50 protein-coding genes and 2 pseudogenes are annotated in these 53,643 nt (G+C 42.4%); 6 read left to right on the plus strand and 46 right to left on the minus strand.

Features of this window, described 5'->3' with window-relative positions; genetic code table 11:
- Window positions 1–305 precede the first annotated feature (305 nt).
- Both ACYVLS_RS03990 and ACYVLS_RS03995 read right to left on the minus strand, forming a co-directional pair.
- The gene (locus ACYVLS_RS03990; RefSeq protein WP_460321477.1) at window positions 306–1,253 is read right to left on the minus strand and encodes an RluA family pseudouridine synthase; all 948 of its coding nucleotides are present in this window, start codon (window positions 1,251–1,253) and stop codon (window positions 306–308) included.
- Between the two features lie 99 nt (window positions 1,254–1,352).
- Window positions 1,353–1,661 carry a hypothetical protein gene (locus ACYVLS_RS03995; RefSeq protein ID WP_460321479.1) on the minus strand — a complete coding sequence of 103 codons (309 nt, stop codon included), beginning with the start codon at window positions 1,659–1,661 and terminating at the stop codon, window positions 1,353–1,355.
- Between the two features lie 148 nt (window positions 1,662–1,809).
- Between ACYVLS_RS03995 and ACYVLS_RS04000 the strand changes: the two genes are divergently transcribed.
- Complete coding sequence (locus ACYVLS_RS04000) at window positions 1,810–2,343, plus strand: YehS family protein (RefSeq protein WP_460321481.1); 534 nt, start codon at window positions 1,810–1,812, stop codon at window positions 2,341–2,343.
- Window positions 2,344–2,398: 55 nt separating this feature from the next.
- Here the strand turns inward: ACYVLS_RS04000 and ACYVLS_RS04005 are convergent, their stop codons facing one another.
- From ACYVLS_RS04005 to ACYVLS_RS04025, 5 genes are all read right to left on the minus strand, one after another.
- Window positions 2,399–3,676 (minus strand): YcjF family protein, encoded by a 1,278-nt coding sequence (locus ACYVLS_RS04005; RefSeq protein ID WP_460321483.1) that lies wholly within the window; start codon window positions 3,674–3,676, stop codon window positions 2,399–2,401.
- A 69-nt stretch (window positions 3,677–3,745) separates the two neighbouring features.
- Window positions 3,746–4,291 carry a hypothetical protein gene (locus ACYVLS_RS04010; protein ID WP_460321486.1) on the minus strand — a complete coding sequence of 182 codons (546 nt, stop codon included), beginning with the start codon at window positions 4,289–4,291 and terminating at the stop codon, window positions 3,746–3,748.
- A gap of 157 nt (window positions 4,292–4,448) precedes the next feature.
- Window positions 4,449–5,138, minus strand: coding sequence for a DUF1510 family protein (locus ACYVLS_RS04015; protein WP_460321488.1), 690 nt, complete (start codon window positions 5,136–5,138; stop codon window positions 4,449–4,451).
- Between the two features lie 719 nt (window positions 5,139–5,857).
- The gene (locus ACYVLS_RS04020; RefSeq protein WP_460321490.1) at window positions 5,858–6,460 is read right to left on the minus strand and encodes an ECF transporter S component; all 603 of its coding nucleotides are present in this window, start codon (window positions 6,458–6,460) and stop codon (window positions 5,858–5,860) included.
- Window positions 6,461–6,491: 31 nt separating this feature from the next.
- On the minus strand, window positions 6,492–6,923 hold the full coding sequence (locus tag ACYVLS_RS04025; RefSeq protein ID WP_460321493.1) for a MarR family winged helix-turn-helix transcriptional regulator: 432 nt from the start codon (window positions 6,921–6,923) through the stop codon (window positions 6,492–6,494).
- Between the two features lie 159 nt (window positions 6,924–7,082).
- On the opposite strand from ACYVLS_RS04025, the gene ACYVLS_RS04030 reads away from it, so the two are divergent.
- Window positions 7,083–8,780: an NFACT RNA binding domain-containing protein gene (locus ACYVLS_RS04030; protein ID WP_460321495.1), complete on the plus strand. Its 1,698-nt coding sequence runs from the start codon at window positions 7,083–7,085 to the stop codon at window positions 8,778–8,780.
- Window positions 8,781–8,917: 137 nt separating this feature from the next.
- On the opposite strand, the pseudogene tnpA reads toward ACYVLS_RS04030, so the two are convergent.
- The 5 genes and pseudogenes from tnpA to lspA form a co-directional block, all read right to left on the minus strand.
- Window positions 8,918–9,346: pseudogene (gene tnpA, locus ACYVLS_RS04035) on the minus strand (IS200/IS605 family transposase); the annotation flags it as partial.
- A 190-nt stretch (window positions 9,347–9,536) separates the two neighbouring features.
- Window positions 9,537–10,190, minus strand: coding sequence for a fasciclin domain-containing protein (locus ACYVLS_RS04040; RefSeq protein ID WP_460321497.1), 654 nt, complete (start codon window positions 10,188–10,190; stop codon window positions 9,537–9,539).
- Window positions 10,191–10,371: 181 nt separating this feature from the next.
- Window positions 10,372–10,917: a bifunctional pyr operon transcriptional regulator/uracil phosphoribosyltransferase PyrR gene (pyrR, locus tag ACYVLS_RS04045; protein WP_460321499.1), complete on the minus strand. Its 546-nt coding sequence runs from the start codon at window positions 10,915–10,917 to the stop codon at window positions 10,372–10,374.
- A 16-nt stretch (window positions 10,918–10,933) separates the two neighbouring features.
- A complete protein-coding gene (locus tag ACYVLS_RS04050; protein ID WP_460321501.1) occupies window positions 10,934–11,839 on the minus strand; it encodes an RluA family pseudouridine synthase in 906 nt (301 codons plus the stop codon).
- A gap of 4 nt (window positions 11,840–11,843) precedes the next feature.
- Window positions 11,844–12,314: a signal peptidase II gene (lspA, locus tag ACYVLS_RS04055; RefSeq protein WP_460321503.1), complete on the minus strand. Its 471-nt coding sequence runs from the start codon at window positions 12,312–12,314 to the stop codon at window positions 11,844–11,846.
- 220 nt (window positions 12,315–12,534) lie between these two features.
- Between lspA and ACYVLS_RS04060 the strand changes: the two genes are divergently transcribed.
- From ACYVLS_RS04060 to ACYVLS_RS04070, 3 genes are read left to right on the plus strand one after another with little or no spacing between them, the layout of a single operon-like run.
- A complete protein-coding gene (locus ACYVLS_RS04060; protein ID WP_460321506.1) occupies window positions 12,535–13,182 on the plus strand; it encodes a YkyA family protein in 648 nt (215 codons plus the stop codon).
- A gap of 12 nt (window positions 13,183–13,194) precedes the next feature.
- On the plus strand, window positions 13,195–14,076 hold the full coding sequence (locus tag ACYVLS_RS04065) for a polysaccharide deacetylase family protein (protein WP_460321508.1): 882 nt from the start codon (window positions 13,195–13,197) through the stop codon (window positions 14,074–14,076).
- Window positions 14,076–15,323: a putative glycoside hydrolase gene (locus ACYVLS_RS04070; RefSeq protein ID WP_460321510.1), complete on the plus strand. Its 1,248-nt coding sequence runs from the start codon at window positions 14,076–14,078 to the stop codon at window positions 15,321–15,323. The genes ACYVLS_RS04065 and ACYVLS_RS04070 overlap by 1 nt, the downstream gene beginning before the upstream one ends.
- Window positions 15,324–15,758: 435 nt before the next feature.
- Here the strand turns inward: ACYVLS_RS04070 and addA are convergent, their stop codons facing one another.
- From addA to ACYVLS_RS04195, 25 genes are all read right to left on the minus strand, one after another.
- A complete protein-coding gene (addA, locus tag ACYVLS_RS04075; RefSeq protein ID WP_460321513.1) occupies window positions 15,759–19,541 on the minus strand; it encodes a helicase-exonuclease AddAB subunit AddA in 3,783 nt (1,260 codons plus the stop codon).
- A gap of 1 nt (window position 19,542) precedes the next feature.
- Window positions 19,543–23,169 (minus strand): PD-(D/E)XK nuclease family protein, encoded by a 3,627-nt coding sequence (locus ACYVLS_RS04080; RefSeq protein ID WP_460321515.1) that lies wholly within the window; start codon window positions 23,167–23,169, stop codon window positions 19,543–19,545.
- An 81-nt stretch (window positions 23,170–23,250) separates the two neighbouring features.
- The gene (gene pepT, locus ACYVLS_RS04085) at window positions 23,251–24,477 is read right to left on the minus strand and encodes a peptidase T (RefSeq protein WP_460321517.1); all 1,227 of its coding nucleotides are present in this window, start codon (window positions 24,475–24,477) and stop codon (window positions 23,251–23,253) included.
- Between the two features lie 14 nt (window positions 24,478–24,491).
- A complete protein-coding gene (locus ACYVLS_RS04090) occupies window positions 24,492–25,622 on the minus strand; it encodes a Nif3-like dinuclear metal center hexameric protein (protein WP_460321520.1) in 1,131 nt (376 codons plus the stop codon).
- Complete coding sequence (locus ACYVLS_RS04095) at window positions 25,619–26,320, minus strand: tRNA (adenine(22)-N(1))-methyltransferase (RefSeq protein WP_460321522.1); 702 nt, start codon at window positions 26,318–26,320, stop codon at window positions 25,619–25,621. The genes ACYVLS_RS04090 and ACYVLS_RS04095 overlap by 4 nt, the downstream gene beginning before the upstream one ends.
- Window positions 26,321–26,673: 353 nt before the next feature.
- The gene (locus ACYVLS_RS04100; protein ID WP_460321525.1) at window positions 26,674–27,195 is read right to left on the minus strand and encodes a hypothetical protein; all 522 of its coding nucleotides are present in this window, start codon (window positions 27,193–27,195) and stop codon (window positions 26,674–26,676) included.
- Between the two features lie 249 nt (window positions 27,196–27,444).
- Window positions 27,445–28,062, minus strand: coding sequence for a 50S ribosomal protein L25 (locus ACYVLS_RS04105; protein WP_460321527.1), 618 nt, complete (start codon window positions 28,060–28,062; stop codon window positions 27,445–27,447).
- Between the two features lie 190 nt (window positions 28,063–28,252).
- Complete coding sequence (gene rpoD, locus ACYVLS_RS04110; RefSeq protein WP_460321529.1) at window positions 28,253–29,386, minus strand: RNA polymerase sigma factor RpoD; 1,134 nt, start codon at window positions 29,384–29,386, stop codon at window positions 28,253–28,255.
- A gap of 26 nt (window positions 29,387–29,412) precedes the next feature.
- Window positions 29,413–31,281, minus strand: a complete 1,869-nt coding sequence (gene dnaG, locus ACYVLS_RS04115) for a DNA primase (protein ID WP_460321532.1) — start codon at window positions 31,279–31,281, stop codon at window positions 29,413–29,415.
- 595 nt (window positions 31,282–31,876) lie between these two features.
- Window positions 31,877–32,449 carry a hypothetical protein gene (locus tag ACYVLS_RS04120; RefSeq protein ID WP_460321534.1) on the minus strand — a complete coding sequence of 191 codons (573 nt, stop codon included), beginning with the start codon at window positions 32,447–32,449 and terminating at the stop codon, window positions 31,877–31,879.
- A 70-nt stretch (window positions 32,450–32,519) separates the two neighbouring features.
- Window positions 32,520–33,032, minus strand: coding sequence for a 3H domain-containing protein (locus ACYVLS_RS04125; protein ID WP_460321536.1), 513 nt, complete (start codon window positions 33,030–33,032; stop codon window positions 32,520–32,522).
- Window positions 33,033–33,060: 28 nt separating this feature from the next.
- The gene (locus tag ACYVLS_RS04130) at window positions 33,061–34,773 is read right to left on the minus strand and encodes an ABC transporter ATP-binding protein (protein ID WP_460321538.1); all 1,713 of its coding nucleotides are present in this window, start codon (window positions 34,771–34,773) and stop codon (window positions 33,061–33,063) included.
- 83 nt (window positions 34,774–34,856) lie between these two features.
- A complete protein-coding gene (glyS, locus tag ACYVLS_RS04135) occupies window positions 34,857–36,941 on the minus strand; it encodes a glycine--tRNA ligase subunit beta (protein ID WP_460321541.1) in 2,085 nt (694 codons plus the stop codon).
- Window positions 36,942–37,871 (minus strand): glycine--tRNA ligase subunit alpha, encoded by a 930-nt coding sequence (glyQ, locus tag ACYVLS_RS04140; RefSeq protein WP_460321544.1) that lies wholly within the window; start codon window positions 37,869–37,871, stop codon window positions 36,942–36,944.
- Between the two features lie 48 nt (window positions 37,872–37,919).
- Window positions 37,920–38,105 (minus strand): hypothetical protein, encoded by a 186-nt coding sequence (locus ACYVLS_RS04145; RefSeq protein ID WP_460321546.1) that lies wholly within the window; start codon window positions 38,103–38,105, stop codon window positions 37,920–37,922.
- A 56-nt stretch (window positions 38,106–38,161) separates the two neighbouring features.
- The gene (locus ACYVLS_RS04150; RefSeq protein ID WP_460321549.1) at window positions 38,162–38,674 is read right to left on the minus strand and encodes a hypothetical protein; all 513 of its coding nucleotides are present in this window, start codon (window positions 38,672–38,674) and stop codon (window positions 38,162–38,164) included.
- Window positions 38,675–39,451, minus strand: coding sequence for a DNA repair protein RecO (recO, locus tag ACYVLS_RS04155; RefSeq protein WP_460321552.1), 777 nt, complete (start codon window positions 39,449–39,451; stop codon window positions 38,675–38,677). It lies immediately after the preceding gene.
- 21 nt (window positions 39,452–39,472) lie between these two features.
- Window positions 39,473–40,387: a GTPase Era gene (era, locus tag ACYVLS_RS04160; protein ID WP_460321554.1), complete on the minus strand. Its 915-nt coding sequence runs from the start codon at window positions 40,385–40,387 to the stop codon at window positions 39,473–39,475.
- Window positions 40,384–40,788, minus strand: coding sequence for a cytidine deaminase (locus ACYVLS_RS04165; RefSeq protein WP_460321556.1), 405 nt, complete (start codon window positions 40,786–40,788; stop codon window positions 40,384–40,386). The genes era and ACYVLS_RS04165 overlap by 4 nt, the downstream gene beginning before the upstream one ends.
- A 15-nt stretch (window positions 40,789–40,803) precedes the next feature.
- On the minus strand, window positions 40,804–41,199 hold the full coding sequence (locus ACYVLS_RS04170) for a diacylglycerol kinase family protein (RefSeq protein ID WP_460321559.1): 396 nt from the start codon (window positions 41,197–41,199) through the stop codon (window positions 40,804–40,806).
- Complete coding sequence (ybeY, locus tag ACYVLS_RS04175) at window positions 41,183–41,656, minus strand: rRNA maturation RNase YbeY (RefSeq protein WP_460321562.1); 474 nt, start codon at window positions 41,654–41,656, stop codon at window positions 41,183–41,185. The genes ACYVLS_RS04170 and ybeY overlap by 17 nt, the downstream gene beginning before the upstream one ends.
- Complete coding sequence (locus ACYVLS_RS04180; RefSeq protein WP_460321565.1) at window positions 41,637–42,626, minus strand: PhoH family protein; 990 nt, start codon at window positions 42,624–42,626, stop codon at window positions 41,637–41,639. The genes ybeY and ACYVLS_RS04180 overlap by 20 nt, the downstream gene beginning before the upstream one ends.
- 407 nt (window positions 42,627–43,033) lie before the next feature.
- Window positions 43,034–43,480, minus strand: coding sequence for a GatB/YqeY domain-containing protein (locus ACYVLS_RS04185; RefSeq protein WP_460321567.1), 447 nt, complete (start codon window positions 43,478–43,480; stop codon window positions 43,034–43,036).
- Window positions 43,481–43,513: 33 nt separating this feature from the next.
- Window positions 43,514–43,687, minus strand: coding sequence for a 30S ribosomal protein S21 (gene rpsU, locus ACYVLS_RS04190; RefSeq protein WP_228586798.1), 174 nt, complete (start codon window positions 43,685–43,687; stop codon window positions 43,514–43,516).
- A gap of 233 nt (window positions 43,688–43,920) precedes the next feature.
- Window positions 43,921–44,337, minus strand: a complete 417-nt coding sequence (locus tag ACYVLS_RS04195; RefSeq protein ID WP_460321570.1) for a Fur family transcriptional regulator — start codon at window positions 44,335–44,337, stop codon at window positions 43,921–43,923.
- Window positions 44,338–44,476: 139 nt separating this feature from the next.
- Between ACYVLS_RS04195 and ACYVLS_RS04200 the strand changes: the two genes are divergently transcribed.
- Entirely contained in the window at window positions 44,477–45,286 is an 810-nt protein-coding gene (locus tag ACYVLS_RS04200) for a pyruvate, water dikinase regulatory protein (protein ID WP_460321573.1), read from the plus strand.
- 374 nt (window positions 45,287–45,660) lie between these two features.
- Here ACYVLS_RS04200 and ACYVLS_RS04205 read toward each other — a convergent pair whose 3' ends face one another.
- From ACYVLS_RS04205 to ACYVLS_RS04245, 9 genes and pseudogenes are all read right to left on the minus strand, one after another.
- Complete coding sequence (locus tag ACYVLS_RS04205) at window positions 45,661–47,142, minus strand: MDR family MFS transporter (RefSeq protein WP_460321576.1); 1,482 nt, start codon at window positions 47,140–47,142, stop codon at window positions 45,661–45,663.
- Between the two features lie 123 nt (window positions 47,143–47,265).
- Window positions 47,266–47,670 carry a rhodanese-like domain-containing protein gene (locus tag ACYVLS_RS04210; RefSeq protein ID WP_460321578.1) on the minus strand — a complete coding sequence of 135 codons (405 nt, stop codon included), beginning with the start codon at window positions 47,668–47,670 and terminating at the stop codon, window positions 47,266–47,268.
- A 133-nt stretch (window positions 47,671–47,803) separates the two neighbouring features.
- A complete protein-coding gene (locus tag ACYVLS_RS04215) occupies window positions 47,804–48,907 on the minus strand; it encodes a YqgU-like beta propeller domain-containing protein (protein WP_460321580.1) in 1,104 nt (367 codons plus the stop codon).
- Between the two features lie 73 nt (window positions 48,908–48,980).
- Complete coding sequence (locus tag ACYVLS_RS04220; RefSeq protein WP_460321582.1) at window positions 48,981–49,952, minus strand: ROK family glucokinase; 972 nt, start codon at window positions 49,950–49,952, stop codon at window positions 48,981–48,983.
- Between the two features lie 18 nt (window positions 49,953–49,970).
- Window positions 49,971–50,681, minus strand: coding sequence for a rhomboid family intramembrane serine protease (locus ACYVLS_RS04225; RefSeq protein ID WP_460321584.1), 711 nt, complete (start codon window positions 50,679–50,681; stop codon window positions 49,971–49,973).
- 159 nt (window positions 50,682–50,840) lie between these two features.
- Window positions 50,841–51,155: a hypothetical protein gene (locus ACYVLS_RS04230; protein ID WP_460321587.1), complete on the minus strand. Its 315-nt coding sequence runs from the start codon at window positions 51,153–51,155 to the stop codon at window positions 50,841–50,843.
- Between the two features lie 61 nt (window positions 51,156–51,216).
- Window positions 51,217–51,750: a hypothetical protein gene (locus tag ACYVLS_RS04235; RefSeq protein WP_460321589.1), complete on the minus strand. Its 534-nt coding sequence runs from the start codon at window positions 51,748–51,750 to the stop codon at window positions 51,217–51,219.
- 40 nt (window positions 51,751–51,790) lie between these two features.
- Window positions 51,791–52,153, minus strand: a complete 363-nt coding sequence (locus tag ACYVLS_RS04240; protein ID WP_460321592.1) for a hypothetical protein — start codon at window positions 52,151–52,153, stop codon at window positions 51,791–51,793.
- Window positions 52,154–52,368: 215 nt separating this feature from the next.
- Window positions 52,369–53,535, minus strand: a pseudogene (locus tag ACYVLS_RS04245) (BCCT family transporter).
- Window positions 53,536–53,643: the final 108 nt, after the last annotated feature.

The following is a 53,643-nucleotide window of genomic DNA, read 5'->3' on the forward strand; positions in this document are numbered from 1 at the left end:
CGGCATTCAAAGAAATTTTGATTGGAAATCAGTCAAACCAAGAACAAATTGCTGCGTAATTTCTTTGGTGAGGGTTAATCCGATAGGATTGTGAAGCATTTATTAGGGTGCGAAACTTGAGTATTAAAGTAAACAGCTTTACGTTCACATTCAATACAATTACTGATTTGGGTATGAAAGAGAAATGTCTTACCTACAAACTCAGTCTACATTTTACTCTCAGTTAGATCGTAACTATTGATAATTAAAGAGACAGCTAAAAAGCTCCCCATTACTGGAGAGCTTCAATCACTAATATACTGTCTTTACTTAACGCGTTTCAAAAAGGACGGGGGCACTTCAGCTGTATAGCGAACGAGTTTGTTCGTGCCGGGATGCACGAGAACCAGTGTCGTCGCATGCAGACCCAGTCGTTTAATCGGGTTAGTTTCAGCGTCATACAGTTTGTCGCCGGCAATCGGATGACCCAGTTCTTTTAAATGAACGCGGATCTGGTGCTTACGACCCGTTTCCAGCTCGACTTCCAGCAGCGAGTAGTTTTCATTTCCGAGAACCTTTCTGAAATGCGTCACCGCATGTTTTCCGCCATTGTTTTCTAAATTGGAATACATTTTAATGCCTTTGCTTTCCTTCAGCCAAGAAGCATACTCGAATTGATCTTCTTCTACTGCACCTTCAGCCAGGGCTGTATAAATCCGTTCTTTGACGGTATTTTTCCAGTCTTTCTGAAGGATTTCTTTGATTTCTTCAGTTTTTGCATACAACATCACACCCGATGTGTCGCGGTCCAGTCGGTGAACGACAAAGATTTTGTTTTCAGGATTTTCCTTTTTGACGTAGTCACTCAGTTGCGAATAAGCCGTTATATCGGTCGGGTCGTCTGCCGCAATTGATAAAAGGCCGGCATCTTTATTGATGACAATGATGTCCTGATCTTCATGCAAAATGGTCATACCTACTAATGCTGACTGTTTTTTCGACTCTTTGTTGCTCAATATGCTGACTTTCGTACCTGGTTTCAGTGGATAGTTGTGTTTGGTCGTTTCTTCCCCTTCAACCGATACCTGACCGCGTGTCAAAATAGATTTGACGGCGTTACGGCTTTTATTAGTGATAACACTCAGTAAAAAAGGGAGTAATGTGGTCTCTTCTTCTACAGTGTAGTGACTCATGCCTCTTTTATCTGTCTGTTTTGTTTCACTGCGCAATGATTTAGCTTTCTTTCCTGGATTGCGTTTCTTCTTTTTACTCATGGGTATTCACTCCTATTATTCTTAACTCTTAAGTAGTATAACAGAAAATGACCATGAATTGACTATAGATTAAGGATTCGTAAACAGCCACAGTGGAGATTAATCCTGCGATGTTCTTCTTCGCGTATCTAAAAGAAAGATTTCTTCAGAATCTGTTCTATAGGTGTAAAAGTAATAACTGTCCGGCTCATCGGCGAATGTTACAATCATGGCATTCTGTGGCGAATCTTCTCCAATATTAATGCGGGTCATTTCTATAATATCCGTTTCGATATCGTAACCCACATTTTCAAGGTAGTCTTCTGTGTCGTTTACAAATGCCCTATTCTCAGCCAGTCGCATAAACACATGGGCGCCATAGCCTAATACTAACAAAGCAATTAAACTGTAAAGTAGTTTGTTTTTCACTTCATTCAACTCCTAGACTTTAGCCTACCAAACCTATTAATAACTGTCTAATGGAATCAAAATTGAAAAGTCTGGTGAAACTGGGCTGCTTATTTTGGTATACTGTCAGTATTGAAGAATGAATGTGCTAGATGAAAGGATTTTAGTGATGAATAATAACGATAGATTAGTGCGTCTGAGGTATGCACTCGATTTAAAAGACAGAGAAACTGTTGAAGTCTTCTCTTTAGGTGAACAGGAGTTATCAAAAGAAGCTGTCCAGCAGATGCTGACGAAAGTAACTAACACTGACTCTATAAAGGATGACGAAGATGAATTTACTGAAAAGATCTATGAAAAAGCCTGTGACAACCGTACATTTGAGTCTTTCTTGAATGGCTTGATTATTTATAAGCGCGGCCAGCAGGTTACAGCTAAAGGTGAACCGGTCAAGCAGACGCGACTGATTAAGCATGACAAAGATATTAACAACGTGCTTTTGAAAAAAGTGAAAATTGCCCTGACTCTTACAAGTGATGACATTCTCGATATCCTTGATGAGACAGGCGTGCACATCTCGAACAGCGAACTCAGTGCCGTATTGAGAAAAGAAGGTCACCGAAACTACAAAGAATGCGGCGACCGTTATGCCAGAAACTTCCTTAAAGGTCTGGCTTTAAGATACCGTGACGATGTAAATTAAACAAACTCCCTATATAGCTGCAGAAAAGTCTCTGTAGTTATATAGGGAGTATTTTTTATTTGAATGGCAGATGGGCTTTGATGAAATGACCAAAAGACCGGGATACTTTTTTGACGAAAGGCACTTTTTTATGGTTCTCCTCTTCGAGCGACTCATAAGTCTGATAGGCATCATTCAGAGCTTTGTCAGAATCAAACTCGAGATCTTTCGTCCGAAGTTCTTTTCTGTTCAGCTTGATGTTTTTCTTGAACTGGCGTCTCATCAAAGTCTCGATGCGGCTCAAGTCGAGGCTCTCGCCCTCTTTTTCTTTTGTGGCAATGATACTGAGGACTTCAATGTAACTGAGTCCTAGCGCGCTCGTCACGATTGAAGCCGTGGTTCCACTGATGATACCGCCGATGACTGTACCGGCTCCTGGAATAAACTTGAACGCGTTCGCCACTATCGTTTTACCAATCATTGTGGCTGTTCCAGTCCCTCCCACTGCGGCAATCAGGCTGACAATGGTTGATTTATCCATTGATATACCGAATATGGCAGTAATGTGGGCCAGCAAAGTGACCTGCATGGGCACTAATATCGACGCATCCGAAAAAGGAATAGGCGCAAAGCCTACACCGAAAGTTGTGGCAACGTAGCGACTAGCCCAGCGTCTGGCTGCTTTTGCTTTGCGTTCAATGTCTGCCTGCTGGGCGTTCATAAAAGCATCATGTGCATCCTTTGGGATCAGCTGCAGCGTTTTATCAATTAAATCTTTCAGACCAAAAGCCGGAATCACATAGTCATCAGTAATTTCATAGGGTTCAGCCATAATATTCTGAACGGCAGCAACAGGTAGATTCTGATTTTCAAGGTACCGGTTAAATTCTTCTGCCGGCTTGCCAATCGACTGGGTCAAAACAAGAATGACCGGCAGAACTTTTGAGATTTCTTTAATCAGTTCAATTTCCGACTCTTCTATTCGGGAAGAGTTTGCCTGGATACAGTAGTAGACAGCGTGGAGTTCTTCTCTTGTCTGTTTCTTTTCTTTTACCAGATCGAAAATTTCCTGCCTGACCTTTTTCTGAACATTCGGATCCAGCTCCAAGCCTCTCGTGTCGTAAAGCACGATGGGAATCCCTTCTTTGGAAATCCGTCTCAAATGTTTCGTGACTGGTTTCCCGATACCTGTATCCGCCAGCTTTTCACGGAACACATTGTTGATTAACGTGCTTTTTCCTACACCAGTTTTACCGGCAATTAAAATGTTTACGGGCTGCATTTTTTTAATTTCTGCTTCTGTTTTTTCCAGTATTTCCTGGATCATGTTGTATTTATTATCAGATAATTTCATGAAGGGCCTCCTGTTCTTTTTTTATAGTTTACCATGTTAGGAAATTTTTAACGAAAAAATGTGCCTTTATTATTTAACCTGACTGTATAAATTTCGTGCGTATCTCATTCCCATCGTCCAGTAAAGCAGCTTTTCCAGCTGGTGATGGGTTTCCGTTTCAATTGCCTCAAACTTGTCGAAGGCACTGGCTCGCATGTGTTCCAAATATGGAAGATTAACCGTGTCATATAAGAGAGCCATGTGCTGTGAACGTATCAGCTCCACAGCATCCAGATTATCACCAAATTTGTTTTCAATTCCATAATAAACCAGCAGCGCCGTTTTATTTTCGAGCTGAGAAGATACTCGTTCTAAAGCTTCTATAATATCGTTCTTAATTGTTTCAGTATCTTTGGGTATCAAAAATACATAGCCATCTTGTTCCGCTATTTTTTCAGACCATTTCAGCCGGTCACTGGTATCTTTCAGCTGATAGTTGGAGGCTTCTATACGCGTAAACTTTACAGGATGTGTGGAAGACTGAAAACGGCGTGTGACTGTCTGAATACGCTGAGCGATTCGTTTACATTCTTTTTTATCGTGATAACCAAATGAAACTAGACCGATATTAATCAATCGACACACCCCTCACTTGTTATTATCTTAACCATACTCATTAGCAGCTATTAAAGTCAAATTTTATGAAGGGAAAAAGGTTTTTTGTGTCTTCGTTATCAAGGGCGACAAAAAACTGTGCCCAGTTAAATGAGCACAGTAATCAAAGTAGATTAAATTATCTAAATTCAGCAGGCACTTCAGGCAGTTGTTCATAAGCGGTTACGTGCCATTCCCCATCTCCATATTGCAGGAATGTTCTGTAAACGTCATTCTGACTGCTGTCTGACATCACGGCAAAGACTCTACCGGGACCGTTGTTTCCGACACGCCAGGTAATCATGCTGGACTGGTCCAGGCCAGTTACTGAGGAGACTAAACCGGCAATGGCATTTCTGTCAGCTGACCCGTTATTATAGTTCGGGACATAGCTTTCATCCAGAGGAGCATCATCGTTAACAGATACTTCTGACTCATCATTTTCATCCGAATCCGCATCGGTTTCTTCAGTCTCATCAGTTGCGGCTTCGTCTTCTGAATCGTCTTCATCTAAAGTTTCTGAATCAGTTTCTTCAGCTTCGTCTTCTTCCGCTTCATCAGTCTCATCGGTTTCGTCTTCATCGTCACTTTCTTCAATTATCATGCCATCCTCTTCATTCTCAGAGTCGGTCATCTCTTCAGAATCGAATGCGCCGTTGTCGTCCGTTGCAGTGTCTCTATTTGAAAAAATAAAGACGGCAATACCAATTAATATAATCAGCAGTAAAGCAATTATAGCATAATAAATATACTCGGGATTTTTATTTTTCGGATCCTTTGGTGGTTCAGTTGTTCCATTGTTTTTTCTGTTCGTGCGTGTCTGTCTCATAAGTACTCTTCCTCCAATGTCTTTCTTTAAAAAATGCAATGCACTAGTATGATATTATCATATTCTTGCATGAATAATAGTATCAAACATACTACAAAGCTGTTTCAATTCGCATAAGGTGTTAAATAATAGTCATAAATACAGCTGATAATTAATAATTATACTGAAAATGAAGATTATCTCTATTCTTTCGATTGCGTGCTGGCATCCTCTATCCGGTAGCCTTTCATTATTGGTGCTGTTTGGTAAACTGGTTAATAAAATCGACTCAGTGTGCCAAAAAGGCCGCCCTTTTGGTCAAGTCGGGGGTTTAAGTCAGTTGAGTATGCCAAAGCAGTGACCTGTTCGGCATACTTAGAAGTGCTTACTTGGTAAATTGGTCAAAGTAGAATCTTCCTAGGTAAAGTCAAGGTGGAATGCATTTCGACTTTGCCGAAATGCACTTGAATTGGGCAGACCCAAAGATTTCCTTCCACCGAGTCTACTGAAGTGTTGACGACTTTGGTCGTTTCACACCAATACGGCAGGCGAGTTCACTTAATTAGCCCCAATTAGGTAAACTTAGTGATTTAAGTCGTATGAGCCTGCCAAATAAGTAATCACAAGCACTCATCCCCCTATTAATGTGAACTGGGAATCCCAGTTCTTCCGCATTGCTCTCAATCACTTTTAATAAAATAAAGAACGTATTCTCACAAGAGAATACGCTCGACTAACCATTACTTTTTATGTGTAATTTTACGCAATGGGATGATAATCAGTGGAGCGATAATACCTGCGGCGATTGCTTCTCCTACCCCATTGGTTCCGACAATTGCAGCTAATGCAGCGGCCAGGTTGCTGATGTCAACGTCAATGGCCTGAGCGTACGGCTCACCATAAAATAAGTAGATAAAAAGTAAAACAAAGATTGTATTGGTAAATGAACCCACCACTGAGGCGCTCGCCAGTGCGACCTTGTCTTTATTAGGAAGCAGTTTATGCGACAGTTTGTAAGACCAGCCAGTAAACAAGCCGATGAGCATTCTAGGGACCAGTGCAATCATGGGATTTGTCCAAAGCATCAGATCTAAAGGACTAGCCGGCATAGTATAGGCACGGAACATACGCGTCAGACCCCAGATGGTCCCGATAATAATCCCATCAGTGGTGCTCATTGTTAAAGTAGCCACAATAACCGTGATATGAATGATTGTCGGGTTAAGCGGTGGAATGGGAATATTCCCCAAAAATGGAACAAAGTTTTGAATCAGTATAATTGCAGTTAAAATCCCCAGTAGAGCTATGCGATGGGGATTGCCATTTTTTCTCTTGCTTTTCATTAGTGTGTCCTCTTTTCTTACCTGTTCTATTTTAAATGCGGTTGGTCATGCTGCGGTTCAATCGTCCGACTAAGACAGTCAGCATGTGGACCTCTTCCTCTGTCCATCCGGATAAGATAGAACTGAATTTTTCTTTTAAATGCTTCTGGAACTCATTGAAAACAGCCATAGCATCGTCTGTCAGTGTGAAATAAGCATAGCGCTTGTCTTTTCCTGACGTTTTCGTAACAAATTCTTTCTTGACCAATGCATTCATCTGGCGGCTCACAGTAGATTTGTCCAATTTACTCAATTCGGTAATCTGTTTCAACGTGTATTCATTATCTTTGATCAGGTGAATCAAGTTGATTGCAGAATGTGATAAACCGTGTTCTTTCAGCATCAGTTCGGTTACCTGTTTGTAAAGGAGATTCAATTCCGTCACTTTTTCCAGCAGAGCGTCTGTTTGTCCTGGTGTTTCCAATGGTATACCCCTCTCGTCATTTAATTCTTTGAATACTATTTGCATATGTCAACTTTAGCATGTAACCCCAAAATGAGCAACAAAATTTGTTGATTTGTTGATAAGGATTGAAAAGTGCTATACTATAGAAGACTTTGCGAGACGAAAGGAGCAAGAATTATGTCATTTGATGGCCTGTTTGTCCATTCCCTGACTCATGAACTGAAAACTAAACTAGAAGGTGGCCGTATTTCTAAAATACAGCAGCCTTATGACAATGAAGTAATTTTGAAAATACGCGCGAATCGTAAAAATGTATCTCTTTTATTGTCAGCGCATCCGCAGTATGCCCGCGTGCAGCTGACCGAAACACCTTTTGAAAACCCGGCTTCTCCTCCCCAGTACTGCATGATCTTAAGAAAGTATCTGGACGGAGCTGTCATCGATTCGATTGAGCAGAAAGACAATGATCGCCAGCTGACCTTTTCTTTCCAGAGCAGAAATGAGCTGGGCGACATGGAATACCTGTCTTTAGTGGTAGAAATAATGGGTCGACACAGTAACATCCTGCTGGTCAATAAAAATGATAACCGACTGATTGATGCTATCAGACACGTACCGTCGAGCCAGAACACTTACCGGACACTGCTTCCCGGAGCTGAATACAAAGCTGCACCGGAACAAGACAAGAAAAACCCGTTCAATTATGACGGTCCCTTTCCGATTAGTGAATTGTCTACAAAAGATAAAATCAAATGGATTCAATCGACACTCCAGGGCTTTGGGAAAGACTCTGCCACTGAATTGGCATATCGTTTTGAGAAACAGGCCAATGACGTGCCCAAAGCGGTCTATCAGCAGTTTATCCATTCTTTTTCACCTGAAAAAATAGAGCCGACGTTAACTAAACTGGACAACAAAGAGTTTTTCACCCCTTTCGTGTTCAAGCACTTGGATGGCTACAAGGAAAATTTTGATTCATTGAGCGAATTGATGGATCGTTATTTCCTGGAAAAGGCTGAGCGTGACCGAGTTTATCAGCAGTCGCATGATTTGACGCAATTAGTTAAAACCTTTTATCAGAAAAACGAGAAAAAACTGGATAAGCTTCAGAAAGAACTGAAAGACACTGAAAAAGCCGAGAAGTTGAAGGTCAAAGGTGAAGTACTGACGGCTTACCTGCATGAAGTGACGAGAGGCATGGATAAAATTGAGCTGCCTAATTTTTATGAAGAAGACTCGCTCATTACTATCACGCTTGATCCGCAGAAGTCGCCGGCAGACAATGCCCAGCGTTATTTCTCCAAGTATCAAAAATTGAAGAATGCCAAGCAGCATCTCGCTAAACAGATTAAAGCAACAAAATATGAGCTGAAGTATTTTGATACATTGCTTACTCAACTTGAGATTGCATCCCTCTCTGATTTGGAAGATATTCGTCAGGAACTGCGTGAAGGCAATTATCTGAAGAAAAAAGCAGTCAAAAAGAAGAAGCAGAAAAAATCTCAGCCGGAAGAGTTCACCTCTTCTGACGGGACATCTATTCTCGTCGGTAAGAATAATACGCAAAATGATGAACTGACCATGAAAAAAGCCCGCAAAAGTTACTGGTGGGCTCATGCGAAAGACATTCCAGGCTCACACGTCATTATCGAAGAAACGGAACCATCAGAACAGACAATTGAAGAAGCTAGTCTGTTGGCTGCTTACTACAGTAAGTACCGCTTGTCTTCTTCCGTTCCAGTAGATGTTGTTCAAGTTCGTCACATCAAGAAACCGAATGGTGCGAAACCGGGTTATGTCATATACGAAGGACAGACAACCTATTACGTTACCCCGAGCGATAAAATTGTCAGAGAATTAAAAAACGGTAAATAATAATCAAAACCACCAGTGTGAACTGGTGGTTTGCTCTGCGGCTGAAAGCCTCTCTTACCGGCCTCGGCCTGAAAGGCCCTCTGAATGGGTTTCCCTTTTGCACCACATTTTCTCACTGATTCTAAAAGAATCGNCTCTTCGAATAAAGTCAGCTGATCGGTCATGTAATCGTCTCTGAGCTGATTTCTAATATACTCTTGAATTTGTTTTTTATTTCGTCCAACGGTATCTACAAAGAAGCCACGACACCAAAATTTTCGATTGCCGTATCGGTATTTCAAATTAGCATGTCGATCAAATATCATTAGACTGCTTTTCCCTTTCAAATAGCCCATAAATTGAGATACACTCAATTTGGGTGGGATACTGACCAACAAATGGATATGATCTTTACACGCATTCGCTTCGTGTATTTCTACTCCTTTCCTCTCACAAAGCTCTCTGATAATTTGGCCAATACTTTGTTTGTATTTTCCGTAAATAATTTGTCTTCTGTACTTTGGCGCGAAAACGATATGATACTTACATCTCCATTGAGAATGTGCTAAACTGTTTTTGTCCTTCATGGGACGCCTCCTTCATTGATGAGAAAGAGTGGTCGGGAAACCAACTTTATCTTATCATGAAGTGAGGCTTTTTTTGACCCCACGCTGAAAGCTTTCCTGAACCCCCGGCATAGCCGGGGGTTTTCCAAGTGCATAAAAAAGCTTCGAACCACCTGATTAAACAGTGGTTCGAAGCTTCTTTTTAATGTGATTATTTTTTAATGCTAAGTGGTTTTTTTGTAAAAACGAAAATGAATGCGCCTGCTGTAGCCATCAAGCCTACTAACATTAATGTGTTTGACTCGATACCAGTTTGAAGAACATCATCTTCTTCCATTGCTACTTCTTGAAGTTCGAAGTTAGATGGAACAAGTACTGCATCAATGACATGAATGACACCGTTAGATGCTTCAATGTCTGTCTGAACAATGTTGGAATCATTTACCATCGGATCGCCACTTAAGTCAAATGTAACTGTTTCACCATTGACTGTTTCGGCTTCCATGCCATCTTCTAAATCGCCTGCTAAGACTTCACCGGCTACTACGTGATATAGTAGTACGTTTGCTAGGTCTGGCTGAGCTAACAACTCTTCAGCAGTAATATCGAGTGCTTCGAGTAAGTCAGCAAATGCATCGTTTGTAGGAGCAAATACGGTAAATGGTCCGTCTCCCTGTAGTGTTTCGACTAATTCAGCTCTTTGCAAAGCTGATACTAGAATACTGAAATCATCATTTCCGACTGCGATATCAACGATTGTGCCCGGATCGTCACCGTGGTTATCTGCGAATGCGGTTGGTGGCAGTGCGACTGTAAGGAAAAGAGCAGTGACAAGCGACAGTAAAGCCTTTAGTGCTTTTGACATGGTGTATCTCTTCTTTTAGTGCAAGATGGTAAAATTGATATCTCAACTTTACTCTTAGAGTTTAAACTTATAAAATAACAAAGTCAATTAAAAATACTTCGAATTCAAATCAATAAACACAAAAACGTTTAGTTTGCTCTACTTACATGAGCTGAACTAAACGTTTTTTTATGATTAAGGATTAATCCGGTTTAATGATTTCGACAGCATCTCTGCCGTCTTTTTCTTTCACGGACACTTTGACCTGTTCAAGTTTTGAGGTGGGTATATTTTTACCGATATAGTCCGCTTTAATAGGAATTTCTCTGTGCCCTCTATCAATAAGTGATGCAACCATAATTTTTTCAGGTCGGCCTAAATCAATCACTGCATCCATTGCAGCTCGGATTGTGCGTCCTGTATAAATGACATCATCGATGAGAATAACGACTTTACCTTTCACCGGAACAGGAAATTCCTGCCCTTTGACTTCCGGATCGTCGACTTCTTCCGGGAAATGACGGTCATCTCTGTACAGCGTAATATCCAGTTCGCCTACAGGAATCTTCTCGCCCTCTATTTCTTCAATTTTATCAGCAATACGACGGGCTATAAAAACGCCTCGTGTCTTGATTCCTGCCAATACCAGCTGCTCGATTCCTTTGTTTCGTTCAATAATTTCATAAGAAATACGAGTCAATGCGCGGTTCATTGATACTTCATCTAAAATAGAAACTGTCGTTGTCATAAGTTATTCCCTCCGTTTACCGTTGTCTAACGTATTCAAGTGTTTCTTCAAATATTTCCGGCAGAGGGGCTTCGAAATGCAACCTCTCACCTGTTGTCGGGTGTTCGAAACTCAAAGCTGCGGCGTGCAAGAACTGACCGTTTCCTTCGAGCGTTTTACGGGGACCATACAAGGGGTCACCTGCCATACGGTGGCCAATGTAGTCCAGATGAACGCGAATCTGGTGCGTGCGGCCGGTTTCCAGCTGAAGTTTTAACAGCGTGTATTCTTTGAAGCGTTCAATGACTTCAAAATGAGTGATGGACGGCTTGCCGTTTTCAACTACTGCAAACTTCTTACGGTTTTTCGGATCGCGACCAATCGGTGCATCGATGGTTCCCTTGTCGTTAGGAATAACCCCGTGGACAAGTGCAATGTATTCGCGACGGGCTGTCTTATCCTGAAGCTGGTTTGCCAGGCTTTCGTGAGCCTTGTCATTTTTTGCAACCATTAACAGTCCTGAGGTATCTTTATCGATACGGTGCACAATACCCGGACGGATTTTACCGTTGATTCCTGACAAATCTTTGACGTGATAAAGCAAGGCATTCACCAGTGTATCACTGTGGTGACCAATGGACGGGTGAACAACCATTCCCTGTGCCTTATTGATAACGACGACATCTTCATCTTCATACACGATGTCTATAGCAATGTCTTCCGGCTGTGCATCGATTTCAACAGGTTCCGGTACTGTAACGGTTATCTTATCATCTGTCTGCACTTTGTAGTTGGCTTTGGCAGATGTTTCATTCACCTGAACCTGCTCTTCTTTTATCCACTGCTGAATCTGTGATCGTGAATAATCTGGAAGTTGATCGTTTAAAAATTTATCCAGCCTGCCTTTTTCGTTTTGAATTGTATACGTGTACGTTTCCGTCATTTCTTTATCCAACTTTCTTCTGTTTGTAGTTCTTAATTTCATCAAGTATCAAATAGACAATCATCAATCCAACTCCTACGGTCAAGGCCATATCGGCAACATTGAAAATAGGGAAATTAATGAATTCCAGTCTTACCATATCCACAACATACTGAAACAATAGACGGTCGATGAAATTACCGATTGCTCCACCTAGAATCAGGCTAAGCGCCACACCAAACAAGCGGTCTTTTCTACCGTAAAGATGCAGGTAATAAATGATTACACCCACGATAATAACCGTAATGATATAAAAGAAGAGCATCTGTCCTTCTAGAATACTCCAAGCAGCACCTGTATTACGGTGATGCGTAAAAGAGATAAATCCCGGTATCCATTCCACAACTTCTCTGTAAGGTATAGACTGTACAGTGATGTATTTAGTCGCCTGATCAAGTGCAATAATAATCAGTGCTGTTAAATAATATAGTAGCATAATATCCTCTTTTCTAAATTAAACTCTCTCATATTGTACAATATTTCGGGCCTAAAACCCACCTTTCTGAAAACTTTCTCTTTTATAACAAATTTAAAGCGTTACAAAAATAACTCATTACGTCTATTATAGTTTAACTCGGGAACTAAATTTGCTATACTCAAAAAGGTACATTTTTTACCCTACTTAAAGGAAATATAGACTATGAGGAGATAAATCAATGACGCATAAGAAACTGATTTTTGCATCAGTCAGCACACTGGCACTTTTTCTGACTGCTTGTGATGACGGCGAAAATTTAGAAAGCATGCAGGAAGCAACTGAAGAAATTGATCGTATAAAATCAGAAACGGTTGATGAACTGAATGAATTGCATGGTATGGAAGCAGAATTACAAACGCATTTCAGCGATACACTGGAAACAGATGATGATTTGACTACTCTATCGGACGGCTCATCCCCTGTTTTCGACAATATTGAAGCTAGAGAAGCTGCCTTATCTTCTATTGAAGAAAAAGAAGCAGAAATGGAAGAACACCAGTCTACTCTAGCCGATTACGAAGGCGAGCGTCTAAATCAGAGTGAAGTGGATCAGGTGATTTCCGATGTGGATGCCTTTACCGATCATTTAGCAGAGTACCGCAGCCAGTATGAAGCCAGCCTGTCTTCTCAGTCTGACTACTTTAATAATATATCAGGCGACGATGCGACCTATGATGAGTTTGTCGAAGGCATCCAATCAGTTAATGATGAACAGGCTGAGCTAAGAGAGCAATTGCTCGAACTGGACGAGTTCATTGCCGAGTTCAGCAGCAATCTGGAGCAGCTGCAAACATCTATTGAGTCTGAACTATCTGAAGACGAATAAGGAGATTAAAATATGAAACGCACATTAGCCAGTTTATTTTTAGTTACTACATTAACGCTAACCGCCTGTGATGATTCTCCTGCAGATAATGGTACAGATGAAGAAATGAGTTATGATACCGAAGGACAGGACAATTCATCTGAAGAAGCAATAGACACGGCAGATGAAACTTCTGATGCGGATTCTGAAGACAGCACCGAAACCGCTGAAGAAGAACCTGAAGAAACAGAATACTTATATGAAATCAATCAAAATGACATAGCCACCGTTCAAGTGATTGACGGTGTAGAAGCCAACGAACAAGTTGCCCTTCTTACTTATGATGACGCACCGGACAAGTATGCACTGGATATTGCAGAAGTATTGCTTGAAAATGATGCACCCGCTATTTTCTTTGTGAACGGTATGTATGCTGAAAATGAAGAAGGTCGGGAAATGCTGAAAGAAATTTACGACATGGGCTTTGCTATCGGAAACCACACCCATACGCATCCAAGTCTTCCTTCTCTGTCTGAAGAACAGCAGACTAAAGAAATCATGAAAACAAGTGATTTAGTTGAAGAAATTACAGGTGAACGTCCACGATTCTTCCGTGCTCCATTCGGACAGAATACCGACCATGCGCGAGAAGTCGTTGCTGAAGACGGTATGATTTTAATGAACTGGACTTACGGCTATGACTGGGAAGCTGACTATATGGAAGCTGATGCTTTGGCAGATATTATGGTTAATACACCCCTCCTAAGACATGGCGCCAACCTGCTTATGCATGACCGTGAGTGGACACTTGAAGCAACACCATCTATTATCGAAGGACTTCGTGAGAAAGATTATGAACTGGTTGATCCAGATGCTATACGATTTGCATCCACTGAAAGTGAGGACACTGAATAATGGAAAAATCTTTGAAAAAGCGCTTGCTGTCATCTACTGCGGTACTGACTGCTCTCGTACTCTTCCCTCTTTCTGTTTCTGCTGATGAGTCAGATGATGTCGAAAACGACCAGCCGGAAACAGTTGAAACGTCTTATTTAACCTATTCTCAGGATCCTCTTTTATCCGTTCCTGATAATTTTCCAAGTCAGTTCAAATACAGAACGCTTGTAGATATTGACTACCCTGAAGACGGGGTAAAAGGCATCTTTGTTACTGCGCATTCTGCAGGGGGTTCTCGTATGGAAACCCTGACTGAACTGCTCAATACCACTGAACTGAATTCTATGGTTATTGATGTGAAAGACGACTACGGTGATATCGTTATGTCAGTTGAATCCGATCACGAACTAGTTAATCAGTTTTCCAACACGATTGTTGAACCAGAGCCATTAATGGAACATCTGGAAGAAAACGATATTTACCCTATTGCCCGAATTGTTGTCTTTAAAGACTCTAAACTGGCAAACGAACGTCCCGATTTATCCTTCACCAATGACGACGGCTCTGTCTGGGCTAACAGACGTGGTGAGAGTTTCGTTAATCCTTACGAGCGCGAAGTCTGGGAGTATAATGTAGAAGTTGCCCGTCAGGCGGCCAAACTTGGATTTAAAGATATCCAGTTTGACTATGTTCGTTTCCCTGAAGGCTTTGAATACAGAGATGAAGAGCTGAACTATTCCCGTGGCGATTATCAGGAAAGTGATTTGGATAATGTCAAACAGCGAGTCGACGCTGTAACAGAATTTGTGGCCTATGCCCGAAGAGAACTTCAGCCTTATGACGTAGACGTGTCGGTTGATATCTTTGGTTATGCGGCAACACGTGAAGAAACACCGGGTATCGGTCAGAACTTCTCACGTATTTCTGAAAATGTGGATGTTATTTCATCTATGATTTACCCAAGTCACTGGGGAGCGGGTTCTTTAGGAATCGAACGCCCTGACTTGGAGCCCTATAATGTGATTGCCAACTACATGGAACTGGAAAATGAAATTCTAGACAATTTGGGCGACGACGCCCCTATTTCCCGTCCTTGGATTCAGGATTTCACAGCTTCTTACCTGGGTGCCGGCTGGTACATGAACTACGGTCCTGACGAAGTCAGCGAACAAGTTCGTGCATTAAATGAATACGGTGTTGACGAGTTCCTGCTATGGAACGCCGGAAACCGTTATTCTGAAGGCGCACAATACAGCTTTGACTAAATAGATATTAAATAGTGAAGAACCACTTGCCGAAAGCTCTGAAAATGAGCTGAGACAAGTGGTTCTTTTAGTATTGTTGATAGAGTTGCCGGGTACAACTGACTCCTATAATCTCTGTCAGTTGTATCAAAAATCACTCACAGGATACAACTGTGTCAAATAATCTCAATGACTTGTATCTTGAAGCCCTTTCTAGATACAACTCCCCTTTTGTTAATGCAGTGAGCTGTATTTAGTCGAGGGGTCTAGATACAACTCATCATTTTTTTCATCCTCGAGTAGTATCTAGAAAGCCGTTCTAACTACTACTCATTAAATACTCAATACCCAGTTGTACCTAAAGTCAGTGAATTAATACAAGTCAGTCAAAATCAACCATTCAGTTGTATTGAAAAAGCGGCCAACGCTTTTTCTTCATCTTTTTTTTGAAGATAGTTAATGGACATCGATGCTTTCACCGGTATCAAGCATGACAAGCTTTGTTTTGATAACTCTCAGACCACGAATTGATTCCAGTGCTCTTTTATATAGAAGCAGCTGGCCTTTGTATTTCTTCAGCATTTCTTCAGCTGCCCGATCACCGTAGTGTTCCACACGGTCCGTTTTGTAGTCAAAAAGGACTATCCCCTCTTCATGTTCGATGTAGCCGTCGATAATACCGTGAATAAGGACGTGATCATCGACCGACTGCATATCTTTAAAAATATCGCGGGCTTCCAGTAATAGTGAAAAAGGCACTTCACGTTTAACTGTTGCGGCATGATCAAGAACATACTGGCCAAAATCAGTCTCAAAGAACTGAACAAGCTTCTCCACCGGAATGCGGTCAGCAATGTCTTTATTAATAACCTCTTCTCCAACCAGCTGATTGATTTTGGCGGTGATCTGCTCCTGAGAAGTTTCTTCCCTTAAATCCAATGCCTGAAGAATCAAGTGAGTGGCTTTCCCAATTTCAGCTGGAGACGGTGTGAGAACTTCCGTCATAAAAGTGGGCTGGGCTAATTCATCTTCAACATAGCGGTGCGCGCGTCTCGGAGACGACACATCGATTTTCACCATTTGACCATCATCGGGTTCTTCAAATAAACGCTTGATTTCGGATACCGACTGATAGCTTGTCGTCTGAGTCGCCATAGCATAATCGTATGAATGAGACATCAGCTTATAAGCCTGTTCCAGCGTGTCTTTGATTGACGGATCTGCTTCTTCTAGACTCTGGCCATTTTTCAGCTCATCAAACCAGCTGATTTCAGTTTCATTCTGCAAAGCGGCCAATCGTTTTTCCAGATCCATTTTTGAATTAAAATAAACAGAAAAGGATACACCATAGTCTGCTACATGACTGTTCGTTGCTTCAACTGACCGGTCTTTTTCCTGAAGCTGATGCCGGATGATTCCCCGGCCAATCCAGTCCATAAAGGAGGCTGCATCTAAGCGTAAGGGAGTTGGCAGGACAAGATCAGGATGCCCACTTACCTTATCCCACTTGTCAATCGCTGTCTTTCTATCTTTGTAAGACCCGACTAGAATCAGTTTCTGTTCAGCACGAGTTAGAGCCACATAAAGCACCCGCATTTGTTCCGACAATACCCGCTTTTTCTTCTCCAGTTTCAGCACAGTTTCCGGCAAAGTCGGTTTCAGAATACGGTTTTCTGTATCCATATACTGTGAGCCGACCCCGAATTCTTCATCCAGAATGGTTTTTCCTCTAATATCCTGCAGATTGAAGCGTTTGGACATGTCCATTACAAAGACAACTGGGAATTCCAGTCCTTTACTGGCATGGATGGTCATCACGCGAACGGCATCTTCCTGATCGGATAAAGCGGACGGTTCCGCCAAATCTTTATCTTTTTTCTGCATCTTCTCAATAAAGCGAATAAACTGAAAAAGGCCTTTAAAGGCAGTCTTTTCATAAGCTGCAGCACGGTCGTACAAGGCGTGCAGATTTGCCTTCCTTTGCCTGCCTGAACTCATGCCACCGACATAATGAAGAAAGCCGGTGTCTTCGTAAATGGTCCAGATTAAATCAACCAGCGGTCGCCGCTTGGATTCCGTTCGCCACTCTTCAAGTTTATCAGTAAAGGTGGTCAGTTTCTGATGGAGCTGACGATTCCGCTCATCCTGCCAGTCTGTTTTAGACACAAAAGCCATCAAGGCATCATAAAAACTACCTTGTTTGTCCTGAATGCGAATGCGTGAGAGTTCGATCTCGTCAAGCCCGACAATCGGTGAACGCAAGACAGCTGCTAATGGAATATCCTGTTTCGGATTATCAATTATTTTCAAGACGGACATCATAATGGATATTTCGGTCGTCTGGAAATAATTTTGAGTATCATTGACAGCTGTCGGAATTTTCATCTGTTTGAAAATATCCTGAATATCAATATTGTTCTTTTTAGTCGGTGTCAGAAGAACAATATCTTTGAAACGCAGTGGACGGTTGGCTTGCAATTTTTTATCATACACCTGATACCCCTCTTTAATCAGATCAAGAATTTTGTCCGCCACCATGTACAATTCGCCCTTGGTTTTCGTGTTCATGTCAAAGGTACCGGAAAATTCTTCGGGTGTATCCTCTTCGTTTTCAATCTCTTCATCTTCGCTTGTTTCGTAGATTAAGATTTCTGTGGAAAAGTCTTTAGACTTAGGAAAAGCAGTGAAGCCATTGACTAGTTTGGCTGACTTATCATAAGTCAGTTCCCCTACCTGCTTGTCCATCAGCTGTTCAAAGATGAAATTGGTGAACTGTAGGACATCTGGTCGCGAACGGAAATTCTCAGCCAGTATAATGCGCTGGCCTGCTCCATGCCCGCTGTACCGCTCATACTTGTCAATGAAAAGGCTTGGGTCGGCGAGGCGGAATGAATAGATAGATTGCTTAACGTCACCCACCATAAACTGATTACCTGTTGCCTCCTCTTCCTTTGTCAGCCAGTTTAGAATGGTTTCCTGAATGAGGTTGATATCCTGATACTCATCGACCATGACTTCCTTGAATTGGCTGCGGTAATGTCTGGATGCTTCAGAAGCAATCACTTCACCATTGTCTTCTTCGGTTAAAATAGCCAATGTCAGGTGTTCCAGATCGTTAAAGTCCAGTACTTTTCGCTCCGCTTTATGCGACTGGTACCGTTCGAAAAACAGGACGGATACGCGAGCCAGCTCATCAATCAACTTTTTCGTTTCAGCCATGGTTTCGACCTGTTCCTCAGGAGACAGCATAAAGTAATTGTCTCGAATTTCCTCGAAATATTTTTTCGCTTTATCCCGGAAACTCTTCATTTCAGCGGCAGCTTCCTTTATTTCAGGTTCTGCACCTCTTTTGGCCCCTTTCCACGTTCCCAGTCGCTGATTGACATCTAAAAAGGCATCAGTCAGCCGGTCTTCTGAAATGGCTTTTTCAAGTGTTTCAAATCGGGCATACTCTTCCCCTAAAAACTCCATGCTTTTTTCCAGTTCCGGCTCCCCTTCACCAATAGACATCGCATCTTCCAGCATATCCTTCGCAGACTCCAGTGTATCCAGCATGGCCGGTTTAGCCAACTGCTGATAGGTTGGGGTAGTGGCTAAATCGTTATTATCAACTGAGTAACGGTTGGATAAGTTAGCCAGCCACTCTTTAGAATTGGTTTTGGAACGCGAGAAATCATATAACTTGAAAATTAGGTCTGTCAGGCCGTCATCATTTCGGTCATTGGAATAAGCTGAAGCCACAGTCTGAAACAGGCTGTCTTCTTCTCCATACAACTCTTCCCTTAAATCTTCCCACACATCCTCTTTCATCAGTGAAATTTCCGTGTCGTCCGTCAGTAGTCGGAAAACCGGGTCAAAATCTATCAAGTAGTAGTAACGCTTAATGACCTTCAAACAGAAGGAATGGAGCGTTGAAATATCCGCATGCCCCAGAAGCGGTAGCTGACGAATCAAATGCTGCTTTTTTAGGGGATCCGTTTCAAGATTAATCTGATCCTGAATAGCCTTTTGAATACGCTCTTTCATTTCCCTAGCGGCGGCATTAGTATAAGTCACTACCAGCAGTTCATTTATATCTGTTAAGTCTTTGATTTTTTCAATTACACGCTGAACCAGGACGGTTGTTTTGCCGGAACCAGCTGAAGCAGATACCAGTATGTTTTGTCCTTCGTCAACCACAGCCTGCCACTGATGGTCTGTAAAATGGGAGTCTAAAGGTTTGGTTTTATTTATAGTCATATTAGTCTTCTGCTCCTTTACTACTTAAATCAGTGTATTTGGCTTTCAGTTTTTCAATCAGATCTTCCTGTGATTTGATGTCTCCCAGATTTCGATAATTGTTCTGATTATCCGGCAGCAATACATCAAACTGTGAAATCGGATGATAGGCTCCTCCGACAGACGGTGTAAATCGTTTCTTGTCGTAAATCGGCGACAAGGTATTTTCACCGGATACAATACGGTTTCCAGCCTCACGGATTTTTTCGCGGTTATGTTTCAATAGTAAATCGAGATCCTCAAGCGTAATGAGCTTGCCTTCAATCTGTTTACGGGTTTTGACGTACTTCAATGGATAGACAAGCGACGGCGATTGATCAGGCAGCAGTAAGTCCATCTGTTCAATCAAGTCGTCTTCTTTTAAAACAAGTCCACTTAATTTAAAGGCGCTGAGCCAGACATCCAGCCATTCTTTTTTCGATAAATCTTTCGCTTTTAAAACTGGGTTTGTGATATGAGCGTAGAAAGCACCTGCCGGCTTAGCTTTTTCTCCTAAAAGTTCTTCGGAGTGCTCAACCGCTGTGTCCAGATAGGTGAGCATCTGCATCATCAATCCGTGGTAGATATCATCAAATTCAAGTTTCTTGCTGCTGGATTTATAGTCAACGACACTCAAGTATAAGCCCTTATCTGTTTTCACCGTATCCAGACGGTCGATTTTTCCTCTGACATGGAGAGTTCCACCAGTGTTCAGTGGCAATGTCAGGCCTGGGACGCCTTGTTTTGAGCCGAGGCGTCCAAAGAGGACTTCTGATTTTTTAGCCTGCATGTTTGTACGTTTGCCTTGAACAGACAAGGCCTTGACCATCTGTTCAATTGTATCACTCAACTGTTTTCTGATGAACCGCATGCGATTAGACATAGACAGCAGTTTGAACTTGTTTTGACCGTATAATGTCTGGAGTACTTCATCTGTGACTTCTTTCAGTTCGTCGCTGGACAATTTGTCGACCGATGAATTTCTGGCGACGATAGTTCTGAAAACAGTATCCAAGGCATCATGGAAAAAGGTACCCGTTTCAGCTGGAGTCAGTTCCTGGATTGCTCGCTCTCTTAGCTTGAGTCCATACTGCAAAAAGTGGCTGTAGGGATCGAGATAAAAACTTTCCAGTTGTGAGACAGATAAATATAGGTCCTTACCGTAAAGTTCTTCGGCCAGCGCTTCAGGTATACGTTTGGGGATGTTACTGTACTCTAAGCTTTTCAGAATCCTCTGCTCTTCTTCTGTGGCTGAGCCTTTTAAATAGTGATAAAGCTTCAGCCAGAACGTGCTGGGCTGCAGTTTATTATCCAGCCTGTCCCTTAATATAGTAACCAGCTGACCAGCTGATTGTCTTCTCGAACCGATGAAATCCAGAATATCATGATTTTCTGCTTTTAACAGAGAAGCGGCATCTGCTTTTTTCTTCAAGAGTGGTATATCAAGATCTTTCACCAGTCTGTCGACATATGGACTGATACGGTTGTCTCCAGAGCCATCATTTGAAACAGGGTAACTCAAAATCAACTTTTCAGAAGCATTCATGAATGCCAAGTATGCTGCAAAAGGTTCTGAAGCCAGTCGGCCGGAAGTTGCAGGTCGCAAATACTTGTCTTCCGGCAACAAATTCTGCAGTAAGTCTCTGTCCTCATCCGTCAAAATCGAATCGTTTTCTGCAGGCATGGGCAGTTGCGTATCGGTCAAACCTAGAATAAAGACCACTTTTTTACAGCTCGGTCGGGTTTTGTCAAAGGTCGTAAATTGAATCTGGTCAATACTCGGTGGCACGATACTATAGGTTGCCTGATCAAAGCCGGTCTCGAGTATGGAAAGAAAGGAGTCACTGTCCCATGCTTCATCACCCAGTACATCGACGAATTCATCAAGGAGCTGCATAAATGTCTGCCAGACCTGTTCGTGTTTGCGTGCTTCTTCCAGCTCGCCGGTTTCTAGAGCCCAGTCCCGCCAGTTCAGCAGCTGTTCATTAACATGCTGTCTGTCTAGAAATTGATACAGTATACGAGCAGCATCTCGGTTGGTCTCGGCATTATTTAACCTTTTAAAGAATGGCAGGATTGCCTGCTGCACTGCGGACTTCGCATCATTTGCCTGTTTCTGAATAAGCTTATCTGCGTCCAGCTGCTCATCCATCTCTTCCAGATGAAAACGGGCATAAATCCATTCATCTTCTTTGACCCAGTCAGAGCCTTCATATCCATAGGCAAGCATGACATTTTCAAGCGTGTCTATGGACGAGCGCCAGTTCAGTGTCAAGTTATGCCAGAAATAGAGTTTGTCTTCCTGACGCTTGGGAATTTGGCTGTCATCCGAAAGCGGAATAAAGAGCTCGGTTCGTAGAAACCGCATGACATCTTCATAGCGGAAATAGCGCTTGTTCATCAGCAGTAGACTTTGAATCATTTCAACTAAAGCATGGTTCGCCATTTTATCAGCCTGATCGATAAAGAGAGGCAAGTCGTTTTCGGCAAATGTGGATTCCATCAAAAGCTTGTAATCATCTATATGGCGGGAGACAACGAGAATGTCTTTATAGCGATAGTTTTGTAATGCAACCATATTGTTTATAGTGGTTGCTGTATGCAACACTTCCGCCTGACGGCTCTCTGCTTCTCTCACTTCGATGCATTCCGACACATTTTTAGGATAGCTGTCTTTTGATTTAGGAGTCAGTTCAAAGGTGTCTGACCAGTAAGGTTCAAAGGCGTTCAGCGCGTTGCACCGCTCATCTGAGGGGTCGTTGTATACGTCATCAAATAAAACCGGTATATTACGGTTCAGTGCTTCCTTGTAAAGACGGTGGTAGGTCAGTGCTGTCTGATAAAAGAAGTCAGTCAGCTCCGGCATCGCATCCGTCTGTTTTTTATCAAGTACTAAAGAGACTTTAACCTCTTGGGAAAATTGAGCCATGTGCAGAATCAGTTCCTGTTCCTGAGCTGAAAACTGATGGAAATGATCGATCACAATCGTAGTCCGAGAGAGGTCTCTCTGGCCAACTTCTTCAATCAGCGCTTCAATGACATCTTCTCTTTCGATATATTTTCCTTCAAGGTCTGTCAGAAAAGCATGGTAAAGCAGACGGATATCGTTTAATTTTAATGACAAGTCTCGTCCTGTATCTTTTAAGTTCAATGCATCAACGGCGGCATCCTCAAGGTCACTTGGCAGAACGCGTCCGGTTCGGAGTTCCATGAACAGCTCGGTCACTTTTTCGACAAAGCCCTGCTGCTGACTTTCTCCTCTAAATAAGGTCAAATTTTCTTCGTTTTCTCTCAGTATGCGTCGCATCAGCATCGATAGTCCTGTTTCTGTCAGCTGAGACCTGCTGAATAAAGCCGTATCCTGAAGAAAGTACCAGGCCAATCGACTGAAACTGAACACCTGCAGCTGCATCATGCCTGCTAGACGGGAACTATCTGACTGGCTTTTAATATGGTTTAAAAGAGACATTTCAGACTCGAATTTCATGTGATCCGGAACGATATAAAAAACCTGATCCTGGTTATCTTGCTTGATTTTTTCAATCATCTGTTCATACAGTCCGGATTTCTTGTCCGTATGTACGCGACCCAGTATAAATTGTAAGCTCATCGTGTGCTCCTTCCTTGAATAGATAAAAAAGAGTAAAAGAAAGGAAAGAAAGTTTGTCTGACCCTCTTCCCTCCATATTAATTATTCTGCAGCTAGTTTTGCTATTTCTATGAGTACATCGGTTGCTTTTTCCATGCTTTCAACAGCAACGAATTCGTAGCGTCCATGGAAGTTTTCTCCTCCGGCAAAGATATTCGGCGTCGGCAGACCCATAAAGGAGATCTTAGAGCCGTCCGTTCCTCCACGGATAGGTTTGATGTCCGGTTCAATAGACAGGCGGCGCATTGCTTTATCAGCCAGTTCAACGGAACGCATATCTTTTTCGATAACTTCCCGCATGTTGTAGTACTGGTCAGTCATCTTGAGTGAGACGCGCTCTTCATCGAATGAGGCATTCAGCTTATCAGCCACTCCCTGTATCTGTTTCTTTTTCGCTTCAAATTCTTCTCTGTCGTGATCGCGAATAATGTAGCTCATATGCGCTTCATCCACTGTTCCTGCTATCGATAGCAGGTGGAAAAAGCCTTCTCGTCCTTCTGTCTTTTCAGGTACTTGTTCCTGCGGCAGCTCATTGTCAAAAGCCGTAGCCAGTTTTAAGGCGTTAATCATTTTATCTTTTGCTGTACCCGGGTGCACATTCTTTCCTTTAATATGGATGTCTGCACCTGCAGCATTGAAGCTTTCATATTCCAGTTCGCCAATTGGTCCACCGTCAATCGTATAAGCAAAATCTGCTTTAAAATGGTCCACATCGAAACGGTCAGCACCCACGCCGATTTCTTCATCCGGTCCGAAGGCAACACGAATAGTTCCATGCTCGACTTCAGGATGAGCCAGCAAGTATTCCATGGCACTGAAAATTTCAACAATGCCTGATTTGTCATCTGACCCCAGCAGCGTTGTGCCGTCTGTCGTGATTAAAGTCTGCCCGACATAGTTGTTCAGATTAGGAAAGTCTGCGGGTGACAAACGTATGTCCTGCTCTTCGTTTAAAACAATCGTCTTGCCATCGTAATTCTCGTGAATTTGCGGAGAGACGTTTTTAGAATTAAAATCAGCTGTGTCCATATGAGCGATGTAGCCAATTACCGGCACATCTTTATCCGTGTTGGCAGGCAAAGTGGCAGTCACAAAGCCGTTAGCTTCATTATATTCAATTTCGCTCATGCCGATGTCTTCCAGATCTTTCATCAGACGCTTGGCAAAGTCTACCTGTTTCTGTGTTGAAGGCACTGTTGTGCTTGCCGCATCAGATTGTGTATCAATTTTAACGTATGTTAGAAAGCGTGTAAGTAAATTCTCGTACATATTATCCCATCCTTTTATTTAAAATATGTGAATACATCTGTTTGTGTCTGTGTTTCAATTATTTCCAGTCCCCAGCCGTTAGCTTCAGCCTGCTTATTTAGTCGGCTCGCCAGTTCCGGTACACAAATGGCTTCCATATAGTGCCCGGCATCAATAAAGTCAAGCCCGTCACGCAGCATGTCCTGAGCCCCGTGATAGCTGATATCTCCAGTGATATACAGGGTGGCACCTTTCTTCAAAGCATCCCGGTAGTATTTTTCGCCTGAACCGCCAAATACTGCGATTTTTTTATGGGTTTTCGTGTCGTCGACTGAGCCATAACGCACGCCGTCAACTGAAAAAGTCTTTTGTACTTTTTCCGCCATCTCAGCTGTAGTCACTTCACTCTCAGCATACCCAACTCGCCCGAAGCCGAAACGATCGGTCTGATGTTCAAGGTTATACAAGTCAAATACCGGCTCTTCATAGGGATGAGCCGCCTTGAGCGCCTCTACTGACCGGTAGACATCCTTGTTTTTCAGAAGCACTTCTATGCGCTGTTCATGAATCACTTCTTCTTTTCCGATTTCTCCCTCTGCTGGGTTGGCACCTTCTTGTGGAGTAAAGCGTCCATAACCTTCGAGTGTGTAGGATACATCCTTGTAATCGCCGATTTCTCCGGCTCCCGCTTCGTGAAGGGCACTTCTGACCTTTTCTGAAGCATAGTCAGGTACATAGACTGCAAGCTTTTTATATCCCTGGCTGGTATTTTCTGAAACTATTTCGCGTTCGTCGGCCTTTAACCCAATACGGTCAGCCAGCCAGTCATTCAAGCCGTCATCAGCTGCGTCAAGGTTGGTGTGCGCTGAATAAACGGCTATATCTGACTTCAGCAGTTCGATGTAATCACGGCGTCTAGAATCCTCACTGTTCAAAGTTTTCAGTGACTTGAAAATGGCCGGATGATGGGTAATCAGCAAATCGACGCGTTTGTCCTTGGCTTCTTTAATGGTCTGCTTGTCAACGTCCAGAGCGACAAGAACTTTTCTGACAAGCTGATTGCCTGAGCCGAACGATAGACCAATTGGATCCCAGTCTTCTGCCAGTTCCGGTGGGGCAAGTTTGTCCATGACCTGCATGATGTCTTTAACTGTTACATCGCTCATTCAATCATCTCCTCTATAAGCTCAATTGCTTCTTTTAATCGGGTGATTTTTTCTTCGTCAGGTTGCTTGGACTGTCTGACCTGATTTAAAATAAAAGTATAAGTTTTTAACTGCTGTTGCCATTTCTTCGTGAAGACATCTGATTTTTCTTTCATCAAAAACGGACCGAAAAACAGCTCTTTCTTGGAATAGGTCACTGGACTGTCAGAAGGCACAGCTTTGATAATTTCATAAATCTTGTCGTTTTCACTGAGTATGTGTTCACCGACTATTTCATACTGATTAGCCATCAGAAACTCTCGTACCGTTTCCTCAAATACATTTGGCTGCAAAATCAATGTTTCCCGACCTGTCAGTCGGTTATTCTTCTGTCCACTTTCCAGAATTTCACGAATCAGTGCACCACCCATACCGGCAATCACCACTGTATCGATAGCATCGGACGTTTTAATGACATCCAGGCCGTCGCCGAGACGGACTTCAACTTTGTCTTTCAGTCCTCTATGGCTTACTTCTTTTAACGCATTTTTAAAAGGCCCTTTGACGACTTCACCCGCTACCGCGAACTCAATAATGCCGCGGTCAGCTAAGTAACACGGCAGATAAGCATGGTCGGAACCGACATCCGCCAGTCGGGAACCTTGTTCTACATAATCAGCGACTGTTGTTAGACGCTGTGATAAATTTTCTGAATTCATAGTCCACCTCACTCATATTTACCTATTCATTTTACCAGTTTTAGCACAGGATTGAAAAGCTTATATGTCTTATAATTCTATCCATCATGACAGGAATGGATTATTGTGTTGAGGTATATTTAAACGGAAGTTAATCGTACTTCACGAGCTTAAAATGTGGCGAAGGATGATTAAACTAGAGTTAATCATTCTTCGCGACAACTTAATCGGATGAGGAATGATTATCGGCATAATCATTCCTGCACAAGCTTTAAATAATAAAAGAGTTAAGGTTAAATTCAGTATTTTTCAATAAAAAACCTGCAGAGGGCTTATCCATCTGCAGGCACGTCACTTTTATTCTGTTTTTACAATTAGTTTTTAAAGTTATCCTTGTCGCGTTCGCGGTCATACTCGCGTCCGTCTGTCAGAGGGTCATCAGGATTGGTTGTGGTGCGGTTAGAGTTCAAGAGGGCATCTGATGAGTTATAGTCCTCCAGGTTCTTTCCTTCCGCATTCTCAACAGCGATAACGTATTTGCCATCAGCCAGATCGTCACGGTAGGGATAAAGGATGTCGTCATCCGGATTGTAGTGATCACCTTTTTTCTCTTCATCGTGATCATAGGAATCTGATGTAAAGGCATCTTTTACCTTATCCCAGAGGTTGCGGTCATCACGGTCATTATCTCCGCCTGCATCACGTGGAGTATCATCGCGTCTGTCGTCTCCAGTGGCCACGTCGACTGCCTCATGGTCTCCTAAAGTCTGCGGATCATTAGCATAGACAATAATGTCCTGTTTCTGATAACCGTCGTTGTGCAGGCGGTCGACTACATTTAATGCCTCATCACGGGTATTGTAACTTCCTAGAACTTTGCGATTACTCTTATTCATTCTATTACCTCCTGTTTTGATGTGTGACACTTATTTATGACGTCTATGTTCATTATAGTAACTACACCAGTTTAACACCACCAAAACGCTTTGGAATAAAGATAAAAATAACATCATTTAAATTTCTTTTGTTAATCAGACGGTTAATATATCTTATTGGTGATGGTGGTTAAAGAAAATTAGGATAAAAGAAAACACCGGACTAGCCACGCTTTAATAGCATGCAGTCCGGTGTCAATTAATTCAGAATTATTCTGCTGAATCTTCTTCGTCTTCACCAATAACTTCTGGTTCAGGCATTTCGTCAGTTTCTTCAGCTGGCTCTTCTTCGATTTGAGGAGCAGATACAGATACAACTGTAGACTCTTCATCAGTCAGAAGTTCAACGCCTTCGCCAAGCTCAATGTCAGATACGTGCACAGTGTCGCCAATTTCAAGACCTGAAACGTCGATTGTGTATTCTGAAGGAGCATCAGCAGGTGCGATGTTTACTTCGATTTCGTTGATTGACTGAGATACGATACCTTCGTCAATTTCTTCTTCACCAGATACGAATACTGGAATAGACATGTGTACTTTTTGTCCTTTAGTAAAGGCAAGTAAGTCTACGTGGTATACGATTGGCTTGATTGCAGCGTTAGCCTGGTCTTTAACGAAGACCTGGTAAGTTTCGCCGTCAACATCAATGTCGAATACTCCGTTAGAACCGACTTCTTTGATTACGTTTTCGAATTCTTTTCTGTTGATTAATACAGAAATAGTTTCAACTTCTTTTCCGTAAATAGCTGCAGGGATTTTACCCTCTACACGTGCTTTTTTTGAAGCGGATGTTCCTGTTTCTGTTCGTTTCGTTGCTGATAATTTCATCTGATTATTCACCTTCCACAATTTTATTTTAAGTAACTAGCATACGTCATTACTGAACAAGCCAGAAATTAGTATACCAAAAATGTGACGACAATGCAAAGAAAAGCGACAAGAACTTTTACTTTACAGTTCTTTTTCGGCTTTTCCCTGCTGACTGCCGTCGATTTAACTGGTTACGACTTCGACTGGTTTATTCAAGAAAGTCTTTTAACTGCTTGGAACGGCTCGGGTGACGCAATTTACGGAGAGCCTTCGCTTCAATTTGGCGAATACGCTCACGGGTAACGCCGAACACTTTTCCGACATCTTCAAGTGTACGCTGACGACCGTCATCCAGTCCAAAGCGCAGACGCAGAACATTTTCTTCACGGTCTGTTAAAGTATCCAGCACATCTTCCAGCTCACTCTTCAAGAGTTCATAAGCGGCATTGTCGGAAGGACTCGTTGCGTCATTGTCTTCAATGAAGTCACCTAGATGAGAGTCATCTTCTTCACCGATAGGCGTTTCAAGGGAAACAGGTTCCTGAGATATTTTTAGAATATCACGGACTTTTTCAGTCGGCAGATCCATTTCCGCACCAATTTCTTCCGGTGTCGGTTCACGGCCTAAGTCCTGCAGGAGCTGTCTTTGAATACGGACAAGCTTGTTGATGGTTTCAACCATGTGTACCGGAATACGAATCGTACGCGCCTGGTCGGCAATCGCACGGGTAATGGCCTGTCTAATCCACCAGGTTGCATAGGTAGAGAATTTGAATCCTTTTTCATAATCAAATTTTTCTACAGCTTTCATCAAGCCCATGTTTCCTTCCTGAATCAAGTCAAGGAAGCTCATGCCTCGCCCGACGTAACGCTTGGCAATGGAAACAACCAGTCGCAGGTTGGCTTCTGCCAGTTCCTGTTTAGCTAGAACATCGCCTTCTTCGATTCGTTTAGCCAGTGCGATTTCTTCATCTGCTTTAAGCAGGTCTACACGACCGATTTCTTTCAGGTACATACGCACAGGGTCATTGATTTTAACTCCAGGAGGGGCAATCATTTCTTCTTTCTTAGCTTCTTCAGCTGCGTCTTCTTCCTTGCTCAGCTGTTTTGCCAATGGATTACCATCATCATCAACAACACCGATACCTTCATCTTCAAACTTCTGAATCAGATCTTCCATCTGTTCTTTTTCCAGCTCGAAAGGTTCAGCTAACTTGTCTGTCAGTTCAATATAAGAAACGGTCTGCTTCTTTTCTTTTTTTAAACTTTTAATGTAGCGAACCACTGCCAGTTCATATTTTTCATCCGGCTTCTGGGTACTCTTTTTTGTATTCTTTGCCATATAATGACATGCCTCCTGATTAATCTTTATTTGCTTTGCATTTGTTTAATTAAATTAATGATTTCAAAACTCAATGATTGCTGTTTAGCTTTGTCACCGCTGCGTTCCGCCTCTTTCAGTGCGGCTTTTTTCTCGTTCAAGCGGTTTTCAATAGGCTGTCGGTCTACAATCACTGACAAGTAATCCTCTATTTCGCCATTGGCTACCTCGTCTCCTAAATTGATCCAGGCTATTTCAGACGCCTTGCTTTTCAGACGGTCATCTGGAAGAAAGTCGATAAAGGCCTGAACGGATGGGTAATCGTGCGAGTGATAGTATTCATCATAGAGTATATATAAGAGCTGCCTGTCCTGATCCGAAAATACGAGATCTTTATCGAGCGATTGAATGGTCGACCAGACATCCTCGTGCGTGAACAGCCGGTGAAGCAGGGCTTTTTCAGCTCGTGACAGCGCCGTTTCTTTCGGCCGATTCTGCTGCACGACAATCGTCTGAGCAGGTTCTTCCGGTACATGCTGTGCTTCTTTGCGCTTCTCCTGTCGTCTCTCGTTTTGCTTTTGAACAATGAAGGTATGCAGCTGTTCTTTTAACGCATCTGTAGACAAATCGAATTCATCACTCAGCTGATTGATATACAGCTCTCTTTCCACTGCCGAAGAGACGCGTGCAAGTTCCTGAAGAACGAGTTCAATGTACTTCAGTCGCTCGCTTTCGTTTTTCAGATTAAAGTCTTTCCGATGATACTTGATTAGAAAACTGGTTAACGTATCTCTCCCATGAGTGAGGAAGTCTTTAAAGGCCTCTTTCCCTCTGGACTGAATAAAGTCATCCGGATCGAGATTTTCAGGAAAAGTTGCGATATCTACCGTGAAGTGCGTCTCTTTCAAAATAAAGTCCGCCGCACGTTTAGTCGCTTCCAGACCGGCATTATCCCCGTCATAGGCAATAACTACATGGTCTGTTACTTTATCAAGTACATGAATCTGCTCTTCGGTCAGGCTGGTTCCCATCGTGGCGATTCCATTCTTGACGCCTGCTTCCCAAGCGGATATGACATCCATAAAGCCTTCAAACAAAATCACTTCGCCTTCTCTTCTCACAAAGGCACGCGCCTTGTCGTAGTTGAAGACGATTTTACGCTTATTGAACAAAACAGTTTCCGGACTGTTCATGTATTTGGCGGTCCGGTGATGATTTGCTTCTTGGTCCTGTTGAAACGCACGGCCTGAAAAAGCAACCGTCTGTCCTTTGGCATTTGTAATAGGGAACAAAACACGGTTACTGAAGCGATCGACAAAGGTGTTGTCATCCCTGTCCGAAAACAGACCGGACTGCTTGAGAACGTCCGGGTCATCCAGTTTTTCATTTTCGAGATAAAGCTTCAGCGCCTGCCTCTGCGGTGGAGAAAAACCGATTTTAAAGGTCTCAATACTTTCTTTGGACATGCCTCTATCAATCAGGTACTGATAAGCGGCTTCTCCGGCTTTCGTATTAACCAGAATGTGATGATAAAAATGCTGCGCTTTATCATACACATTTAATAGTTTGCCCTGCAGTGTATCCGCAGCTGGTTTCGACTGTCTCGCTGCTTCAAAGACACTCTCATCTACAGATATATCAGCAAGCTCAGCTGTTTTCCCGACCGATTCAGCAAAGGTCAGCCCTTCCATCTCCTGGAGAAAACTGAAGACATTTCCGCCTCGACCGCAGCTGAAGCAGTGGTAAATCTGCTTTTTCTCGCTGACTGAGAAAGAAGGTGTCTTGTCATCATGGAACGGACAGGAAGCAAAATAGTTTTGTCCTGATTTTCTTAACTGAAGGTACTGGGAGATTATCTGAACAATATCTGTCTGTTCCCGAATGGTGTTGATTGTTTCTTCAGGTATTCTGCTCACTCGTCATCCCCCTTCACTCATGTGAACTTGTACAAAGGATAGACACACTATCCCTATAATAATTAAAGTTAAGTATACCAAAATCATCTGAAATTGTAAATGAAAGCACGCCACAATAGTCAGTTCTCTTATCTTAACAAATTGGTACGTTCTGCTCAATACAGACAAATTTATATGTTGACTAGTTAGTATACGTTTGATTTATTCAATTAGTTATTTAAATAAGTCCACTCGCAACAGTTGTCCCTTTTCCTCCCAAAAATTCTAAGGTTATTTGTCAAACTTGTGCCGATTAGGGCATAATCGACACAAGTTTGCTTACATTCTAAAGAAACTTCTACCGATTAGCTGTTTTCGGCATAAGTCATTCTTTTTTTCTTCTAAAGTAATTCCGATTAGCGGCTATTCGAGACAAGTTTCTAACGAATCCTCTCTTTCTTGTCTCGAAAAATAATACACTATTCATCATATCATTGAAAATCATTATCAAAAAAACCACAGCTGAAGGCGACCTGTGCAGGTAGCTCAATCGACTGTGGTTTTTTTATACTAATATTTTAATAGAAAAGGTTTTGTAATCACTACTATTACAGCGTTATACCGTAACTTTCCTGGCAATCTGATTCATCCGCTTGCCTAAACTGTTCCAGATAAGCTGAGCGATGAAAAAATCGACCAGACTGTGAATGACTGTCCCTACTCCTACGAGCAAGAAGACTGCGTAGAAGAAGCCGTCCTGGTATTCCCCACCTGGTGCAAGACCGAAGAAAAACAGCGACACAACAGCGACTTCAGCCAAGGAGTGAATAATTGCAATCCATAAAGAGAAGACTTGACTGTGAACGGATGACGATAACACTTTTTCACGTCTGTTCTTCAGATATAGAGCTCCGATTAAGGCAAAGACCACGTGACTCATCGCGCGCATGGTAATGACAATCGGAAAGCCGGCCAGTAGAAAGCCTACAGCTGATCCGAGTGAAACAAAAACGGCTATGCTGGGGGCCAGGAACATGGCGAAAAAGATTGGGACGTGACTTGCCAGTGTAAATGACGCCGGTTCAATAAGAACGCGGATGGGCATCACCATCGGAATAGCAATGGCAATCGCAGTTAACAAGGCTGTTAACGTCAGCCTGAACGTATTTGTCTTAGATATGGTAAACATCTCCTTTTAGTATGTATACAGGTGTCTTGACACCCTATAAGTATACCTTTAAATCAGGAGTTGTCAATATTTAATTGTAAATAAAACCTTTTTCCTTGAGCGCCTCAACGATTGTATCTATTCTTTCTTCTGACGGAGCTTTAATCGTGTGAGTATGCAGGCCATTAGTCAGTGTTGAGAGCAATGCTGAGGGGTTCTTTTCAATCTCGGCAATGAATTCGTCAGCTTCCAGTCGGCTGGAAATCATCAGGTTCCCTTGTATTACGCCATATACTGGATGCTCGACCGTTACATCGACTACCTCTCCGCCCAAGTCCACCACGGTATACAGTTCCGTTTGCGTGTCTTCTGGGCCATGCTGGCAGACCACTGATCGGCTGACGCCTTTATGAGTCGTCCCCTGTTTCACATACCCCTTTGGTGTCGATATGATTTCTTCGCCGGCAGCTCGGAGAAGTGCAATATCCCCGACAATAACTTGACGGCTGACATTGAATGTCGAAGCAAGTGAACGGGCAACAATCGCTTCATCCGAGTCACTGAGCATATCCTTTATGGCCTGGCGTCTTTCTTCTGCTTCCATGAATATTCCTCCAGTTCAAACGTAGTAATCAGGAAAATTGTGCGTCATACAATGCTTTATACGCCCCTTTTTTATCAATCAATTCATCGTGACTGCCTTCTTCTTCGATGCCATTTTCAGAAACCACGACAATTCTGTCAGCATTTTTAATCGTAGCCAGTCTGTGAGCGATGATTAAAGTAGTGCGGCCTTTTGACAAGGAATCAAGAGCTTCCTGGATGGCCTGCTCGGTTTCGGTATCGAGAGCAGATGTTGCCTCATCCAAAATGAGAATCGGCGGATTTTTAAGAAACATACGGGCAATAGATAAGCGCTGCTTTTGACCACCCGAGAGTTTCACGCCTCTTTCACCGATGACCGTGTTTAATCCTCTCGGCAGTCGCTTGACAACGTCTTCCAGATTGGCCATTTTTACTGCATTCAGCACGTCTTCATCTGTTGCATCCAGTTTACCATATAAAATATTTTCTTTAATAGTACCGGGGAATAAAAAGACATCCTGCTGGACTACCCCAATCTGTTCTCTGAGTGACTGAAGGGTAATCTCTCTGATATTTTTCCCGTCTACTGTAATACTGCCTGAATCAATTTCATAAAAACGCGGCAGCAAGTTACAGATTGTTGTCTTACCGGCTCCACTTGGCCCAACAAAAGCAATCGTTTCTCCTGCTTTGATAGAAAGAGAAATGTCTTCGAGAATTGTCTGATTTTCTTCGTAACTGAAGGACACCCCATCATACTCGATATCTCCCTTTAAGGATTCAACGTCTTCAGCATCCGGCGCATCCTTTATTTCAGGCTGAATACCCATCTCTTCGAGCAGACGCTTAAAGCCGGCGATTCCTTTCGGATAACTTTCAATCATGGTGTTCACTTTTTCAATCGGTCTGACAAAGACGTTGGCGAATAGAATAAAGGCCACTAAATCTCCGTAACTGATTTCTCCCTGAATGGTATAGTAAGCCCCGAAGAACAAGGCAAACAGACTGATTAGGCGCATGAGAAAGTAATTATAGGAATGACTGACTGCCATCATTTTATAAAAAAGGTATTTCGACTTTCGGTAAGCCGTATTGAGCTCGGCAAAGCGTTCATTTTCAAATTCCTGATTGGAAAAGGCCTGAACGACGCGAATGCCCCCAACAGAGGCTTCGATTCCGGCACTGAAGCCTGCCAAGTCATCATAAATACGTGTATTGACCTGTGTCATTTTCTTGTTGAAAAAGGCAACGGCCAGGGCGATAAAGGGTACAAGAACAAAAGTCATAATTGCCAGTGGAACATGGACACTCATCATTAATAGAAAGGCCCCTGTTAAAGTGAAAAGTGTGATGAAAACATCTTCGGGACCGTGGTGAGCAACTTCGGCAATTTCAAACAAATCGGAAGTGAGTCGGGTAATAAGCTTCCCTGTCTCCCGATTATCAAAATAGGAAAAAGACTGCTTTTGAAGGTGATCATATAAATCCCGGCGCATATCCGTTTCGATATTGGTACCGAGTTTATGCCCGTAATACGTGACGATAAAATGCAGAACAGTATTGATGGCATATATACCCAGCAGTCCGATGGAAACTAGAATAATCAGTGACCAGTCTCCTGTCGGCAAAATAGTATCGACAACCCGCTGAACCATGATAGGAAAAGCGAGTTCAAGCATGGCCACGACAATAGCGGCCGAAAAATCCAGTGTAAACAAAGCTTTGTACGGTTTATAGTAAGAAAAAAAGCGTTTCAGCATAACTCGTCTCCCCTTTTTGACATCCTGTATAGAAAAAAGGCAGCATGAAAACTGCCTTTTTTACTAACTTTATTTAATCTTATTTATTTAATAACCAGCTCGTTGAACTGAGCAAAATCAGCAGTAACGGAATCGATTCGCTTGAGCAAGGCCAGACGGTTTTGACGAGTGGTCTCATCATCGGTCATCACCATATTCGAATCAAAGAAGTCATCGATTAGTGGGTGCATATCTGCCAGTACAGACCATTTCTCTTTGACGGTCAGTCCATCTTCAAGCAAAGCTTCCATTTTCAGGACCGCTTCGTAAAGCGTTTTTTCTGATTCAGTTTCAAATAAGTGAGAGGCCACGTCTGTTTCGCTGTCAGCTTTTTCTGCAAGGTTTGAAACTCGCGTCAGTGATTCCACTACCCCTTTAAAGCGGGAAGCAGATTTCTCTTCAGCGAGAACGTTGGCCGTTTCAATAATGGTGTTCAAATCGTCTTGAGAAGAAGTCAAAACGGCTTTACGAACGTCATGGTCTTTATCCAGGCCGGCTTCCAGTGACAAGTACTGATCGACACGGTCTTTGATGAACTGAGTCACTGCCGCTTTCTTCTGAGCAATCGCCGCCTTCTGTTCAATAGACTCGGTCTCTTCGTTAATAGCATCAATCAGCCGACCGATAGACATCTTCACGTTAAAGGCTTCAATTATTCGCACAATGCCCATAGCTTGACGACGGAGTGCAAAGGGATCATTTGAACCGGATGGAATCATGTCGACAGCAAAGAAAGACAGCAGCGAATCGAGTTTGTCAGACAAGGACAAGACTGCGCCCAGTGTGGTTTGAGGAAGCGCCCCTTCCATGCTTTTCGGCAGATACTGTTCAGCCAGTGCGTCCGCTACTTGGTCCGTCTCGTTTCTTTCACGAGCAAATATCCCCGCAATGTCGCCCTGCAGAGAGGTGAACTCATTTACTGTCTGAGTCACCAGGTCAAATTTAGCAATCATGCCTGCACGTTCAATAGCATCGGCAGTCAATTCTGCCTGCTTGAAATAAGGCGCGACAATATGGGCTATCTTAGTTAGACGAACCTGCTTGTCGTAAAGTGAGCCAATTTTTTCATGGAAAGAAACATACTTTAGCTTCTCAACAAAAGCGTCAATCGATACAGCCTGATCTTCTTCGTAGAAAAATGCGGCATCTGCTAAACGTGCACTCAGGACCTTTTCATTTCCTTTACGCACCTGCTCGATAGCCTGGTCATTTCCGTTTCTGACTGCAATAAAGTAAGGCAGAAAGTCAGCTGACTCGTTATTCTGTCTGACTGGGAAGTAACGCTGGTGGTCAGCCATAGCTGTTTCCAGCACACTCTCCGGTACAGCTAAGAAAGTTTCGTCAAAAGAGCCGTAAAAGGCTGTCGGGTATTCTACTAGGTCAGTGACTTCTTCCAGTAAGGACTGATTATCCAGAGGGTTTTTCCAGCTGTTGGCTTCGCATAAGTCTGTAATCTGCTCTTTTATCAGATCCATACGCTTCGCTCGATCGGCAATGACCCATTCGTTTTCAAGTGCCTTCTGATAGTCATCCGCATGTGACAGTGTGATTGTTTCTCCTAAGAATCGGTGCCCTCTTGTTTCGTTCGAGGCCGTTACATTAAATAAGGATAACTCCACCACAGTATCATCAAGAAGAGCGACCAGCCAGTGGACCGGGCGAATATAACGGTAAGGGTGATTGCCCCATTTCATCGAAACGGCAAAAGGCAGCGACGTCAGTTTAGGCGACAGGTCTTTCACGATGTCGCTTGCTGATTTACCCGGAATATGCTTGTTGACGAAAAGGTAATCTTCCCCTTTAACTTCCTTAAAGACGCTGTCCTCAAGAGACGCTTTCTGTCCTTTAGTAAAACCGATGGCCGCTTTAGTCCAGTTGCCTTCTTCGTCCATGGCAATACGTTTGGCAGGGCCTTTAACGGATTCAGTGCGGTCAGCCTGTCCTTCAGCTAGTCCTTTAACCAGTACTGCCAGACGTCTAGGCGTACTGAATGCCTGTATTGAGTCAAAGGACAGAGTATTTTCGGTAAAATGGTCTGCGACGCGTTTTTCACATTCGTCCATCACACGTTTAAGGCCTTTAGCCGGCATGTCTTCTAGTCCAATTTCAAGTAAAAATGAATGGGTCATTTATTTCTCCTCCTTTTTGCCGTATTTTTCAATCCATTTGCCTGCTTCATTTGCGTCAAGTAGGGGGAAGGATAGTTTCGCTCGTTCAGATAAAAACGACTTGGCAATGAGACGCGCCATATGACGGATACGCTTCAGGTAATCCGGACGGTCGGTTGCCGACACGGCTCCGCGGGCATCCAGTAGGTTAAAGGCATGACTGCATTTTAATACATAGTCGTATGCCGGATGAGCAAGGTTGTTCTCAATTTGAGCGAGTGCTTCTTTTTCGAAGGCTGAAAACTGCGCGAATAAAAAGGCAGTATCACTGTGGTCAAAAGAATAGGCAGAATGCTCATATTCCGGCTGCTTGAAGATTTCACCGTATTTAACACCCGGTGCCCATTCAATTTCATAGACATCATCAACGTCCTGGATATAAGAAGCGAGTCGTTCCAGACCGTATGTGAGTTCACTGGTGACGGAGTCCACTTCCAATCCGCCTACTTGCTGGAAGTAAGTGAACTGAGTGACTTCCATTCCGTCAAGCCAGACTTCCCATCCTAAGCCGGCACAGCCAAGTGACGGATTTTCCCAGTTGTCTTCCACAAAACGGATATCATGTTTGAGTGGATCAATACCTAAAGCTTCCAGACTTTTCAGGTACAGTTCCTGAATGTTTTCCGGAGAAGGTTTCATCACCACCTGAAACTGGTGATGCTGGTATAGGCGGTTCGGGTTCTTACCATAACGGCCGTCTGCCGGACGACGGGAAGGCTCGACGTAAGCGGCATTCCACGGCTCCGGTCCAATCGCTCTTAAGAACGTATAGGGACTCATTGTACCAGCCCCTTTTTCAGTATCATAAGCCTGCATCAGCATGCACCCTTGTTCAGACCAGTACTGCTGAAGCGTTAAAATGATATCCTGAAATGTTTTAGCTTTTTCCATTCTGTTGCACTCCTTTATATTTGGTTCATTAGCAAAGAAAACTCGTCTCTATACTGACAGATTACCTCCATCAGTATAGGGACGAGTCTTCTCGCGGTTCCACCCTATTTCTGGCTTGTTGAATGCCAGCACTTTACAAAAAACACTCCAGATGCCTTTCAAAACAAGGTTTTCCATGGCTCTCACCTGCCCATGGTCGCTGAGTAAAACACTTATTTTTACTTCTTCTTTCATCGTGTCACTTTTCATTTTCTATCATACAATATTCACTTTAATTGTCAATCACTTTATCACTGCAGGGCTTCTGCCTGTTCAGCCAGTTTCACCTTAATATTCTGCTCAGCCAGCTTGTTCAGTACCGCTTCCTTGTTCTTCTTGTCAAAGGTCAGTTCTTTCTCATAACCACTGGCTTGACGCGTGTGAAAACGAAGTGTCAGCGAATCGGCATCTTCATCCATCACCCACTCTTTAGTGTGCTCAAATCGGTATTCTCTACTGATCATTGCCCGAAGCGCTGTGCCAATTTCATAAGGAATCACGCCTTTACTAGTAAAGCCTTTATTGAACTGAGAGAGATGAATAAACAAGGCTGCAGACAGTACGACAAGCCAGTCCAGTACTTGCAGATTTAAAAAGAAAAGCAACAGCAATAAGGCGACTAAAGCCACCGCCTGCGCCCTTTTATACTTGAAAAAAGCGGCTTTTCTCAGCGGTATCTGAATGCGCCGGTACTGGTAGAACTGATAGATAATACCTGCCCACATTAAGCTGATGATAATTAAGCGCCCAATGGTGTCAGTCATTTAATCATCCTCACGTTTCAGCATATTTTCCCATTCGTGCATCTTGTTGATGAATCGCTTGCTTTTCAGATTGAGTCCGACCATCTCATCATACAGCTGGTCAATAACCCGTCTGATGTCTTCTTTCGTCTCTTTTTTCAGCGCTATCGTATTGATCTTGTCAAAAGAAACCACTGAAAATAAGCGGATAAAATGAATCGCTCGAGGCGACGCATGATAACGCCGTTCATCCTCATGATAATGACGAGGGCACAGAAGACCATGAAATTTGCTCGAATAGTCAAATGGCCCCTCAGTCAGTCCACAGCGGACGCACCCTCTCAGTTCAGGCATGACACCAAAATAAGCCAAAAAGCGAATCTCAAAAATGGCCATAATGATTTCTGGATCTCGGTCTGTCTCGATGGCTTCCAGGCCATTAACCAGTTGGTGAAACACGTTTTGATCCACTTTGCGGTCATCAATCGCCGCATCAGCCAATTGACAAATATAGGTAGCGTAAGCATTCTTAAAAATATCAGTCTGAATACTGGCATAGGGCTGAACATTTTTTGCGTCCCTCATAAAACATAAGCCTTCCGACCGGACGTCTGCAATATAGGTCGCCCGTGCAAAAGGCTGAATCGCTGTCTTTAATTTAAAATTCGGGTTTTTAGTCCCTCTTACAAAAAACATCAGCTTCCCGTACTGCTCTGTAAACAGTTTGACGAGATAATCCCGCTCGCGGTGTTTACGGACAGACAGCACCAGCCCTTCAACTTCTTCTAACTGAGACACGCAGTCACCTTCTCTAACTGTTTAATATTCGTCTCTGTTATAGCCGTAATCGCGGAGGTGAGACTGTTTGTCGCGCCAATCGCTTTGTACCTTGACCCATAAGTCCAAGTAAATTTTATCACCTAAGAGCCGTTCAATATCACGACGGGCATTCATACCGATATCTTTCAGCATTTTACCCTGCTTGCCGATAATAATACCTTTTTGCGATTTACGCTCGACAATAATCGTCGCATTTACGACGACTTTTTCATTTTCCTCACGTTTCATGCTTTCGACTACGACAGCTACTGAATGAGGCACTTCTTCTCTAGTCCGCTCTAGTACTTTTTCACGGATGAGTTCCGATACGATAAAGTATTCCGGGTGGTCACTGACCTGATCTTCCGGATAAAATTGAGGCCCCTCTTTCAAATAAGAGCTGATGACTTCATGCAGACGTTCCACGTTGTTTCCTTCAGTAGCTGAAATCGGAATAATTTCAGCAAACTCCATCTGCTGGCGGTAATCTTCAATAATCGGCAGCAACTCGTCCGGGTGCACCTGATCAATTTTATTCAGAACCAAAAAGACCGGACTTTCAACGTACTGCAGTTTATCGATAATAAAATCATCACCAGGCCCGCGTTTTTCCGTCACGTTAACTAAGAACAAGACAACGTCCACTTCATTAAAGGTGCTTAAAGCTGTTTTAACCATAAAGTCACCCAGGCGATGTTTCGGTTTATGGATACCTGGCGTATCGATAAAGACAATTTGTTCATCTTTTGTCGTCAGCACACCTTGAATTTTATTACGCGTAGTCTGAGCTTTATCACTCATGATGGCGATTTTCTGACCGATAAAACGATTCAGAAGGGTCGATTTCCCTACGTTCGGTCGTCCAACGAGTGAGACGAATCCTGATTTAAACTGTGTTTCTTTGTTTGTATTCACACCATATCCTCCGATTGAAAAGCGCCGGGCAGCAGTTCTGACACTGTTGTTTCCTTGACTTTTCCTAAGTTATTTGTCAGCAGTACCGGCATGTCCGGTTCGCAGAATTCTACCATCACCTGTCTGCAGGCTCCGCAGGGTGAAATGGGCTCGTCAGTATTGCCTGTAATGACTAAGTAATCAAACTCTTTGTTACCTTCTGAAACGGCTTTAAAGAAAGCTGTTCGTTCTGCACAGTTTGACAGACCGTAGGATGCATTTTCGATATTGCAGCCAGAATAAACCTGTCCACCTTTTGTCAGCAAGGCAGCACCGACAGGGAATTTAGAATACGGAACGTAAGCCATGTTCAGCATGTCATTCGCTTTTGAGACTAATTCATTTTTTGTCTGTTCGTTCATTTATAATCGCCTCTTTTATGTTAGTAGTTGAATAATCTTAGGAAGGAGTATGATGGCTCCTACAATAATAGAAAAAGTAGCAGTAACCAGTACAACTGCTGCCGCCATGTCTTTTACTTTTTTTGCAATAGGATGGTACTCTTTCGTTACCAAATCCACTACATTTTCCACTACAGTATTAATCAGTTCCATTACAAACACCAGATAGGATACTAAAATGATCCAGAGCCATTCGGCACGCGTCATCGGTAGCAGCATGGCCAGGATGATTACGGTAGTGCCTGTCAGCACATGCACACGCATGTTTCGTTCTTCCTGAAAGGCTGTCTGAATACCTTTAAATGCGAATTTAAAGGAATCGCGGTATTTTCTATTTTTCTGTGGAATGTCTTCGCTATCTTTTAAGGCCATATTCTTTTAAAATCTCCTCTTGTAATGAAAACATCTTCTTTTCATCCTCGTCAGTCATATGGTCGTAACCATTCAAATGAAGAAAGCCGTGAACCATTAAAAAGCCTAGCTCCCGCTCTACAGAGTGTCCAAATTCTTCGGCTTGTTCAACAGCCTTGTCATAGGATATGAAAATATCACCCAAGTCTCTTGGTATGGTAATTCCATCAAGATCAAACTCTTTAAAGAGTTCCTGCTCATCGTCTTCAATTGCAAAACTGATGACATCAGTGACTTTATCCTTATCACGGTAGTCCCTGTTTATTTCTTTAATTTTCTCATTTGTGACAACCGTAATGGATACCTCCGCATTATCCTGCACAGTTAACTTTCTGGCAGCGACATTTAAAAGGTCTTCCATCCATTCAACCATATCTTCTGTTATTTTGCCTGTTTCATCATAAATGATTGTTTCCATACTCATCACTATCCGTTTCATTATCATATGCGCGAATAACCTTCGCTACTAGTGGGTGTCTAATAACATCTTCTGCTTCAAATTTAATATGAGCGATACCTTTAACCTCTGTCAGAACTCTTTCTGCATGAATCAAACCGCTGGTCGTTCGTTTGGGTAAATCGACCTGGGTAATATCTCCATTGATGACCATTTTTGAACCGAATCCCAAGCGGGTTAAGAACATTTTCATCTGCTGAACGGTTGTATTCTGTGCCTCATCAAGAATAATGAAGGCATCATCGAGTGTACGCCCTCTCATGTAAGCTAGAGGCGCTATTTCAATGGTTTCTCGCTCTATTAATCGGTTTGTATGCTCTGTTCCGAAAATGGCATAAAGGGCATCATATAGCGGTCTAAGGTAAGGATCTACCTTTTCCTTTAAATCGCCGGGTAAGAATCCCAGGTTTTCGCCGGCTTCAACTGCAGGACGCGTCAGGATAATCCGTTTGACGTCACCTTTTCGCATAGCTGCAACTGCCATGGCCACCGCTACAAATGTTTTTCCGGTTCCAGCTGGACCGATACCAAATACAATGTCGTTTTTCTTAATAGCCTCGACGTAGTTTCTCTGGCCGACATTTTTAACTCGGATAGGCTTATTATCCTTATCACGAGTAATCTCTTCTTCATACATGCGCACAAATTGAGAAAGTTTCCCTTGCTTAGCCATACGAACGGCTGTAATGACATCAGCTTTTTTAATCTTTATCCCTTTGTCATCCAAAGCCAGCAGCTGATTAAAGAAGCTCTGAATCATTTTGATGCGTTCAGGGCTGCCTTCTACTTCAAGCTGTGTTCCTCGACTGCTGATAGATACATCAAGTTCTTCCTCCAGCATGTCCAAATAACTGTTCTGTGGGCCAAATAGTGTAAATACACGTTCGGAATCTTCTAATTCAATCTGTTTTTTTATCGTCTGTTCAGTCAACCAGCTGACATCTCCTTTACGTTTAGCTGTTTCCTTAAATCATAGCATAAAATGAACCGAATCACCATATAAGCACTTGAATCCTTTGTCTTAAAAGGTCAATGATTTAGCTGATTAGTTGATGCAAATGGATGTTGTCTTTAGTTTTAGACTCTATCGCATTTTTTCTCCCAGTTTAAAAGCTACGAGTTTTACCTTCATACCCAAATCAAAATATAATGTCACACTGAAGTCAAACTTTGATATGTAAAGGCTCAAAGTCTTTTGCTCGCCGAGTCTATACGTAAGGTACTTTATCTTCAAGCTCGCCTACAATTAACAACTTGAGTTTAAACGTAAGTGTTTAGGTCAAAAAAACAGGCCCCGACGAGTTGTCGAGAACCTGTTTTACCCATTATAAGATGTGGTTAGCTATTCAGTTCTTCCTTAACGATTGAACTGACAAGATTACCGTCAGCTTTCCCTTTAACTTTAGGCATTAAAGCTCCCATGACCTTACCCATATCTTTCATGGATGAAGATCCGGTTTCTTCAATCGTTTCTTTAACAATCCCTCTTACTTCTTCTTCGCTCAGTTGAGCGGGAAGATAATGGTCCACCACTTCGAGTTCTTTTTCCAATTTAATGACTAGGTCATCACGACCGGCTGCTTTAAATTCGTTCAAAGATTCGACACGCTGTTTTTTCTCGCGAGAAAGGACAGTGAGTTCATCTTCTTCCGTCAGTTCTTCTCCCTTGTTGATCTGTTCGGTCTGCAAGGCAGATTTCAGCATACGGATAGTCAATAACTTCTCTTTATCTTTAGCTTTCATCGCGACTTTCATATCCTGATTTAAATCATCAAGACGAGCCATTCAATCACCTTCTGTTAAAAGACATAAAGAACATTAGAATTTACGCTTGCGTGCTTCCTCTGATTTCTTTTTACGTTTAACACTTGGCTTGTCATAGTACTCGCGTTTACGGGCTTCTTTCAATGTGCCAGTTTTAGAAACGGAGCGTTTGAAACGACGAAGAGCATCATCAAGACTTTCACCTTTCTTGATATCTGTTTTAGTCAACGTTCTTCCCCTCCCCTCGTACATTCAGGGCGCTCCTATTGCTACTATTAAATGTTAGATTCACAATTGGTCTTCCCTATCACTAAATGATGTAATTGCATTATGCATATGCATATACACAATTCATTTTTTATTATAACTAATTAAAGAGAGAGCGTCAACACAATGTCCAAAATAATTATGGACAAAATGTAAACACTCTCACATATCTAACTAATATTATCTTAAAATGATCAGCTGCAGCAGTCGTCACACGTGCCGAATAATTCGAAACGATGAGACGTTACTTCGCAGCCTGGCAGTTGTCCTTTAAATAAATCCATCGGACATAGTTCCAGTTCTTTTGTCTTACCGCACTCTGTACAGATGAAATGATGATGATGTCCGTGGACGTCACAGCTGGACCGAAACAGTTTTTCACCATTCAGTTCAGTTTCTTCCACCACTGACAGTTCAACAAAGGTGTGTAAGTTACGGTATATCGTATCAGGACTGATTCCCGGGAACATTTCTTTTAAATGATCCTGAACTTCTTTAGCGGACATGTATTTCTTCTTGTTATAGAGAATTTCCAAGATGCGCTGTCTTTTACCAGTCGTTTTATAGCCATTTCGTTTAAGTGTTTTAACGGCTTGTTCAAAAGCTGTCAAGAGAATCGCTTCCTTTTTATAATTAACTTCTTAACTAGTATAACGAAACATGAGAATAATTCAAGAAACAATTTTAGTACACTATTGTTACATTTTACTTTATAATTAAAGTATTAAGTAAGAGAAAGGACTGATTATTATGTCTGATTCATCAGCTGCTACTATCTTTGTACTATCGGATTCAGTTGGAGGAACGGCAAGTAATATATTTTATGCTGCGCGAGCACAGTTTCCGGACGTATCTTTTGAACTAAAGAACTTCCCTTTTATTAGACAGGAAGAACAGCTTGAGTCAATATTGGAACGGGCTAAGAATCTTAACGCTATTGTTCTTCATACATTTGTCAATCCAGATTTTGTAGAATTAATCGAGAGCTACTGTTTAAAAGAAGATTTATCCTGCTTTGATGTCATCAGCCCATTAATCAATGAGTTGACCCTGCGTTCAAATGTGCTCCCTACCCACAAACCGGGAGCCAAACACAAACTGGATGAGAAGTATTTCGACCGTATCGGTGCGTTAGAATTTGCAGTGAAATACGATGACGGCAAAGATCCAAAAGGTTTTCTGGAAGCGGACATTGTTATTTTAGGTATTTCAAGGACGTCAAAAACACCGTTAAGTATTTTTCTTGCTAATCAGAACTATAAGGTGGCCAATCTCCCCTTAATGCCGGAATCCACTTTACCGGATGAAATCTGGCAGGTCGATTCCTCAAAAATCGTCGGATTGACAAATGAAGAGGAAATGCTGTCCAATATCCGTAAAGAACGTATGATTTCTTACGGCATGGAACCGGACACTCCCTACTCCAACAAAAATCGTATTCGAAAAGAAATTCGTTATGCAGAAGAAATGTATAAGAAATTAGATTGCAAAATTATTAATGTGGCGACAAAATCCATCGAAGAAACTGCAGCTATTATTGTTGATTCATTAGATGTATAACATTTATTCGTTTAGACCCTTTCATTAAATTGAGAGGGTCTTTTCTTATGGAGACATTCTTTGAGGAGTAAAGCAAGCGGTTAAGCAGAGAGAAAGGAAGCGGACTGAACACTATGTTTAGTTACAGAGTTTAGTTTGGGCTCAAAGTAAACTCTTCCGTCTTTTCAGTGTAGTTTACATTTACAAACTGCATCCTTCAAGGTAATTGGCACAGAAAAATGCAGTTTGAAATTTTTATAAGGTCTGAACTCCACTCCAAGTGGAGTTCACCCGCTGGAAAAGAACTTAAACTACTCATGTCGTCAAAACCAGCCTCTTCACACCTTTCTAGACAATAAAAACCCCTACCAAGTCTATGTGGTAGGGGTAATCCATTATTTAGCGGTACTGCGCTCTTTAATAAAGAAAGTCAGTACAAAGGCCATGAAGGCAAGCAGCGCCACCATAGCAAAGCCACCTCTAATCCCTTCTATCGTCAGGTCGGGTGCCGCACCTCCTGCTTCTGCATCGCCCAGAGTTGGTGAATGGACAAAGGCTGAGACAATGGACATTGAAGCAAAGACAAGTGTAATCGCGAAACTTGAGCCAATCTGCCTCACTGTCTGTCTCGCAGACGTTGCGTGCCCCATCTCTTCATTAGGCAAGGCATTCATACCGGCCGTTGTGACAGGTATGTTGAATATGCCAAAGCCGACCGACAATAATAGGTAGACCAGTACAATGTACCAGATAGGTGTGGTGTGTCCGACAAATACCAGCAGCAGTGTACCGGCAAAAAGCACAAAACCGCCAAGCGGACCAATTTTTGCTACGCCGAACTTATCGTATATTTTTCCGGTTACAGGCGAGATGAAAGCTTTGAACAGTCCACCAGGCAGTAATATCAGACCGGACAGTGTTGCCGACCGGCCGAGAACGGTCTGGATGTACATCGGCATGATATTGGAAATACCGGTGATGACCATAAGGCCGAGCATCGTGATGATAACGGCTATGCTGAATGTTCTGTTTTTAAATAGAGACACGTTAAGCATTGGATCGTCACTGTTCAAGTTGCGTCTGACGAACAGCACAATAAAGGCGGATCCGATAACAACAGATACCCAGGCTATAATGGAATCGAACCCTTCCGACCCAAGGATCGAGAGTCCAAAGAGCAGCATGCCGAATCCGATTAAAGAATGGCGAATGGATACCCAGTCAATTGTCGGGTTACTCATCGGAAGGACATCTGTCAATGATAAAATAGCAATAGGTATCACGAGAATTGAACCGATGAACAGGCCAAAGAATATATAATGCCAGGATAAGGTATCAACAACCCAACCCCCTGTAGCTGGTCCAAGTGTCGGTCCTAGTCCCAGTACCACACCCATCAATCCTAATGCGCTTCCTCTTTTTTCCGGAGGGGAAACCGTTAGTATGATGGTCTGCATCAATGGAATAACCATGCCGGCCCCAACACCCTGCAAAAGTGTACCGAACAGTACAACATAAAAGTTTATCCCCAGACCGGCTATGAATGAGCCTAGGCCGAATATAATCATCATCAATATGAACAGGTTTCTGGATCGGAATTTATTCATGGCAAAGGCTGTTATAGGCACCATGATACCTTTAATTAAGGTATAACCCGATACGGTCCACTGGCCGATTGAAGGCGATACATTTAAATCTCCTATCATTGTCGGCAGCGCTGTTTTGATTGCTGTCTGATTCATAATTACCATCAATGATCCGGCAAAGAGAGCCGTATACACCATCCAGTATGGTACTTCGTTATTGTCACGTCTATCCAATTGCTTAGTAAGCAGGCGAATCCCATTTTTTCCCCACTTTTTTTGTCTGATGTCCACTTTTTTCTCCTTTTAAACTCGTACTTTATTTTATTTTTTAATATGAAAAAAGGAAATCTGAACCGATTCCCTTCTACATCTTATTTAATTTATGACTCCAGTCGCAAAGTCAAACCGTGCAATTTAATCTAGAGATTTTTTTCGTTTGATTTTGCCATCCCAGTTGGTGTAGCCGCCTTTTAGTACATGGATATCTTCAAATCCCTGCTTTTTAAGGAGTAGCGCCGAGCGGTAACTGAGTGTTTTTTTGTCATCATATAAGTATATCGGCTGATCTTTACGCAATTCGTTGGCACGCTGTTTCATCTGCATGTATGGGATATTACGGGCACCTAAAATATGACCGGCATCAAAATCGTCTTTTCCTCTTACATCAACGATTTGCGCTTTACGCATATTCTGCTTGAACTCTTCGTTTTCAAGAGCCTCCGCTGCATTTTTTCGTCTGAAGTACTGAACTGCTTCCCAGATTCCCCATGCGATAATCCCTATCCAAAGCAGTATTGTTATAACTGTCCAAGTATCCAAATAAAACTTCCTCTCTATTCCTTATCATATAATAGTTTACATGACACAAGGTAAAAATTCTAGTCTATATTTAACCTGCATAGAAAAAATCCACTTATTTCTGTTGATTCCAGAAATAAGTGAACCTCTCGTGTTACATGGTCTCAAGTAATGAATGCATTTCATTGGAGCGCAAATCAATTATATACTCATAGCGCCAGCCGAATAATATAAACTCTTCGTTGTGCGACAATTCTATTGGAGCATCGTATGGTAAAGAGATAATCTCTTCCGATGTCTGATCTTCAAAATCAAGTCGTTCCAGGCTGAACTCTCCCAGACTTTCTTCCAGCACCACCGCTTCCTGAGGAATAACCCCATAAATATCCCCATTACGATTAGATTGAGTCAAATGAGGTTTCAACGGCAGTTCATTCATCGTAATTTTGGGAATAGTAATGACACTTTCCCCTACCAAGAACGGGTATTCATGAAACAAATGAACTTCCGAATCATTGATATCCGATTCCACGACGCCCACAAATGTATCCTGATGCATGAAGAAGTCAACAACATCACGGTTGATGACTAAGTCATCCGCTTCCTCGCGAATATCACCGATATATAGGTTGCGGCCCTCAAGTTCATCAATATACACATACACATTTGACGTGTACCACTTCGGATACATGGAGGAAATGGCTCTTTCAGTCAATGTATCTTCTTCGAGATTCCATATCTGTACCAGAATGTCTTCGCTTTCCTGTTCCAGACTATAGTGATAGTGCGAAATGAAAATTAAATCTGTATCAACGGTATTCCAGTCAAGCGATACATAACCGTTATAATCTATAGGCATACTGTGAGTCACTTCGCCTAAGCGGTCGATGATTTTGAGAAAAACACCTTCTTCAGTCACAACTTGAAATAAAACTTCACTGGACATGGGATTAAGTTCGATACTAAGTATATAACCTTGCTCCTCATAGAGTTCCTCAATTTCACCGGACACTACATTGTATAAATGCAATTCATGCTGATCCATGTCACCTGTATGCATCAGCACCGTCTCCGGACCAAACCAGCCTGCAACCTTCTGAAACAGATCATGCTCCAGGTTCACTAGTTGGAGAGTGGCTTCCTCCGGTTCGTCTTCGCCATTTGCCTGGCTGTCCTCGCTTGAACAAGCAAACAAAAAGAGGCAAAGACATGTGTAAAAAAGCCATTGTGTAACGTTATGCTTATTACACGTCAACATGTCTATCACCTCTTCAAGCAGTTATCTTACTGTTATTTTACCACAAGTAGTGTGTATTCTGTTTTTAATATGCTTATTGTGAAGCTTCAGCCAAGACGAGTGAGCTGGCACCGATAACACCTGCATCGTTTCCTAATTCAGCAATTCGGATATGCGTGTCTTCTCGAATAGTTGGAAAAGCATAGGCTTTGAAACGGTCTCTGATTTTATCCGCAAGGAACTCTCCTGCCTTTGATACTCCCCCACCTATTACAATAGTAGACGGGTTAAGTAAATTGGCAATGTTACCGCAGGCAAGGCCTAGATAGTCGCTGATTTCATCAACAATTGCCACAGCAAACTCGTCGCCTGCTTTTGCGGCATCCATGATGACTTTAGTATCAACAGGCTCATCAGCTAAGATGCTTTCTTTCAATTTAGATTCACCTTGATAGACAAACGCCCGGTCATTAGCTACTCGAACCACACCTGTTGCACTCGCTACCGTTTCCAGACAGCCTTTTTTACCGCACGTACAGTCATAGCCGTCACGGTCGACAGTCATATGACCAATTTCTCCGGCAGCTCCGCTTGCACCGTGCAGCAGCTGACCATTCATGATGACGCCGCCACCTACGCCTGTCCCCAGAGTAATAAAGACCACATTCGGCTCGTTATTCCCGGCTCCAATCCACTGTTCACCTAAGGCCGCTACATTGGCATCGTTATCAATGAAAAACGGAATGCCTGTCGCCCCTTCAATGGATTCTCTAAGTGGCTGAAGAGTTTTCCAGTTCAAGTTATAAGCGCCGATGACTGTCCCGTTCTCTTTGTTCACTGTTCCGGGAGACCCCATCCCAATCCCGATGAAGTCCTTAGAAGTAAAGCCGTGATCAGCCATATACGTTTTTACTGATTCAATAATTGAAGGGGGAATTAAACGGCCTTCCTCTGAAATATCTGTCATGATACTCCATTTGTCTAAAATCGTACCGTCACTATTCACGACAGCAAATTTGACGGAGGTCCCGCCTAAATCAATTCCAATTAACTTTTTATCTTCCAACTCTTTTCCTCCTAGTGGTTAATTAAATAACTGAATAATTGAAGCATAACGCATATAGCCTATTGCAAGAAAGACTAGAATGACTGCAACATAAATCAGTGCAAACATAATTTGTCTTTTACGATTTTTTTCCCATGCTCTAGGTGCAGACAAGGCATACGCCAGCAGATAACCGCCAACCAGACCACCTACATGTCCAGCCATATCAATGCCTGTACTGAACATCCCAAATACTAAATTTAATACAATCAGCAGTGAGAAGTTTCTAGCCATCGCCCCTATCTGCCGGTTTCCCGGAAACAGCTTGCCTAAAACGAGTGTTGATCCGAAAAGTCCGAACAATGCCGTACTGGCACCCGCGGAAACAGCAGGGTTAAAAGCAAAACTCGCGGCATTTCCAGCTAGAGCACTGAATATATACAATACGAAGAATCGCCAGTGTCCAAATACCATTTCAAGTTGAATGCCTAAAAAGTATAGAATTAAGCCGTTAAACATTAGATGAGTAATTCCGATATGGAGAAACATTGGTGTAAACAGTCTATACCAGTCCCCCATCACTATCAATTCATTGACTTTCGCACCTAGTCTGATTAATGTCCATTGATTAGTACTGCCGCCTAAAAACTCCTGAATGAGATACATGAAGCCGGTAATCCCGAGCAATCCATAAGCGACAAAAGGTTTTCTATTCCACCTCTGCAAGGTGATACGCATTTGTGCATTCACTTTTTTAGCTCCCTTAAGTCTTTAAAATCAGTATAGCATATAACAAACGGACGACCAATTTGAAAATAAAATAAAAGCATTCTAAATGCCTGAACCGTCAACCCAATTTGAGATTCGGCTAATCATTTAGAATGCTTTGGATAATTAAGTTAAATTATGCTACTCCATATTACCGTCAATATCGTCTTTGAACTTTCTGGCAGCTTTCAAGTTTGCTTTTTTTCTGTTCTCTTCTTCTACGGGTGTCGTACTGTCCTGACTGGAAGCGTCCATATTACTCAATTCACTTGTTTCGACTGCCACGATATGAGCCGGATTAACAAGGACCTGTTTCCCGTTCAGTAATGAGAATTCGTAAAAAGACCCTTCAGAGAGACTTCCTGAATCACTGATTAACTCACTGATTGAAGAAAGTGTACGGTCAACTGTATATGTTTTACCATTAGACATATAGATAACTGCCGTTTCAGACATACTATTCGCTCCTTTGAGTTATGATAGTTACATTTTACCGCAAAGGAGCAGAAATACAAATTTAACGAATAATCGCTTTGATGATCTGATCCCGATTCATCTCTGAAGTGACCGTGAATTCACCCGGTTGAACTCTTCTGATTAAATCATTGTCTTCCATGTAGTCATTAAATTCAAAAAAGTCATCAATCAAGCCGTAATCTTCAAGCTGAGAAGCAATGACACTGCTGGGTTGACCTTCGTTAATGACTATTGTGTACTCAGTTGAAGAAGATGAATTCTCTTCTGTTTCTGTGTCGCTGCTGTTCTCGCTCTCTTCTGCAGATTCAGCAGTGTCAGTTTCAGCATCATCTGAATATTCGTCTTCGTTTTGTCCGTCCGCAAGTTCTGTACCCTGCATATCCATCAATTTATCGTATTCAGCGCGCAGCTGTTCGTTTTCAAGCTCAAGCTGAACCGTCTTTTCTTCCAGTACTCGCATATCGGACTCTAATGCTTCAGACGATTCTGTACCGTTGACTGCCTGAAAAGCAGTGAGCAGCAGGCCGGAAACTAAAAAGCCTGTCGCCAGCAATCGTATATTCCGTTTCGTCATTCTTACTTCCTCCTATACCAAATCGTTACCGTCTTGCTTATTAGTTCGGCAGTCCATCGGTTATATAATCATTGATGACTTCCTGCACTGCCTGAGAGGATATATCAAGCTGGTCGGCAATCACATTTGTCGGTGTGCCTTTTGTAAATAACGTGATGATGTTATCTTTCAAAAGTCGAGTCAGCTGTGCAGATTTTTCGTCTGCCTCTTCTACAGCAATCTTGAGTTCTTTTTCAAGTTTATGTACTCTCAAATTCAGGTCATAGACTGTTTTAGTTACCGCTAAAGAAAAAGTTTCAAGTTCCTTGTAGGCCGGCTCCTTTTCCTCTTTCTTGATCAATGAAAAAATAAAAAGAAGCAGTGCTATTCCAAACAAGACACCTGCTATCATCCATATCTCCATACTGTACCCTCTTTCTTATTTTGTTTAACTCTTAAAATAGTATCACACTTCGCTCGTTTAAGGAAGATGAGATAACAGCCTTTTGCCAAGGAATACTTTATTGTAAAATTCGTGCAATCAATGTCATACTAAACCGGTCAGTTTTAAAGAAAAAATAGGCAGCCGGTATTCTTCAGCTGCCTGTTCTGTAATTAAAATCATGTTCGACGTTTATTTTAGTTCTTTTCAGAAAGTTTTGCTGCATCCCCGTCAATGATGGTGTTTTCTCCTTCATCCTCATGGATACGGTCTTCAATAAGCTTTTCAGTGACGGCTTCCACCAGTGCTTCATCTTCCACTCGTGTCTGAAAAACCTCGGTAATAATATGATCGTCCCTGACTTTCTGCAGCTTCTGTTTAACCGCTCGTTCAATCAAGAATTCCTGTCTCAGTCCCAAGTAAAGTGAGTAAATCATTACCAGGAGGATGATTGTGAACGGCAAACCAGTAATAATTGAAGCGGTCTGCAGGGCGGATAGCCCACCACCAACCAATAGTGTTGCGGCAACGACACCTTCCATAACAGCCCAGAATATACGCTGAGGAACAGGTGACTCAAGTTTCCCACCAGATGTTAAGTGGTCAACGACAAGTGACCCTGAGTCTGATGACGTAACGAAAAACACAACAACTAAAATGATTCAGACGATAGATAGAACATTGGAGATTGGAAGGTTCTCTACTAACTCGAACAAGGCCAGTGATTCATCAACGCTGATGATAGCCGTTAAGTCATTAATGCCGTTCAACTGCTGGAAAATTGCCGTTCCACCAAACACGCTCATCCATAGGAAGGAAATTGTGGTGAGGATAATTATAACTCCAATAATGAACTCTTTTACTGTACGGCCTTTTGATACACGGGCAATGAACATACCGACAAATGGTGACCAGGAAATCCACCATGCCCAGTAAAAGACTGTCCAGGCACCTTGCCAATTGCTATCCCTGAATGTTTCAGTCCACATACTCATTTCAACAAAATTGGACATGTAATAACCTAAGTTTTGGGTAAATCCACTTAGAATATATACGGTAGGTCCTGCTATCAGTACGAAAAGCAGGAAGACTCCCGCGAGAACCATATTGATTTCACTAAGTCGCTTGACCCCTCCGTCAAGTCCCATGACAACGGAAATTGTCGCAAAACCAGTAATGACAGCAATAAGGATAACTTGCGTGGTTGTATTAATGCTTAAGCCGAACAGATGATTTAGTCCAGCGTTTACCTGTGAAACCCCTAGCCCTAGTGAAGTAGCTAAACCCATTAATGTTGCGAGTACAGAGAGAATGTCAATGACATTACCCCAGAAACCATAAAGTTTATTACTCAAGTTTCGCACCCCTAAGAACGACGTTCTATCCTTTTACCGTAAAGATCAGTTAGAATATTGAACTTAAAAGTACAGAAAAAGACACCTCTCTTTGGTAAAATGTAGTTACCAACAAAC

Source organism: Alkalibacterium psychrotolerans (assembly GCF_054784355.1).

Excerpts from the sequence above, each read along its gene's own strand:
- pyrR (WP_460321499.1), bottom strand. The coding sequence starts at position 10,917 with ATGACAACGACAGTTTCTATTTTAGATGAAGTATCAATGAACCGCGCA.
- ACYVLS_RS04120 (WP_460321534.1), bottom strand. The coding sequence starts at position 32,449 with ATGTTTACCATATCTAAGACAAATACGTTCAGGCTGACGTTAACAGCC.
- ACYVLS_RS04100 (WP_460321525.1), bottom strand. The coding sequence starts at position 27,195 with ATGAATAAGAGTAATCGCAAAGTTCTAGGAAGTTACAATACCCGTGAT.
- ACYVLS_RS04095 (WP_460321522.1), bottom strand. The coding sequence starts at position 26,320 with ATGAATTCAGAAAATTTATCACAGCGTCTAACAACAGTCGCTGATTAT.
- ACYVLS_RS04230 (WP_460321587.1), bottom strand. The coding sequence starts at position 51,155 with ATGTCTGAAACGGCAGTTATCTATATGTCTAATGGTAAAACATATACA.
- ACYVLS_RS04080 (WP_460321515.1), bottom strand. The coding sequence starts at position 23,169 with ATGAGCTTACAATTTATACTGGGTCGCGTACATACGGACAAGAAATCC.
- glyS (WP_460321541.1), bottom strand. The coding sequence starts at position 36,941 with ATGACCCATTCATTTTTACTTGAAATTGGACTAGAAGACATGCCGGCT.
- rpoD (WP_460321529.1), bottom strand. The coding sequence starts at position 29,386 with ATGGCAAAGAATACAAAAAAGAGTACCCAGAAGCCGGATGAAAAATAT.
- ACYVLS_RS04050 (WP_460321501.1), bottom strand. The coding sequence starts at position 11,839 with ATGACGGAAACGTACACGTATACAATTCAAAACGAAAAAGGCAGGCTG.
- ACYVLS_RS04030 (WP_460321495.1), top strand. The coding sequence starts at position 7,083 with ATGTCATTTGATGGCCTGTTTGTCCATTCCCTGACTCATGAACTGAAA.
- ACYVLS_RS04020 (WP_460321490.1), bottom strand. The coding sequence starts at position 6,460 with ATGAAAAGCAAGAGAAAAAATGGCAATCCCCATCGCATAGCTCTACTG.
- ACYVLS_RS04000 (WP_460321481.1), top strand. The coding sequence starts at position 1,810 with ATGAATAATAACGATAGATTAGTGCGTCTGAGGTATGCACTCGATTTA.
- glyQ (WP_460321544.1), bottom strand. The coding sequence starts at position 37,871 with ATGGAAAAAGCTAAAACATTTCAGGATATCATTTTAACGCTTCAGCAG.
- ACYVLS_RS04130 (WP_460321538.1), bottom strand. The coding sequence starts at position 34,773 with ATGCTGAAACGCTTTTTTTCTTACTATAAACCGTACAAAGCTTTGTTT.
- ACYVLS_RS04240 (WP_460321592.1), bottom strand. The coding sequence starts at position 52,153 with ATGGAGATATGGATGATAGCAGGTGTCTTGTTTGGAATAGCACTGCTT.
- ACYVLS_RS04185 (WP_460321567.1), bottom strand. The coding sequence starts at position 43,480 with ATGGCTCGTCTTGATGATTTAAATCAGGATATGAAAGTCGCGATGAAA.
- ACYVLS_RS04235 (WP_460321589.1), bottom strand. The coding sequence starts at position 51,750 with ATGACGAAACGGAATATACGATTGCTGGCGACAGGCTTTTTAGTTTCC.
- ACYVLS_RS04060 (WP_460321506.1), top strand. The coding sequence starts at position 12,535 with ATGACGCATAAGAAACTGATTTTTGCATCAGTCAGCACACTGGCACTT.
- ACYVLS_RS04090 (WP_460321520.1), bottom strand. The coding sequence starts at position 25,622 with ATGAGCGATGTAACAGTTAAAGACATCATGCAGGTCATGGACAAACTT.
- ACYVLS_RS04065 (WP_460321508.1), top strand. The coding sequence starts at position 13,195 with ATGAAACGCACATTAGCCAGTTTATTTTTAGTTACTACATTAACGCTA.
- ACYVLS_RS04015 (WP_460321488.1), bottom strand. The coding sequence starts at position 5,138 with ATGAGACAGACACGCACGAACAGAAAAAACAATGGAACAACTGAACCA.
- ACYVLS_RS04170 (WP_460321559.1), bottom strand. The coding sequence starts at position 41,199 with ATGGCCTTAAAAGATAGCGAAGACATTCCACAGAAAAATAGAAAATAC.
- ACYVLS_RS04165 (WP_460321556.1), bottom strand. The coding sequence starts at position 40,788 with ATGAACGAACAGACAAAAAATGAATTAGTCTCAAAAGCGAATGACATG.
- ACYVLS_RS04215 (WP_460321580.1), bottom strand. The coding sequence starts at position 48,907 with ATGTTGACGTGTAATAAGCATAACGTTACACAATGGCTTTTTTACACA.
- addA (WP_460321513.1), bottom strand. The coding sequence starts at position 19,541 with ATGACTATAAATAAAACCAAACCTTTAGACTCCCATTTTACAGACCAT.
- ybeY (WP_460321562.1), bottom strand. The coding sequence starts at position 41,656 with ATGGAAACAATCATTTATGATGAAACAGGCAAAATAACAGAAGATATG.
- ACYVLS_RS04150 (WP_460321549.1), bottom strand. The coding sequence starts at position 38,674 with ATGACTGACACCATTGGGCGCTTAATTATCATCAGCTTAATGTGGGCA.
- ACYVLS_RS04070 (WP_460321510.1), top strand. The coding sequence starts at position 14,076 with ATGGAAAAATCTTTGAAAAAGCGCTTGCTGTCATCTACTGCGGTACTG.
- ACYVLS_RS04200 (WP_460321573.1), top strand. The coding sequence starts at position 44,477 with ATGTCTGATTCATCAGCTGCTACTATCTTTGTACTATCGGATTCAGTT.
- ACYVLS_RS04105 (WP_460321527.1), bottom strand. The coding sequence starts at position 28,062 with ATGAAATTATCAGCAACGAAACGAACAGAAACAGGAACATCCGCTTCA.
- pepT (WP_460321517.1), bottom strand. The coding sequence starts at position 24,477 with ATGTACGAGAATTTACTTACACGCTTTCTAACATACGTTAAAATTGAT.
- lspA (WP_460321503.1), bottom strand. The coding sequence starts at position 12,314 with ATGCTACTATATTATTTAACAGCACTGATTATTATTGCACTTGATCAG.
- ACYVLS_RS04145 (WP_460321546.1), bottom strand. The coding sequence starts at position 38,105 with ATGAAAGAAGAAGTAAAAATAAGTGTTTTACTCAGCGACCATGGGCAG.
- ACYVLS_RS04040 (WP_460321497.1), bottom strand. The coding sequence starts at position 10,190 with ATGTCAAAAGCACTAAAGGCTTTACTGTCGCTTGTCACTGCTCTTTTC.
- ACYVLS_RS04005 (WP_460321483.1), bottom strand. The coding sequence starts at position 3,676 with ATGAAATTATCTGATAATAAATACAACATGATCCAGGAAATACTGGAA.
- ACYVLS_RS03990 (WP_460321477.1), bottom strand. The coding sequence starts at position 1,253 with ATGAGTAAAAAGAAGAAACGCAATCCAGGAAAGAAAGCTAAATCATTG.
- ACYVLS_RS04125 (WP_460321536.1), bottom strand. The coding sequence starts at position 33,032 with ATGGAAGCAGAAGAAAGACGCCAGGCCATAAAGGATATGCTCAGTGAC.